Raw genomic sequence first — 48,883 nt, forward strand, 5'->3', positions numbered from 1 at the left:
CTATCACATTGATTTTTATTGGTTATTGTTTTTACCAACTGGTCTTAATAAATATCATCATTCATTGAAAACCCAAATAGGAAAGAGTCTCATTCGCTGTGAAAAAGAAGGGCTTTTCATTTCTTTACATTCGCATTTAACTTAAAGTTTGTTTTTTGTACGCTGCTTTATTAATAACCTATAACCAGAATAACCATAAAAGGGTATTGGTCGTATTTTTAAAATAGAAAAATAGGGGGTGGATATTGAGCCCCCTGAATAACGTTCCAGTTTTCCGGACAGGGAAATGAAACATTCAATTATTCAACATCATCAGCCTGCCGGGGAGTGAGTACCGCCAGTGTTTCAAGCCGCACTGGTGTTAACGGCACTCTCGGCTGCGGTATCGGCCAGTCAAGCAGGTAACGGGCGGCGGTGACGCAGATTTTCCCCTGGCACGCTCCCATCCCACAGCGGCTATTGAGTTTGCAGGCAGTCCAACCGGCCTGGGTATTGATTTGCCCCAGCGTCACATCTTCACAGCGGCACAAAAAAGTGTCTGCGGCACCCAGAGTTTTAAGTGCCTGATTTAGCAAAAAGGTTTGGCTGACTGCGGTGGCAAAACGTTGCCATTTGCTGCGTTTTGCCAGCAATGCTTGCGCAGCCGCTGTATTACCACTGGCAGCATATCCGGCAATTGCGCCTTCCACCAAAGCGAGTTCACTTCCACCCACACCGGTGCATTCACCAGCCGCATACAGGTTGGCAATACTGGTTTGCTGCCATTCATCAACGGAAATGGCTGCATTTTCTATCCGGCAACCCAACAACATGGCTAATTCGATATTGGCTACCAGCCCAAACCCGCAGGCTAAACGATCACAAGCTATGGTTCGAATTTGTCCACCTTGTTGGACACGAACGGCGGCAAGCCGCTGCTGGCCTTGCGCTTCCAGCACATAACTGTTTGGGCGATAGCATCGGTTAATTAAACCTAATGACTGCCGCACTTTCGCAGGCCACTGCCACAGCCCTTTGGCGAATGTGACGAGTCTGCTCATCGCGGCTTGTTCGGCCAGCAACGTGACTTTACCGCCCGCTTTACTGACGCTGTCGGCAACCGCCAGTAGCAACGGCCCGCTTCCGGCTATCACCACCCGTTCGCCACGCAACGATAAGCCGTTTTTGATTTGTGCCTGTAAGCCACCGGCACCTGTCACCCCCGGTAAAGTCCAGCCAGGGAAGGGCAGTAACAGTTCGCGCGCGCCACAGCATAAAATTAACCGTTGGTAGTCGATAGTCCCGCAACCTTTGTCATTTTCGTACAACAGTTGCTGTGGCGCGCTTTGTGCCACCACTTTGCTGCCGCTGAGCAGGGTAAAGTGTTCTAACGCATCAATGGCTTGCCGATATTGGCGGGCGAGAGCGGGTAACTCGACTTCAGGCCCATCGCGCCAGATTTGCCCGCCAGGACGCGGATTATCATCAAGCATCACGATTCGTTGCTGGCTTTCACCTGCCGCCAGCGCAGCGGCCATTCCGGCAGGGCCAGCGCCGATAATCAACACGTCGCATTGCAGGTTATTCATTTATTCCCACTCCGTTCGATTCTCATCTCGGGCTGGCACAAAGTTTGGCAGGCCAGTCGTTGCACACCATCAATGATGACCCGGCATTCCTGACACACACCCATGCCACAGAAAGCCGCTCGCGGTTGCTGGCTGACGGAAATTCGGCAGTAATCTTGCCCGCTTAAGCTGAGTGCTGCCGCCACGGTGATGCCTTCTGGTACCTGATAAGGTTGTCCGGCGAGGGTTAAGGAGATCAGTTTCATAAGAGGCACTCGTCTGTGGCGAACATACGCGCAGCCAGATAAGGAGTGTCATCAATGGCGGTGCGCTGTTGTTGGATTTGCGCGGCAATCAATGCCGCACTGCCCATCGCCGTGGTGACGCCAAGACCTTCATGTCCGAGCGCCAACCACAGCCATGAATAATCCGGATGGGGACCAAGCAAGGGAAGGCCATCGGCCGACGCTGCCCTAAACCCCGCCCAGCAGCGGATGATGTTCATTTTTGCCAGCTCGGGCAGGTAGTCTGTAGCGCGTTTAAGCATGGTGGCGAGCAAAGGCATGTCGATGGCTGGGTTGAGGGTGTCAAACTGGCGTGAGGAACCAATCAGCAATTGGCCGGTTGGGCGAGCCTGCACGTTAAAGGCCACGGATGTGCCGTCGGAAGCATGCGCACTGGCTCCATAACCTAGATCCACCAGTTGGTGTTTTACCGTGTGTGGATAGCGGTCGGTGATCGCCAGTTGGCCTTTTTTGGCTCGCAGTAGCGGCGTTGCCAGCAGTTTGTCGGCCTGTAAACCACAGGCTAAGGTGATAACCGGTGCGCTAAATCGCTGCCCACTCGCCAAAACCACCGACTGCTGTTCCAGTGCTACGACTTCACCGTAAATCCGCTGGACGGCTTGCCCCGCATCGTCAACCAACCAACGGGCCGCATTCGGGGCGTAAATAATGCCATCTCCCGGCACGCGCAAACCACCGGCTAATCCGCCACGTAGCATCGGTTCAAGTTGTGCCACCTGTTGTGGGGTCAGAAGTTCACTGTTCACGCCAAATGCGGCCATCCGTTGCTGTTTAACTTCCGCAATCGCCATTTCTTCGGGCTTTTCTGCCAGCCACAAGGTACCGCAGTCGCGCCAGGCGCAGTCTTCCGGCATACGGTCGACCACGCTGCGCCACAAATTCAACGAATAACTACTCAGCGCAAGTTCAGCGGGGTTGTCATCCATACACACCAAATGCCCCATGCCAGCAGCGGTCGCGCCAGGGCGTTGGTCGTCAACCAGCAACACCCGTAACCCTTGTTGTGCTAACTGCCATGCGCAGGCCGTACCGATAATACCCGCGCCAATGACAATCGCATCGGCGGTCGCCATTAACGTATCCCCCAGGCAAACGGGTCGCGTTCATCCAGTAACAATTGGCTATCGGCACAGACAAAAGCTTGCCCGCGAATAAACGGTGTCACTGTGTTTCCGGCATTGGGCTGGTAATAACCGCTGAACTCACTGCCGATCACGCTGGCCTGGCGCCAGATTTCACCTGGTAATAATTTGCCATCTGCGGCCAGGCAAGCCAGTTTGGCACTGGTTCCGGTGCCACACGGCGAGCGGTCATACGCTTTGCCAGGGCATAAAACAAAATTGCGGCTGTCGGCCTGTTCGTCGTCGCAGAAGAGTTCAATATGATCGATAACTCCGCCGTCTTCCCCGTAAATCCCCGCGTTTTCTAGCGCCTGGCGTACCGTCCAACTGAAGGCGGTTAGGGCTTCAATATTGTTAGTGGCGATGCTCAAGTGATGGTCGCTGATGAGGAAGAACCAGTTTCCCCCCCAGGCAATATCTCCGGTAACTTCGCCATAGCCTTCAACAGACACGGCGACTTGCTGGCGGTAACGATAAGCGGGGACATTTTCGATAGTTACACTGCCATCTTCATGCAACGTTGCGCTCACCGTGCCAACCGGGGTTTCAATCTGGTGTTCGCCCACAGCAATGTGACCAAGATACGCCAGAGAGGTGATGAGCCCAATGGTGCCGTGGCCGCACATGCCGAGATAGCCGCTATTATTGAAGAAGATCACCCCGGCGGCGGCGTGTGGAGAGCAGGGCTGGCAGAGCAACGCGCCCACTAATACATCGTTGCCACGCGGTTCCAGAATGATAGCACTACGCCAGTCATCATAATGTTCAGCGAAAAGCGCTTTACGCTCAGCCATGCTGCCACGGCCCAGGTCGGGAAAACCATCGATAATCAACCTGGTAGGTTCACCACCGGTGTGGGAGTCAATCGCGCGTAATGCGATGAAAGGGGATGCAGGTGTCATGGGTGTCTCTCAATGGTTAATTAAATGTTACCAATAGATTAAGACTGACCGAATCCCGCCATCACGGCTTGACCTTTTTCGGCAACGGCGATGCCGAAATCAGCACAATGCAAAATGGCCTGAGCCCACATCACGTAACTCACCCTTGAAAGAACAAAAGTTTGTGGCAATCCGCATATTCGCTATAACGCGCTTGATAAGTTAAAGAAAAGTTAATATTGATCCAATGGAGTTAAAAATAACCCACTGCAACCACTCGCGGGAAAAGGTATTGCGATGCAATTAATCCCTGGTTTGAAGGCTCCTCCGCAGGCTCCCTGTCTTCCTGAGCCAGAAGCGGAAGAGTGCTTTGCTGTCGATCAACTCAAATTGCTCTGTGATGGACTGGCACAGCAGCGCCCCAGTTCGTTACGTAGTATGTTGAATTCACTGGCATTGATTGCCCCGCTGCTGAACGCGATTCCCAATGTGGTGTTCTTTATTAAAGACAAGCAGGCGCGCTATTTGCTGGCGAACCTCACATTAGCCAAACGTTGTGGTTTTAAAACGGTGACACCATTGTTAGGGAAAACGTCGGCAGATGTTTTCCCGACCCAGTTAGGTTCAGGCTATACAGAGCAAGATCTTCGGGTATTACATCACGGTGTGCAGATTCAGGATCAGCTTGAAATGCACCTGTACAGTGGCCGTGAAACCGGCTGGTGTCTGACGCAAAAGCTGGCGCTGTATGACCGGCAGGGCAAGATTATCGGCATGGCCGGGATTTCACACGACTTGCAGGAAGCGAAGGCCAATCACCCGGCTTATCAACGCCTGGCGGCACTGGATGTCTATATCCGCCAGCATTATGACCGGCCAATCGCAATGGATGAGTTAAGGGCGCTGACCGGTCTTTCGGTTGCGCAAATTGAGCGTTACTGCAAACGTATTTTCCACCTGACGCCGCGCCAGATGATCCACAAAGTCCGGCTGGAGAAGGCCACCGAACTGTTAGCCAGCGATCTGCCGATTACCGATATCGCTATCCAGTGCGGTTATACCGATCACAGCGCCTTCAGCCGCCAGTTTAAAGCCATGACCGGCTCCACCCCTCGCGATTTTCGTGCCACGTTAGTTCCCTAATCCCCTGAAGTTATTACTTTTATGATGTGGCTGCGTCAGTGCTTTTGCTGCGCGCAGCCCGCTAGCATTGTGCCAATTTCGTCCTCGCATTCGGTGAAAACCGTCAAGCCGCTACTGAGAAATCAGGTCAATCTGTTCTCGAATTTCACCAAATATTAACCATCAATTAACAATTCAGGCGAAAGGACAAACACGATGAGCCATAAAGCGATTAACTGGAGCGGTGTGTTCCCTGCGGTCAGTACTCAATTTCGTAACGATTATTCTCTGGATCTTGATGCCACCCATGCGGTGATTAAAAACCTGGTCAAAGACGGTGTGTCTGGCCTGGTGGTTTGCGGCACTGTGGGTGAGAACACCTCCATGACGATGCAGGAAAAACTGGCAGTGATCGAGGTGGCGAAAGACGCCGCACAAGGCAAAGTGCCTGTTATTGCAGGGATTGCCGAATTCACCACTGCCTTTGCACAGAATATGGCGCGTGAAGCAGAAAAAGCTGGTGTCGACGGCGTCATGGTGATGCCAGCACTGGTTTATTCATCCAAACCACACGAAACCGCAGCACATTTCCGCAGTGTAGCCAGTGCCACCAACCTGCCAATCATGGTTTACAACAACCCGCCAATTTATAAAAACGATGTCACGCCAGACATCCTGACCACGCTGGTCGATTGCGACAACATCGTCTGTTTCAAAGACTCCTCTGGCGATACCCGCCGCTTTATCGATTTACGCAATGCGGTAGGTGACCGCTTCGTGCTATTCGCCGGGCTGGACGATGTGGTACTGGAAAGCCTTGCCGTGGGTGCAGAAGGGTGGATCTCTGGAATGTCGAATGCTTTCCCACGCGAAGGGGAAACCTTGTTCCGCCTGGCGAAGCAAAAACGCTTCGAAGAAGCCCTGGCACTGTATAGCTGGTTTATGCCGTTGCTGCATTTGGATGCCCGTCCGGACCTGGTGCAGTGTATCAAACTGTGCGAAGAGCGCGTGGGCCGTGGCAGCGCGGTGACCCGTCCACCACGTTTGGCATTGCAGGGTGAAACTCTGCAAGAGGTGACGGCAATTATCGACGCCGCTCTGGCTAACCGTCCGACGCTGCCTGACGTCGGCCTGTAATCCTCCATGACGGCCCGGCATTTCACCGGGCTTTATCGGGCAATCGAACAGGGGAAACCGATGCCGACTCACAGCACTTACAACCTTAGCGGTAAACAGTTTATTGGCGGGCAGCGGATAGCCAGTGGTGACGCCGAACTCATCAGCCTGCGGGCCGATAATAATCAACCAACTGGTTATCGTTTTTATCAAGCCAGCCCGGCAGAGGTGGATGCCGCAGCACAAGCTGCTGCCCAGGCATTCAATATTTATTCACAAACCAGTGCCGAGCAGCGCGCTGATTTTCTGGCGGCTATCGCCGATGAGCTGGATGCGTTGGGAGAAGACTTTTTTGCTTTTGCCGCACAGGAAACCGCTTTGCCTCTCGCTCGTCTGAACGGTGAGCGCGGCAGAACCAGCGGGCAGATGCGTTTGTTTGCCGAACTGTTGCGCAGTGGCCGCGTGCACGCGGCAAGGATTGATTGCGCATTACCAAACCGAACTCCGTTGCCGCGACCTGATTTACGGCAGTACCGCATTGCACTTGGCCCAGTTGCAGTGTTTGGTGCCAGCAACTTCCCGCTGGCGTTTTCTACCGCCGGTGGCGATACCGCTGCTGCGTTGGCTGCTGGTTGCCCAGTGGTGTTCAAGGCACATAGCGGCCATATGATCACCGCTGAGTTGACCGCGCAAGCGGTTGAGCGTGCAGTGCAAAAACAGCAGATGCCAGCGGGCGTTTTCAACATGGTATTCGGCGGCAGTATCGGCGCAGACTTAGTGAAACACCCGGCAATCCAGGCGGTGGGTTTTACCGGTTCATTGCAAGGTGGCAGGGCATTATTTGATTTAGCGATGCAGCGCCCACAACCGATTCCGGTGTTTGCCGAAATGTCGAGCATCAACCCCGTGGTGGTTATGCCACAAGCGCTGGCTCAGCGTGGCAAACAGATAGCCCAGGAGTTGGTTGCCTCTTTCACGCTGGGCTGCGGCCAGTTCTGCACTAAGCCTGGGCTAATTATTGGCCAGCGCAGCGCGGCCTTCAGCCAGTTGATCGCCGATTTGCAAAACCATGTTAGTGCTTGCTCACCACAACCAATGTTGAATGCCGGTACCCGCGACCATTATCTGAGTGGTTTGCAAGCATTAGAAAGGCATCCGCAGCTTCGGCATTTGGCAGGGAGCCGGGAAGAACAAGCCCATCTGGCGGTCGCTCAGTTGTATCAGGCCGAAAGCAATTTGCTTCTCAACGCCGACCCTTTGTTGCAGCAAGAAGTCTTTGGCCCGGTGGCCATCGTGGTGGAAGTTGCCGACCGGCAGCAGTTGCTTGCCGCGCTGGATAACCTGCAAGGGCAACTGACCGCCACGTTATTGGCCGATGAAGAAGACCTGGCTGAGGCGAGTTCACTGGCGCAATTACTCACCCGTAAAGCGGGGCGAGTGTTGTTTAACGGCTACCCAACCGGTGTGGAAGTCTGTGAAGCCATGGTGCACGGCGGCCCCTATCCGGCGACCAGCGATGCGCGTGGTACCTCGGTCGGAACCCTGGCAATCGAGCGTTTTTTGCGCCCGGTCTGCCTGCAAAACTACCCGGCCGCACTGTTACCGCCAGCATTGCAGGACAGCAACCCGCTGAATCTGCTGCGCTTAGTTAACGGTGAATACACTCGCGCAGCCCTCCATTCGCCTGCCGGTCAATAAATCATTGGAAAGGTACTACCATGACAACACAGGGCAAATTTAAAAAGCAGCTGACCCTTACCGATCTGACGTTTATCGGTTTGGGTGCAATTTTTGGTTCCGGATGGTTGTTCGCCGCCAGTCATGTTGCTTCCATCGCGGGGCCGGCAGGGATCTATTCGTGGTTGATTGGCGGCGTGGCCGTGCTGTTACTCGGCATTGTTTATTGCGAACTGGGTGCCGCACTTCCTCGCGCCGGTGGCATCATTCGTTATCCGGTATTTTCCCACGGGGAACTGATGGGGTATTTGTTGGGGTTTATCACCCTGATTGCATTTTCCAGCCTGATCTCGATAGAGATCGTTGCCGCCCGGCAATATGCTGCGGCCTGGTTCCCGTCGCTAAGTAAGCCTGGTTCCGGTGACCCCACAATGATCGGTTGGGTGGCGCAATTCATCTTGCTGTGTATTTTCTTTGTGCTGAATTACTACAGTGTCAAAACCTTTGCTAAATCCAATAACCTGATCAGCATCCTCAAGTTCATTGTGCCGGTACTGGTGATCGTGGTGTTGTTCACATTCTTCAAACCTGAAAACTTGCACAGCCAGGGCTTTGCGCCATTTGGTTCGGCCGGAGTGGAAGCGGCAATTTCTGCCGGTGGCATCATCTTCGCGTATCTGGGGCTGACGCCGATTATTTCGGTGGCCAGCGAAGTACAAAACCCGCAGAAAACTATCCCGATCGCTCTGATTTTGTCGGTGGTGCTTTCCACGATTATCTATGTGCTGTTGCAACTTGCCTTCCTCGGCAGTATTCCTGCCGATTTGCTAAGTGGTGGCTGGCAAGGTATCAGCCAGCACTTTTCGCTGCCGTACCGTGATATTGCCGTGACGCTAGGGATGGGGTGGTTGGCCTTCCTGGTGGTGAGCGACGCGATTGTTTCGCCAAGCGGTACTGGCAACATCTATATGAATGCCACGCCGCGCGTGATCTATGGCTGGGCGAGGGCAGGGACATTCTTCAAAGTTTTCACCCGTGTTGATGGCGAGTCCGGTATTCCGCGTCCGGCGCTGTGGTTAACGTTCGGGCTTTCTATCTTCTGGACGTTGCCGTTCCCGTCATGGGAAAAGTTAATTGGCGTCGTTTCTGCCGCACTGGTTCTGAGCTATGCCATTGCTCCGGTTACCGCCGCCGGTTTACGCCGCAATGCGCCGGATATGCCGCGTCCGTTCTTTGTCAGGGGCTTTTGTGTATTAGGGCCGGTGTCGTTCATCATTTCGGCATTGATCGTTTACTGGTCTGGCTGGAATACCGTGTCCTGGCTGCTTGGCCTGCAAATCGTGATGTTCTTTGTCTATATTCTGTTTAAAAACAAAGTGCCGACTCATAACGTTAGCCTTAAGCAGCAGGTCTGGTCCTCACTGTGGTTGATCGCGTTCTACGCGTTGATCATTGTGGCTTCTTATTTGGGCAGTTTTGGCGGGATCAATGCGATTGGTCACCCATGGGATACCTTACTGGTGGCGGGCATCGCGCTGCTAATTTATTACTGGGGTGCTTACACTTGTTTGCCTAAGGCGAATTTCGTCGGGGATGAAGAAGAGTGATGCTAAGGGAGGAAAGGGTAATGACATCAACCGTTAAACTGACTCTGGTAGAGGCTTATCAACTGGCGTATCAAGCTTTGCTGCGTAATGGTTTCAGCGCCGCACATGCCGACGCGGTGGCAAAGAACGTCACCGCCGGAGAGCGCGATGGCTGCCATTCTCATGGTTTGTATCGGGTGCTGGGATGCGTTCGCTCATTGAAAGCAGGGAAGGTAGCAGCAGATGCGGAGTCGACCCTCATCGACAACGCGCCAGCGATTTTACGTGTCGATGCGCAGGGTGGTTTCTCGTTGCTGGCTTATCAAGCGGCGTTGCCTGTATTTATCGACAAAGTACGTCACTGCGGTATTGCTGCACTGGCTATCAACCATTGCGTTCATTTTTCTGCGCTGTGGGCAGACATTGAGCCGCTGACCGAGCAAGGATTGGTGGCGCTGGCCTGCACCCCAAGCCATGCCTGGGTTACACCCGCTGGCGGGAACCAACCGCTATTTGGCACCAACCCGATAGCTTTTGGTTGGCCACGCCAGGGGAAAGCACCGTTTGTGTTTGATATGGCGACCAGCGCTGCCGCACGCGGTGAAATTGAACTGCATCGCCGGGCGAATAAACCGTTACCTGAAGGCTGGGGAATTGACAGCCATGGACAACCGTCTACCGACGCCGCCAGTGTGCTGCAAGGTGCCATGCTGACATTTGGGGGGCATAAAGGCTCGGCATTGGCGGCGATGGTCGAACTGATTGCCGGGCCATTGATTGGTGATATGACCAGTAAAGAATCTTTGGCATACGACCAACAGAGCGGTTCTTCGCCTTATGGAGGAGAACTGATTATTGCCATGGATCCTGAGCGTTTTCTGGGTGCGGATAAAGAGATGCATTTAGCCCGAGCAGAAGTTCTCTTTAACGATATGGCCGCACAAGGAGCCAGAATCCCAGGCGAGCGGCGTTTTAAAGCGCGTCAACACAGTGAGCAGTTCGGTGTGGAGTTGCCGCTGGCGTTATATGAAGAGATAGTGGCGTTGAGTTAGTCACTTCAACGGGCTTCTCACCAAATCGTGAGCTATCACCCTGTAAAACAACGCGGAACGTGGTTAATAGGTAACTCGCCAAGTTCAGGCGCTTTAGCCAACAGGATGCAGTATGGAAAATTACGCGAACATAAGTGGTGACTCACAGGTTGTCAGTTTCCAGATTGATGCCAACTCAATTAAAGTGCGCTTCAAAAATAATCATGTGTATCTCTACGATCTTCGCCACCCTGGACCCGAGCGCCTGGAGAAGATGAAAGAGTTGGCGCGTGCTGGTTGGGGCCTGAACACTTATATAGAAAGTGAAGTGAAATCCGATTTTTCATCAAAAGTATTTTAACTCTCAAAAGTGTGGAAAAGCTGCCTGCCTTAGGTGGGCAGCTAAATTTGGATTTTATCTTTCAAAAATAAGTAATTATTTTGATTCATGCGAGCTCAGATGAAGCACTGGTATTCTGCCAACTTAAATGTATAGCAATTGCTATACATTACTCTTGTGTTATGCTGATAAAGTAATCACCACACATGGAGTTTTTATATGAAATCAGATGTTCAACTCAACCTTAGAGCTAAGGAATCCCAGCGGGCGCTCATTGATGCAGCCGCCGAGATCCTCCATAAATCGCGAACAGACTTTATATTGGAAATGGCCTGTCAGGCGGCAGAGAATGTGATACTTGATCGACGTGTATTCAATTTTAATGACGAACAATACGCTGAGTTCATAGATATGCTTGATGCTCCGCTTTCAGATGACCCAGCCGTTAAGAAATTACTCGCAAGGAAGCCTCAGTGGGACTAGTAACAGCTCCTGAGCCTCTGACAAGTTCTCATCAGCTAGCGGAATTCGTGAGTGGAGAGTCAGTTCTTGATGATTGGTTAAAGCAAAGAGGGTTAAAAAACCACGCTTACGGAGCTGCAAGGACGTTTGTCATTTGTAAGAAGGAATCGAAACAAGTAGCGGGCTTTTACTCACTGGCAACTGGAAGTGTCAACCATACTGAAGCTACGGGTGGTCTTCGTCGTAATATGCCGGACCCAATACCCGTTATTATACTTGCGCGTCTGGCAGTGGACCTTTCTTTCCGGGGAAAAGGTCTGGGAGCCGATCTGCTTCACGATGCAGTACTGCGATGCTACAGGGTGGCCGAAAATATCGGTGTCCGGGCCATTATGGTCCATGCACTTACTGAAGAAGCCAAACAATTCTATATTCATCATGGTTTTAAACCATTGCAAACGCAGGAGCGAACATTATTTTTTAAACTTCCGAAAGATGTGGAGGGGACTTAACCCTATGATTTTATGCGAACCATCTTGGTTCATGAAGTAAAGGACCTTTGCAGGCAATTTAACATAATATACATTATGCGCACCAAGGTATAGATAGACGGGAATTACAGCTTTTTGGTCATGGTTTTGCTCACATGCTGACGCGCCTCCGGCTTGCCCAACCCGACAACCACCGGAAAAAATTCCGGTATTTCGTCGCGTTCCTGAATGGCTTATCATCACTTCCGCAGTCTGTGCGCGATTATGCTGAGTGGATGGCCATGTTGCTGCGGCACCGGCTAAAAATGACATGCTTGAAGCCCTGAAGAAGCTTCAGTCGCGTTCTGAGCAAATCTTTGGCAAAAAGCCTGGCTGATTCAACCGTTATTAATGAGTGCGACGACAACTTAATACCGTGCTTACCAGTGAATCGTATCTGGCCAGACCCACTCCGTATTATTCATGGTATTCAGCATTTTTGTATCCGGCTTTTCACGGGCATATTGACTCCATAGTGAATCAAAGGAGCAAAGGATCTTATCCAGTTTTTCTTTTCTCTTTGCAGGTGGCTGACTGAGGAAATAACAACACCGGCTGTCAATGTTGTCCTCAAGCCATTCAAAGTCAGAGTCAGCTGCGCTGCTGGCCAGTTTTATCATCACTTCTGCCCGGTTACCCGGCAGAAACTCCTGTAAAGCAGACTCCAGAAGATGCTCGAATGCATACATAATGGATAACTGTTTTTTATCTGTCTGGATGTAACTCATTGAACGTCTGAGGATTGCAGACTGAAGCAAGACCAGTGGCCATAACAGTTCCACGCCATAAAGCTGATAGGAATCCCCTTCTTCATACTGATACTGCTCAGTACGGCGACAACCTTCCCGGGCTTTGCGGATGTCATAGGCCAGGGCCAGCATAAAGCCATCTTTAATCTTTATCAGAGGACTTTCGTCCACAACGAAATGGATAAACTGGTGTAATTCATCCAGTGCTGCCGTATCTCCCCATAAAATAATACCGGCATTATTGGGTGTTAATTCAAATCGAAACATAACGTCCATCTTCTCATTATTTCAGTATGAAAAAAGACTATCAGTAATGATTTCATTCAGCATCCAGTATTAAACAAAACACAGTGATTAATTGAAAAGAAACAGGATTAATGGTCATTTCAATTGAGCCAGATAACGGTCTGTTTAATTGAGGTTTGACAAAGGTAGGCTAAGGAAGAATCCAGTGTTTAATCAACCTGATTGCCCTGGTTGCTGATAGCCTCTGAAAGCTCTTTCTCCAGCGCTGATACCATCACGTTCTGCCTTCCTCCATAATCTCTGGCCGTTCTGCCAAAAAATCTGCATCTGCTTTAGTAAGGTAAGTTCAACCACCGTGCCACCACGGTGGTTGAACAACCTTACTCAACGTTAATCGCAATCGATGATTCCGAGTTGTTTGGCCATAAACAGTTCGTTCCGCTCGACAACTTTCTCGATTAACTCATCAAGCTGAAGTTATTTACTCAACCGCGTGTACAATGCGCAAGTCGCGTTCGACCGCATTGCCTAGAACTGCCAGAGCTTTTTGATATGCAGCAGCTTCATATGCAGCCACCGCTTGTGCGAAATTGGGGAATTCGATCACAACCGTTCGCTCTTTCATTCCCTGTTCCCGCACCTCTTCTGCGATCCCTCTTATGATAAACCGCCCTCCTGATGCCTCAATTGCCTTGGTGGCAAGTACCGAATAAGCGGCAAGCACAGTTTGATCCTTAATAGAGCGGTACGAAGTAACCCAATAGGCTTTGCTCATCCTGGTCTCTCCTAATGTATTTTCTGATACCGTCAAATCTATAACTTTTGATCGTCAGAAGTAGTGCATCCAAGAATATTGTCAACGATTACCGGGCTTTCCCAATAGGTAATGGAAGGCGTTGTATTGTACGTTTCCTTAATAAATTCGTGCCAACTGTCCGTATACCAGGCCTCCGCTGCAGCCTTCGTCGTCCAAAGGTATACACCACCGGAGGAGATGCCGTCCTCCGATAAGATGTAGTACTTGCGCACAAGACCTTCGATCGTCTTATATCGAGGCGCTGTTGAAAGAAATATCTTTTTCCCTTCTTCTCTCGTAATCGCCTTATTAAGTTTCATTGTCACAATAACGGTAATCATATATATCCCCTTAGAATGAATGTTAGGCCTGATTTTCGAAAAACCACGGCTTTTTTTACACGAATACACACGAGGCAAAACTATCTATTAATGGCAAAACGTGATGTTGAACCAGATGGATATAAACGAAAAAATTTACAGTTCGCCGGTCAAAAAATGTGCCACGCCATGACCAAAACTCCAGTCCGCATCGGAGTTGATAGTGATCGATACCATGACGTCACTTGGAGCAATTCCGCAGTGTTCCTGAAGCTCACAGCAAAGTTCGTGATAGAAGGTCTTCTTGGATTGTTCCGTTCTTGGTCGAGAAACGACCGAGACAATGACAATATTTCTGGTCCGGACAATGCCCAGACCAGTGTCCTCGGCAATGAGATGTGAAGCCTTGTGTTCGTTGACCACCTGATAGCGGTCACGTTCAGGCACATCGAATGCCTTCAGCATTGCTCGGTGGGCAGCATCCAACATTATCTTGATTTCTTTCTCACTTCGTCCTTCGACGATGTCAAATTTGATGAGAGGCATATTGTTCTCCTGTTTATGGTTGGATTAGGCCAACGTTGCATAATGCTCTTTTGGCACGTACAGAAACGAACCCAGTCATGGACTGTCTCCTGATAAATAAAGCTGTGACGGTCAGTGTTTGCACAGTGTAGATTGCGCCCATACGCGTGGGTAGCTATCCTAACGCAAACACATTGTTCAAAATTTTGTCGTACGGATAACTACAACTTGAAAAATCCGGCGCGACTTCATTGAAGGATGGAGCTATGAAACGGGACGAAGTGGACGGATTCTGGAGACACTTGCATTGGCTGGCCGTACTGCAAGAACAAGGTAGTTTCAGCAAAGCAGCGTTCAACCTCGGTGTTAGCAAGGCATCGATGAGCCAGCATATTGCTGACCTCGAAAGAGCTGCGGGTATCTCACTGGTGCAAAGGACGACCCGGAGCGCAACGCTCACTGAGGCGGGTAAACAACTGGTCATGTCGACACAAGGTGCCTTCGAGCAGATAGCTATGGGTTTTGCGAGCGTTCGAGACTTGGCTGGGGTACCAAGGGGAAAATTGCGCGTCACCGCACCTGTCGCGTTTGCACGGCAGCAACTATTGCCACACTTGCCCAAATTCCTGCGTAGCTATCCCGAGATCCAACTGGAGCTAGACATGTCCGATCGGATTCGGCCCCTGGCGCAGGAAGGATACGACATCGCGGTTCGCCACACCGACTCCCCTCCTGAGACCCATGTAGCATGGACGCTTGCGCCCACTCGCACGGTATTGGCCGCAAGCCCGTCATACCTTCAAGAACGCGGCATGCCCGAGACGCCGGAAGCGTTATCGTTGCATGCATGCTTACACTATCCACGTACCCAGGGGAGCACAACCTGGATATTTGTTCCTGCAGCTAACAACGCGCAGAGCAATGACGCTGTGTATCCCAACCAGGTGACCGTGCCGATAGCGGGGCCAATAGCCGTCAACAACAGCGAAGCACTACGCAATATGGCAATTGAAGGCATGGGGATAGTGCTTTTACCCGACTTCAGCGCGCAGTCAGCACTGGACTCTGGCAGCCTGGTTGAAGTCCTACCGCAATGGAGACCGACAGAAGTATTCGGTGAATGGCTCTATATCATTCGCCCGTATTCCGCACATACATCGCGGGTGTCACAAGTGTTCATCGAGTTCCTCCGCAGCGCATTTTCCGCTGGTTTTTCATCCCGTTCGTTCAAATTGATTGAATCGTCCCAGCTTCCGGTGATGGCCCTTCCCGACTCAGCCTCAGAACTGACGGGAAAAAGGCCCAACGTCACCGTGAAATAGCATATGGCGCCCGCCGAACCGGGAAATATATAGTTTCTCGATTGATATCACGTTGATCGAAAAAAACAGTTCTGAACTTTCTGATTAATGAATCTGGCTTATTAAAACAGGTCAGATATTTCTTTCACCTAATGCCTGTATCCTGCAGAAAATCAACTTAACACCCTTTTCTCTCTATTCAGCAATAGCAGCATCTAATTGTGGATATTTAATTTGAGGAGTGACTGTTCTATAATTTTTGAGACTCACGCCTGGACTTATGCATCTTTTCTTTTAAATAATTTATGTGGCCGCGAGTATTCCATCCCAAACAAATCAAGGCACCCATTGCATAGGCCACTAAATCCCACCAATCCGGTGTGGAGCCAAACACGACTCTTAGCAAATGGCTCTCGAATTGATAGTCGGCCTTAACGGCCAGTAATTGACAAAGCTCAACTCCAGCGCCAGCCAGGAATGAAATACAGGTGAGTAAAAATGGCTTCGCTTTGACTATTGCAGCCAGCGAGTAGTAAATCCACATCGTAGCCAGAACGTCTCCTCCAAGGCTTCGTATCAATCCCCATTTTGACCCCAAAGTTGCCAGGATAGCCAACATCACGAACAGTATGATGGAGCATACAAAATTGAAGCGTTCAAACCGTAAACTCATAACAAATATCACCTGAAAGAAGTTCAATGAAAAAAGGTATCTCTTTAAGAAACAATCCAATTTTTAAAAATACCAACATGAAAACTTAAGCCAGCGCCGTTATCCGCGTGTGATTAAGATAAGCAAGCACAGCGGCACTCGGTTCGTGTTTACGGCTCACCATCATCAGGTTCGCTGATAGATCCGGCGCGTCAAGAAGCCGATAAACTACACCAGGGATCGCCACCTGCGCTAGCGGTGCAGGAACCAGAGCGATACCCAGCCCGGCTCCGGCCATGGCGAGGACGCTAAGTGAACTGGAGATTCGCCAGGCAATATTTAGCGAATCGCCAAGCAGCCTTTGTAATTGCCTATCCAGGTGTGAATCCACATCGTTTATTGAATACATAATCAAGGGCTCATGGGCCAGCATGTCTATGGTCAGGCTCTCTTTTGCGGCGAGTTTATGGTCGCTGGACATCACAACCACCCTTCCCCATTGACCCACCGATTGATAGACAAAAGCAGAGTCATGATCCGGATAGTAATCAGGCATATAACCCACATCCAGCGTTCCGTTGTGGATGGCCTCACGCTGAAGCTGTGGTGCCAGTTCCTGGCAAATTAATTCAGCATCCGGATAAGCCTTGTGAAAAGATCGTACATCCTGCATCAGTCTGCCACTGAAGACGGCATTACCGGCAAAGCCGATTCGCACCCGGCCTGTTTCACCACGAATAGAACGCTCAACGGCAAGGCGCGTATGTTCCATTTGCTCCAGAGTCCGTGCGGCTTCAGTTTGCAAAAGCTTCCCGGCTTCAGTCAGTTCAACCCGACGGCTGGTGCGAATGAATAATGGGCCGCCCAGCTCAGTTTCCAGGGATTTTATCTGCATGCTCAGTGCAGGTTGAACAATATTGAGCCGTTCCGCCGCCCGGCCAAAATGCCGTTCTTCGGCGACGGCTAAAAAATACTTCAGGTGACGTAGATCCATAATGGCTCCATCAATCATTTAAAATGATTAATCAGTAAAATCTATATATTTGAGATTGTCGTATTTTGCATCCAGACTAAATCAAGTCAACTAACAGGAACTAAATACATGCAAAATCCACTACAAGACCGCCAACAACTTAATGACCTGATGAATGGCTGGATGCACCGCGATCTGGGCGAATGGGATCAGCTTCGCGAACTGTTCCACTCTGACGGCACCATTGAAATAACGTGGTTTGAAGGGCTGGGAAGTGATTTTGTTAATGGCTCAATGCGGATGGGCGCTTCCGACTTGCGCACCAAACACCTTATCGGTTCGCCTGCGGTAACCTTCAATGAAGCCGGGGATAAAGCGATTCTGGAAACCAATGCAATCATCGTTGCCGAGAACGTGAAACTGAACATTGGCTGTGAGTGTCACAACCGTTTTTACGATCTGGCAGAAAAAAGGGATGGCGTATGGAAACTATTCCACCGCCAGAGTATTTACGATATCGGCACATTCACTTTCCCACTTGGCCCAGTTGCGATAGACCAGGCTGTGGTCGTGAAGTATCCACGTGAATATGCCGCACTGGCCTATTTGCTCGAGCTGAGCGGCTTCCCTCTCGGGCGTGTATTCGCCACTCGCGGCAGCGAACTAGAGTTGAAAATGAAAGCCGACGCTAAGCGCTGGTTATCCGCTAGTTAAGAACGGTACCCAGACTTATCTCCACCACATGCCGTTGACCATCATCCTTCAACGGTATGGTTTTTCCTGGCAACGATATGCCATCTAGCATGAGTTGATATTCGCCCTCACTGTGTAACGCATTGATCTGGTAATCACTTGAGCCATGTCTATAAACAAGGCTCACTGAAGGCCAGTCACGCGGCAGTAACGGGTGTACGGTTATTGAGTCGCCATGCCGTTCGATCCCCAGCAACGTTTCGATTATCAACTGATACGCCCATCCTGCCGAACCGGTATACCAGCTCCAGCCACCGCGCCCGCTGTGCGGTGCAACACTATAAATATCCGCCGTCATCACATACGGTTCGACTTTATAACGTTCAATGGCATCGGTAGTGAGTCCGTGATTAATCGGGTTAATCAGCGACCATAGCTGCCAGGCCCGTTCGATATTGCCGCTGCGGGCAAATGCCATCACTGCCCAGATGGCTCCATGTGTATATTGCCCACCGTTTTCACGCACGCCCGGCAGGTAACCCTGAATGTAGCCGGGGTTTGGCCCGTTGCCATTAAATGGCGGCGTAAGCAGTTTTATCAGCCCAGCCTCGTTATCAACCAGGCGAGAGTCCAGCGCCTGCATTGCTTGTACACAGCGTTCCTCGCTCCCCGCACCGGACAACACAGCCCAACTCTGGGCAATGGCGTCTATCTGGCACTCTTCTGCGTTCTGCGAACCAAGGGCTTCTCCACTATCAAAATAGCCCCGGCGATACCAAGCCCCGTCCCAGGCTGTCGCCTCAATATTGGCTTGCAGTTTTGCGGCTTCTGTACGGCAAAGCACGGCAATTTCGTCATCATGGATTTGTTCCGCCAGCTGCGCAAATTGCTGCAAGACATCATAGAGGAAGAACCCAAGCCAGACGCTCTCGCCCTTGCCTTCCAGCCCGACGAGGTTCATGCCATCGTTCCAGTCCCCCGCGCCCATCAACGGCAAACCATGTTGACCAAACCGCAGGCCGTGGCGAATGGCTTTTATCGCATGTTGCCAAAGTGTCTCTTCAACTGCGCTGATAACCGGTTGTTCATAGGCTGACTCCTCTCCTGGCTGTAATTCACGGCCTTCAAGATACGCCACGCGGTGTTCTAGCAAATCGAGGTCGCCGGTGGTTTCTACGTAGCGGCAAATAGATAGCGGCAACCAAAGATAATCGTCTGAACAACGGGTGCGAACGCCATTCCCTAATGGGGGATGCCACCAGTGTTGAACGTCGCCTTCAACGAACTGGCGTGATGCGCACAGCAGAATTTGCTCGCGCAAACGTTCCGGTGCGGTATGACTCAGAGCCAGCGTGTCTTGTAGCTGATCACGGAAGCCGAAAGCACCACCAGACTGATAGTAACCACTGCGAGCCATCAGGCGGCAAGCGATGGTCTGGTAAAGCAGCCAGCCATTGGCCAGTAAGTTAACCGCAGGATCGGGGGTTGCTACGACAATTTGATCGAGCATGCGATGCCAGTAACGGTGAACATTCGCCAGTTCGCTACGTGCGGCGTCTTCACTTAGATACTGGTTAATCATCAGTTCCGCGTCTTGCGGGTTCTGCCCGATACCCAGCACAAAAATAAATGTCCGCTGATCGCCATCAATCAACGTGGTAGCAGACTGAACTGCACCACACGGATCCAACCCCGCGCCCGTTTTATCAGACAACGTGCGCTGTTTCATAGCCGCTGGGTCACGCTGTGAACCATTGCGCCCAAGGAATTCCCGACGGTCACCTGACACTGAGCAATGCACTCCCGTCACCGCGAAAAATGCCGTTCTTTCCGAACCGTTGCTGTTATAGAAGTTATTTGCCAGCACACCGCAGCCGCGCCCGGTTGTCGATGTACGAGTGACAACATGCATGGCCGATTTGCTGCGCGACTCGCCCAGCGTCCATTCAACATAACCGGTAACCGAGATTTTTCGTGTCCGCCCTGAGGTATTACTCAGCGTCAGAATAGCGATTTTTACCGGCGCATGTTCTGCCACCAGTATTGTCAATTCAGTGTCGATACCTGTTTCACGGTGGGCGAAAACGCTGTAGCCAAAGCCGTGGCGTGAAAGATAATGCCCGTTGCCGCGCATCGGCAGCGTGGTTGGTGACCAGACCTCGCCACTTTCTTCATCCCGCAAATAGTACGCTTCGCCAGAACGATCGCTGATCGGGTCGTTTTCCCAGGGTGTGAGTCGGTACTCATGTGCATTTTCATACCAGGTGTAGGCCTGTCCCGCTTCAGAAATGACAGTGCCAAAACTGGCATTGGCCAGAACGTTAGCCCACGGCGCAGGTGTCTGGTCATTTTCATCCAGCGTCATCTGGTATTCACGGCCATCTTGCGAGAACCCACCGCGGCCATTGAAAAAGACCAATGCGCTGGTATCAGGCTGCCAGGGATCGTGCTGATTAACCGGCATCACCGTGCGGGGAGTAAAGCTCGGCTGTGCGGGAATAGTTGCCAGAAGCCGCTGATTTAGCTGTTCTTTAAGGCCTCCAGCACGATCATCCAGTACGATTTGCGCCACACTCAGCAGCAACAGGCGGTCCTCTGCTGACATATGTTCGCCATTGCGCACAAAAATGCCACCGGGCTTGTCCATCTGGTTGGCTTCAGAACCCGCCATTAGTAGTTCGATAATTTGGTTTTGCAACTCCTGCTGATAACCGCCAGGGCTATCGTTAAGGATAACCAGATCCACAGCCAGCCCTTTTAAACGCCAGTAATGGTGCGCCTGAATCATTGTGGTGATGAGCAAAATACTTTCATCGCTGGTGACGTTCAGAATCACAATCGGCAGGTCGCCTGAAATAGACCAACCCCAAAGACCTGACTGCCCACGACGGTTACGGCAAAGAGTTTTGGCATCAGCACGCAGTTCGGGGCCAGGGAAAAGCACCGCGCTGGCCAAGCGGTTAAAGAGTGTTGCGTCGTCTTCGTTGGCATTAATCTGGCGCAACACAATTTGGCTATGTGACCACGCCAGTTCAAATACACGGTCGGCAATCGGATGGTCATGATATTTCTCGACCAGTGCCTGACTGTGCTGACGGCTGTCCGTTACGCCATAAATAATGTCGACTGTGACGGGCAAGCCTGGTTGTAAAACTATCGACTGACGAATGGCAAGTATCGGGTCCAGCACTGGCCCGACGCTATTACTTAGCGCACCGCTTTGTTGGGTTGCCAGAGCATTGACCGGGGTTCTGCCCCGCCCGAGAAATTTGGCTCTGTCTGTTTCAAATGAGGTTTCGCTTTGCGCTTGCCCGTGCACCACCATCGTGTGAAACATCCACGGGCAACGCTCATCCGGTGAACGAGGACGACGGTGGCACAGAATGGCGTGCTGATCGGCAAGTAGCTCGGTCTGAATAAATAAATTACTGAAGGCTGGATGGGCCAGATCGCTCTCTTTAGGAGCCAGCACGACTTCCGCGTAAGTGGTTAACTCAATGGTGCGCGGTTGCCGCCCACGATGCAGCAGCGTGACGCGGCGCAGCTCAATATCATCTTCGGGCGAGACAACAATCTGCGTTTTAACATTGATCGTACCCGCGACCAGTTTGAACTCCGCTCCGGCGTCGGTAAATGTCGCATCGTACTGGCTGACCGGTTCACCAAGCGGTTGCCAGGTATTACTCCATACCTCATTAGTTACACTGTCACTAATATAGCAAAAAGTACCCCAGTTATCGCAAGTGGCATCGCTGCGCCAGCGGGTCAACGCAATGTCTTTCCAGCGGCTGTAACCGCTCCCTGACTGGCTGATCATCAGATGGTAATCGGAATTCGACAGCAACTGAACTTCGGGTATCAGGCTATCAACGTCGGTAAACTCGCGCACTTCGTATTGTACAGGTTGCAAAACCCCTTCGTGAGATTCGAAATGGCGACGCGGACTATACAACTCAACGGCATCAGGCACCCGTTCCTGCAATAACAAACGAGCCGACTGAAATGATGGGCTGGTCATAAATCGGTCTACCATTGGCGCACCTAACAGCACATGGGAAAGAGCCTGGAATGCCATTCCCTGATGGTGTGCCATCCACGAACGAACCACCGCATACATCTGGCCGTTGGCGAGGCGTGAAGGCGTGTAGTCCAGCGCTTCGTAGAAGCCATATTCCCCACGAGCACCATTTTTTTCTAGTTTCAGCAAGTTTTCGCAAGCTTTATGCGGAGAGACCGTCAGTGCCATCATGGTGGCATAAGGTGCGATGACCATGTCATCCGCAAGTCCCCTTCGCAAGCCAAGACCCGGCACGCCAAAGGCGTGATATTGGTAATTTTGCAGCGCATCAAAGGAGTAGTAACCCGACTCTGAAATTCCCCACGGCACGCCCCGCTCTTTGCCCCAGTCAATCTGGCGTTTCACCGCTGACTGGCTCATCTCCTCCAGCAAGCTGCCAGGGAAAGTTGGCATCACCAGGTTCGGCATTAAGTACTCAAACATTGAGCCACTCCACGACATCAACGCAGTTTCGTTATCAATGGTGGTAAAGAGTCGCCCCAACGCAAACCAGCTTTTTAACGGCAACTGATTAGTGGCTATCGCCAGAAAACTGGTAAGACGAATTTCCGAAGGCAACAAGTCGTAATGACTGTTATCGAGCTTATTGTTATCGCAGTTATAACCGACGCTGAGCAGGCTAGTGACTTCGTTATACAGGAAGACAAAATCCATTCGTGCGTGTTCTGTCAGGCGCTGTTCCAGCTCGGTAATAATATCCAGCCGTGTGCGGGCCAGGCGGATCACCGATTCTGAAGGTGTGCCTTCGCCGGTATGTTTTGCCTGTGCAAGCCAGGAAAGTGATGGTAACGATTTACTCTCCCAATGGGCGGGTAGCCACCCGAGAAAATTCGTCCATTCGTGACAGATCAGCACCAACTGGTGTTGAAGATGCTCTACCCAGCGGCGGATACGCCCATCCTCATGACTACAAAGTGCGTGCAGACGATGACTTTGCGCACGCATGTTTTTCAGCTCAGGAAACAGTAACGATGGAGAGAGTGTGGCGGCAGTTTTGCAGTGATTGCGCAACTGGCGCAAAGAGGTCGGCGCATGCTGCCCCCAGGTTTTCTCGAGGATTTGCAATGTGTCATCAAGGCCCATCAGCAATTGTGTGCAATTGAGTACGGGTTGGTTACGCAACCCCGTTAACCCCGCACTTAGAGTGAGCAAATGCCCGGCCATATTGCCGCTGTCGACACTTGAGATATAACGCGGATTCAGCGGCACCAGGGTGCGGGTGTCGTACCAGTTGTATAAATGGCCGCGGTAATGCTCCATTTTATCCAGGGTGTCGAGCGTCAGCGTGATGCGTTGCAGCATTTCCCCCTGGGGAATATAACCAAAATCCCACGCCGTTAGGTTGGCCATTAGCGACAGGCCAATGTTGGTCGGCGAAGTGCGGTGCGCAATAACCGGATGTGGAATTTCCTGGTAGTTATCCGGCGGTAACCAGTTTTCTTTCTCTGTGGCAAAGGTTTCAAAAAAGGCCCAAATTTCGCGACTGCTTTGGCGCAACAGGCGTTTATTTTCAGCATTGAATGTAATGGTATGGCTTACAGTCTCGCGGCTCAGCCAGCTTAATAACAAAGGAGCCAGACACCACACCACACCGATAGGCACAGCAAAAAACAGCAGCATAGGTGAAAGGAAGGCCGCGAGCAGGATGAGTGCAATACCTGAAACGACATTGAGCCACATTGCCCGATAAAAACGCAGCGGCGAGGCTTTGGCGTGTTCAGTGCTTTGGTCAAAACTAGCCCACTGATTGAGGTTGTGATGGCTAATACCCAGCCGCCATAACGTCACTGCAATTGCATGAAGCGAATATCCGGCCTCATGAGGAAGCGTGATAAATCCCAGGCCAATGCGCAGCAGGCGTTTAAGCCCGCCGGAAGAAACCAGAATCAGATGCTGGACGAATGGCCGCCGTGCTGGCTTACTCAGAATATCCTGCGCTAAAACCAGCACGGTAGGAAGTAGCAGCACAACGGCTAGCACGCCGAGCCAGTAAAAAGGATTGGGGACCAGTAAAATGGCGCAAAACACCAGCATCAGAAATGATGGTGCCACGAGGCTGCGGCGCAAATTATCCAGCAGTTTCCAGCGTGAAAGCGTGCTTAGTGGGTTTTTGTCATGTGTTCCATCTGCTTTTCTGGGCCTGAATTTAAGCCAATTCAATAGTTGCCAGTCGCCGCGTATCCAGCGGGTACGTCTTGCCACATCAGTGAGGTAGTTATTGGGGTACTGCTCATATAGCAAGACTTCACTGAGCAAACCTGAACGGGCATAGCACCCTTCCAGCAAATCATGGCTCAACACCAGGTTTTCCGGGCACGTATTGTGCGTCGCCTGGGCAAAAGTATCCACATCGTAAATACCTTTACCAACGAACGAGCCTTCGCCGAACAGATCCTGATAAATATCCGATGACATCATTGAGTAAGGATCGTTACCCGGCACGTTGCTGCACATCGCGGCATAGCGCCCCTGCCCGTTTCGTGGGATCTCTTCAGCAAGGCCGGGCTGCAAAATAGCGTACCCTTTAACGACACGCTGTTTTACCGGATCGTAGATCGGGTGATTGAGCGGATGAGCCATAGTGGCAACCAGTTTATGCGCAGTGTCACGTGGCAGAACGGTGTCGCTATCCAGCGTGATGACATATTTAACCCCCGTTGGTGGGCTAATCACATTACTGTGTACTTCGGAAAATTGGTCGCCAGGTTCGCGCAGCCAACTATTCAGCATCGATAACTTGCCGCGTTTACGCTCATACCCCATCCACACGTTTTGTTGTTCATTCCACTGCGCTGAACGATGCAGCAAAAAGAAAAGTGGTTGGGCAACAGAAGCATAGCGTCGATTCAAATTCTGCATTTGCGCTTCAGCCCAGTGCAGCAGATCGCCGCTTTCTGGTGAGTTCTGGTCCGGGGAATCAGCAAAATCGGTTAGCAATGCGAAGTACAGGTTTGGCGAGTTGTTACCCAGATAGCAAACCTCCAGGCTGTTAAGCAGCTTGTCTATCCCGGCGCGGCTGGTGAGTAAGCAAGGGATAACCACCATCGTGCAATACTCCGCCGGGATGCCGGTTGAGAAATCCATGCGTGGCAGAGGCAGTGGCGACCGGAAGCGAGTCGTCGCCTCACTCAGCAAATTGAGAGCCAACTGACTAATCAGCACCACCAGCGGCAGCGCAAGAAGCGCCAGCGGCCAGTTCATCCCTTGTTGATGGGTGCGGGATAAAATGTCAGCAGTGAACGCTGTGGTCAACAGGCTCAGGCTTCCAAGCCATGAAAGCAGAGGAATTTGGTTAAAGCTATGACGCAGCCGGACGACCCACGATGTATTTGCCCCAAGCTTTTGTTCTAGTTGCGAGCGCCCTTCACCAATTAAGTAATAACCCACATGATGAACAGGCGTTGCCTGAGCCATTTCTAAAATATAACGGGCGACTTCCGGTTCACTGTGATGGCTGTGACGGGCGAGGATCTCAACAATATGGCGATAATGGTCGCGGGTATCGAAGTGCATTGCCGGATAAATCCCGGAAGGGTCCTGGCGCAATGTCTGTTCGACCAGACTCATTGCTTCGGCAAAGTCAGCCCAGTTGGTTTCACTTAACAGACGCAACCCGGCAATACTGTTGCTCACTGAAAGTTGGCTTGCAGCAAGTTGCTGGTTAAAGCGATGAATCAGGTAATCCGTGGTGACGCCGGTTTCAGCAAGGCGCTGTTCAACCCAGGTCAGCGGCAAAGAGAGCATGTTCCCTCGCCCCTGCAAGCGGCGAACCAGTTCCGCTACAAAAGCGCTGCTTAATGGCGGACGTGAACGTGCCATATCCGCAATCACCATAATCAAATCCGCTGGCGTGTTTTCAGCACATTCAAAAATTCGTGTGACCCACACATCAGCCAGATTTCGCTCTTTTTGCGCCTCAGCCACTTCAATACTAACGCGTCGTAGATTCTCAATCAGCGCCAGACGCAACATACCCGGCAATGCCCAAAGTTCACCAAGAGTTAACGGAGTCACTTGCTGATAGGCCGCGATATAACTGGTTAGGCTTGCGGCATCCCATCGTCCATCGGCATGAGCGATAGCTTCAGAGGCAATATCATAAATACGCGGGCAATGATTAGGAGCAGCTAACGGTGGCAACCCTTTACCAAAATTCTTTGGTAAATGATGACGAACCACGCGGATCTGTTCTTCGATGAGATAGTAATTATCCAGCAGCCATTCACCGGCCGGAGTAATACCCGATTTTTCCCCTGCATTGAGCAGATAGCAATTACGGGTGATGATGGCTTCATTATCTTCCAGACGCTTGAGTAAATAGTAAGGCAGCTTAGTGGTCGATAATTTATGGGAACGAGCCAGTTTCTGGCCGTAGCGTTCCATTTGGGCGGCAGAAAACAGCTCAGCTTTGATAGGGCTTTCGTTCGCGGGTTCAGAACCCAACCAATCAGGGATTTCTGTAGGTATTTCCCGTGACTTACGCGCAGAAAACCACTGTTTTAGACTTAATTTCATGAATTTGCTCATCAGGCGATGTGAACGCACAGGAGCAGTTGTTCAATCAGATCAGAAACGTTCTCTCAGGATGGGGTGTCAGGCATCAGGGATTTAACAGCTGCAAGGATCTTCTATAAAGTATAGATTAAATTTTGTTCGATTTTCTTGCGTGGATTTTCGTCATCGTAGCACGCCCTGAACGAACAACGCACAGTTATCATTATTCTGGAATTAATAGCAGGTTATGTATATATCCCCATTCTCAGATATGGCTTTTTTATGCTATTTTAATTGTGGGATTATGTTATTAACATAAATTTTCTTTCCATGGACCCTGGTATCGATATTGTTATGAAAAAATTATTGAGTGGGATATTTTTATCTTTAGTTTCAATGGTTAATGCTCACGCAGAATCTAGTGCTGGCAATGACATATTCTCTGGCATGCTGGTACAAGATCGTGACGATATTGTTTTTGTTCGTTGTGATAGACCGTCATTAAAAATGAAGATCGTTGAAACAGACGATGTCAATAAGAAGAACGTCGAGGCCGCATATCAAACCTTCAAGGAAAATAAAGATAAACCTCTTTATTTTACTTTTGTTGGTCATGTGAAAAATGACGATAAAGGTGCATATACGTTTTATTTAACCGATGTTACGGATACCAAACTGGGTTCCAGCTGTAATCTATCTGATTCGTTAGATGAGTTGCTCGGTTAATAACTCTGGTTGATTATATTTTCTATTATTAATAATAAACTCATCTACTGATGCGATGAGTTTATTATTTTAAGCTGAGCCTGAATAAACGTCCGAGAGCTTTTATCCCGGCATCGGTGAAAGTCACTTCTCTGTAACCCGCTGTCCTGGCTATCCACCCCTTTTGGTCAAACGTCACCAACAAAGCCGCACCAGAACTCCCCCCAAGATGAAAACGGCGTTCGCTCCAGTCCAGGCAAGTACAAACGCTTTTTCGTTTTGTGTGCGGGATAATTTCAACACCAATTTCCTGAAATTTAGCCATACCAATGGGTGATAACGCGCCTCCTTCAGGTAAAAACCAGCCTTCTTTATCCATAAATTCATACATGGCAACAGCAACTTCACCGGCCAAATGATCATAACAGGTACGGGCTTTGCGCAAATGCACAGGGGTTTTGATGACGCAACCTTTCTGCGTCTTCATTGATACTCCCATCAGGGTTTCAAGCAGTGTCGCTATATCAACTCCTGCTAGTCTGTAGTACCGATGGCGCCCTTGAGACAGACACGTAATTAATTGGCTATTAAGAAGTTTTGCCAGATGAGCGCTTGCCGTTGATGCTGCAATATTAGCTACCGAACTTAGCTCTGTTGCCGTCCATGCCCGCCCATCCATCAAAGCACACAGAATGCTGACCCGAGAAGGGTCAGCGATAGCAGAAGCAATTTCAGACATCGACTTTTCTAATAAATCAGAGTCATCAATATCTGCTTTGAAAGCGTTGGGCTTCATACAGCGGATACATCCCATTTCATGGTGGCTGCGGCTGCCATTTCATTATTGTCGGTCAGCAGAATCAACCGATTACTGTGGTCACTATATTGTACGCTGATATTTATATTATTCCGCGCAAGTATATTGGCAATTTCCCCCAACTCGCCAGGCCGTTCTTGTTTGAGTTTACGAATAAGCGGCTGACTGACACTTTCGACGTGCAGGCCAATATCGGTAAGCACCTTGCGAGCAAGTTCACCGTCTTCTACCAGAAAATGAGCATGGCTTTTATTCCCAGCACTGAATACCCCTCCTCCCTCAAGGCCCACACCATTTTGACCAAGTGCAGTTCCCAGTAATGCAAGTTCTCCAGGGGTATTACTGAGAATGACATGAATATCATACATGGTGGTATTCCTCTTTTTCAGATGAATAATCCCGTAGCACTTGAACGACGGTGATTCTATAAAATGAAAAAATAGATTGCTGCCCTTCAAATTGAGCCGCCATGTGTTTCATGTTCTTCTTCCACTCAAGTACCGCCTCTTCATTTTCCCACCATGATAACGAGAGAATTTTCCCATCTGTATTCAGGCTTTGAAAACGCTCAATGGAAATAAAACCCTTTATGTTATCAAGCTCCGGTCTGAGTTCAGCCGCAAGCTCCAGGTATCTATTCTGTTGTTCGGGTATAGCATTGGCTTCAAAAAGTACCGCAATCATGTTGATCTCCTTAACGTGGACGAACCAACTATAAAGAGTTAATCAACTGATGCTTCGATGGTGGGCGAAATATGGATTTGTCATCGCTTAGAGTAACGCCACCAGCCACACGACCCATAGGGCACCAGTGAAAAACATTGTGCGTCGGCACTGTTTCAATGCGCCCTGCTGGCGCTCGCTAAGCGAAAGCGTCTTCAATCTGTCACGCTGCCAGATAACACAAAGCGCCTCTCCAGCTTGATGATTATTCTCTTCATTTATCAACCTGAAATAGCGTGCGTCCAGCCAAAGACGCCAGCAGCCAAACCACACTATGCCGCACAACAACGTGATCAAGACGCGGAGCAAATCCACCGGTGCAGCAAAGATCACCCACACCATCGGCGGAGCGGAAAACAACAGGAAGAAACGCCAACTATTCAGGGTTTGTTGTACCAAGAGCGATTGCAGTGCGTGGTTATTTGTTACGATGTCACTTTTATCTTCCATCTTTCCAGCAACTCCATATGTTCAGAGGTGAAGACTACCTGCGGTCGCGCCCTACGCACTTGCTCAACGGCATCTTCTGAAGCCAGCTCAGGGTAGCGCTGTAACAACCAGGCAGCAGCGACCAGCGCACTGCGCGACAACCCCAACGCACAATGAATCAGTACGCTACCTTGCTCATGGCGTAATCGTTCCAGTTTATCTACTGCCAGCGCCAGTGTTACTTCATCGGGTTTAACCAGGTCCAGCATGGGCACGCATTGATACACAACGCCCTGCAAGGCACGGGAACGGGGAAACTCGCTGGTTAGATCCAATACGGCTTTTTGTGCGGGAGTTGTCAGCGGATATGTCCCTAAAAACACCCCATCAGTAACCGGACTGAACGCCGGTAGATGGCGGGTATAGAGGCGCATAGAGAGCAACATCCCGACTCGCCAGGGTAGCAACAGCCACCAGGCCGCAGGTGTCAGCCGCCCTTTCCCATCTTTTTGAAGCGCTTCAACGCCAAGTATCCCGTAGGCCAGCGCCACAATCGCCAGTGCCAGCGTTGGCCACCACAGCCAGGTGGTCAGCCAGGTTCCCGCCAGGCAGATTATTGCGCCGCACAGATAACGAACGGCCAGCGTTTTGCGTTTCCCGTCAGCCATTCGCCAGCTCCATTTCCCCTGTTCCGGGATCAACCAGTCGATCACCATTCCGACGCCAAGGCCGGTTAGCACATCAATAAAGTGATGCTGCCAGGTGGTCAAAACAGAAACGGCAATCAGCAAGAACCATGCGCTATTCAGTTGCTGCCAGACCCCCGTCAGGTGGCGATGGAAATGCCGCCACAGCAGCCAGCACAGAATAATATGTAACGATGGCGACTGGTTGTACGGCAGGTCGAACTGCTCGAGTTGCCCAAATAACCAACCGGCCAGGCCGGTTATCTCCGGTCTGGTAAACGTAAACTGTAAAGGAAATAGCAAAAAACCCAGGCAGGCAATGACTGATGCCAGCACGAGTCGGCAGACCAGCCGTCGCTGTTCATTCAGCGAGGTGCAGATAAACAGTGACAAACCGTACAGCAGATCCAGGCTCCAGTACGGGAGGATTGTCAGTGGCACAAACGGAATGTGCCGCTCCCAGCTAAACACCAGGCTGCCAATGTTCGCACGTCCGGCGGTAAACTGATTAACCTGCCCGTAGGTTAAAAAGAAAAAGGGCGCAAGCAGAATCAGCCAACCCAAACCCTGCAAGTATAGCGAACGTCGGTTTGTCATGATGCGCGGCGCACTGCCATAGACACGGTGAAAATGCCCCATTCATCAATCAACTGGCTGCATTTATCGAAGCCCGCCTCCCGTACCAGCGCATCCATTTCGCCCTGGCTACGAACGCGCATCACCCACTGTTTACCATCTTTATGGCTGGTGAGTGACCAGGCGATAGTTTTGAGCTGCGGATGCCAGGGTTGCCCGGTGTAAATCAGAATGCCACCCGGCTCTATCGCGTCTGCCAGCCCGGCAAGCGAGTTACGCACCAGGGTGTTTTCCGGAAACAGTTCATACAGGCCAGAGACAATTCCCAGCGTCGGACGTGGCTCAAGCGCGGCCAGTTCTTCGCGGTTGAAAGCGTCGCCACGTTCAAAACGTGCATACTCTGCCATTCCACGCGAGGCAATCATCTCCTGTCCTTTCGCTACGTTTAACTCGCTGTAGTCGCGCAGCAAAATGTTGCTCACCGCCTCTTTGCCTTCCAGCGCATCGAGCACGTAGCGCCCGTGCCCGGCGGCAACATCAACGACTCGTACCGTTTTGCCCTGCTCAACCAGCTGCGTGACCGCCTGCTGAATCAGCGTTTGCAGATGGATTTTCCGCTGGCGGATGCCCTTCCAGCCGACGCTATTGAGGTAGTTTTTGTCGATCATCCGCCCCAATGCGCTGCTGCCCTGCGGCTGATTTCGATAGACATAATCCAGCGTGCTGCCGGAATCAAACCCGGTTTCAAATCCCAGGCGTACACCTGTTGACTGTGTCCCCAGCGTCTTCATGCCATAGCGCAAACCGCGATACGCTATATCCTCAATCGAGTAGGGTTCCGGCCCACCGCTTAAGGTTCTCCAGCTGTCCGCTCCCGGACTCCAGCGGTCTTCATGACTGTAGTCAAAATGCTGTGGCGGCATAGCATAAAGCGTGTCAATAAACTCGCGCATCTTGTCGAACGCCAGATGCCTGTCTTGTTCCCCCAGCGTATCGTGATAGAAGCCAGGCAACACATGAAGTTCTTTGAGTGGGTTGCGCAGACGCTGGTAAAAATCGATCTGTGGCTGACGGTGGACAACGAAATCTTCCCCGGAGACCAACATCTGCGTAGGTAAGGTAATGGCGCTGGCGTCGCTGACAATCCGTTCCGCGGTTTTGTAGAGATCGAGCAGGATGTTTACTGCAATGGGTCGGGTAATTAATGGGTCCTGATTGAAACTCGCCACACGCTGTGGATCGTGCGTCAGATACTTGCCTTTGACATAAGAGTTGACGAAAAACAGACCGCGCAGACGGTGCATCAATGCCAGCCCCTGACGGGCAAATGGGACATACAATTTGACCTTAAACGCGGGTGATGCCAGTACCAGCCCACGAATAGGTGGTGCGTAATCATGAGCCCAGGTAGCTGCCATCACCGCACCCACGCTTTGTGCAACCACGACCACATCTTCCATTGCGGCCTGGCTATCTGCGGCGGCGAAACGGACGAACTCTTCAACATCCTGCACCGAGCGGGCCAGCGACGGGCTAAAGCCGCGTTGCCCTGGTGATCGGCCATGGCCACGGGCATCCCAGGCATAAAACGCGGTATCCGGCATCGACAGCTCATCGACAATATGTTGCAGACGCCCGGAATGCTCATGCCCGCGGTGAAACAGGACAATCACCTTGGGTGTGGCACCCGCCGACACAGCAGGCCAGTGGCGATAAAACAACTCAGTGCGATCGCTGGTCAGAAACTGCCGCTCGTCAGGCGTGCGGATATTACTCATGAGGGTGATTTCCTGTGGTTTGTTGCTGAAGCATCAGCAATTGCTGCTTCAGGTCGTCCATAAACACTTTTTTCTCGGGATGAAAGCGTAACGTTTCACCAATAGTGACATCGATAAACAATGGCAATGGAATACGGTTACCTTTCGCCATCACCTGCTCCGTGCCGCGTAGCCAGACTGGAATAATTGGCACTTCAGGCATGCTTTGACTCAAATGCCACAGTCCGGATTTCAACGGTGCCAGTTTTCCCGGCTCGCCACGCGTACCTTCCGGAAAGAGGATCAACGTCTTGCCATCACGTAGCGCCTGTTCGCACTGCGCCAGCGGGTTTGCTGCTCCACCCTCACGAGAAATGGGAATAATGTTGAGAATATTCAGCGCAAACCACGCCATCCGTTTATCACGCAGAAAATAGTCGGCAGCGGCCACCGGATGCACTTTCGCCTGTTCGCGTAACGGAAAGAGTGACAGCAGCGCAAAAACATCCATATGGCTGTTGTGATTTGCCACCACAATCGCCGGGCCGCTTTTCGGCAACCGTTCGCGATGTTTGACTCGCAGACCCAGCCATAACCAGATAACCGGCCAGACTATGCACAAGGTAAAAAGCGCGCGAAGCATTCGTGTCATCATAAGTTAGTAACAAAAGTAGCGAATGAAATGGAAGAAGACAGGAGCGGTGAAGATCAGTGAATCCAGCCGGTCAAGAATGCCGCCGTGGCCAGGTAACAACGTGCCGCTGTCTTTAACGCCGATATCCCGTTTGATGGCGGACATCACGACATCACCGCAGAACCCGGTAACCCCGATAATCACCCCTGCCAATAGCGCCATTGGCCAGCTCAGTGGCGTAAGTAGTGGTCCGAGCAACATTGCCAGCAGAGCCGTTGTCGCAACGCCCCCCACTAGCCCAGCCAGCGTTTTATTCGGGCTGACCTTCGGCGTCACCTTGATGCGCCCAAGCGATTTGCCCCACAAGTATTGCGCGATATCGTTGAACTCCGTCAGGCCGACCAGGAACAGCACCAGCAGAGCGCCAGTCTGTTGGCCATCGGCGGGTAGCACCAGTAAAAAGGCGACATGGCTGAAAGCAAACACGGTGGTCATCAGGCTCCAGTGGAGCTGGGATGCGGTACGCAAGAACCCCTGAGTGTCGCCCGCAATCACCATCCGCGCCGGTAAAAATAAAAACACATACACCGGTATAAACACCACAAACATGCCGTACCAACCGATGCCAATCAGCCAGTAGTTAAGAGGAATGGCAATAAACAACCACAGCAAAGGCATTCGGTCGGAATGGCGCGAAGGCACCAGCGTCAGAAACTCTTTTAGCGCCATAAAGCTGACCAGCGCAAAGAAAGTCAGCGCCAGCCAGTTCGGGCTTAACATCGCCAGCGAAAACAGCACGATGATCACCCACCATGTGCGGATCCGCAGCGTCAGTTCCCGCCAGTCTTTAGCGGGACGTAGCCACACCAGCAGGCCATTCACTACCGATGCGACCAGCAGAAGTGCAAAAATTACCGCGAGGGATTTTTCCAGCAACATCATTTCGCCGCCTTATCACGCAATGCACTCCGACAACGGTTAACGACCGTCCACAACAGCAATACGGTTGCCAGCCCCCACACGACGTTATTCCATTGCACCCACTGCGGCCAGATTGCCAGCGCCAGCCCCCACGCACCAAACAGCAATGCCCTGTCGCTTTTCCCCAGTGGCCCGGCATAACTGCGCAAGCCGTTAATCGTTTGTGCCAGAACACCACAAAATTCGGTCATTAGCGCACAGAACAACATCACCAGCACCAGCAACATATTGCTTTCGGGTAGCAGCATAAAAGGCAGATAAAGCGCAATGTCGGAGAGCACATCTCCCGTCTCATTGAGGATAGCTCCGAGCCGGGATTGTTGATGGCATTCGCGTGCCAGCATGCCGTCCAGGGCATTGAGCGCCATCCGGATAAACAAGACGATGGGCAGGAGAACGAACAAGCGGGGATCAGGGAAAATAATCAGTACCGCGCCGGTAATAAAGGAGAGTGCCATGGCAGCGAGAGTCACGTGGTTGGCCGTAACGTGGTGTTTATGCAGCCAGAACATCAGCGGGCGTAACAGTGCCTGGAAGGCAGGCTTTATCTGATAAAGCGTCATCATATTCCCTGATAGTTTGTCGATTTCCTTTATAGTGCATTAATTAACCGCACCAGGAGTGATATTTTTCAGCGACCGAAACAATAATCAGAATTTCGATTGCGAAAGGGATAATTGTTACCGGTTTCCCACCGGCGGATACAGACTAGCACATCTAACTTTAAGTGGGTTTCTACCCACCTATTTTAGGGGCAAATCCTGCGCCTGAGGCAGCCCAGTTTTTGGCCTTGCTCACTCATGCCGATAGCGTGTCTTATATCCCGGAGACAACACTTCAGGACGGGTCTATGAACGCCAATTTTAAGAATGAAATACAAACGTTCGGACGGTCGTTGCTATTACCTATTGCTGTGCTGGCACCTGTCGGCATGGTTATGGGCATTTGTAGCGCGCTGGGCCAGAATTATATGATTGAAAAGTTACCTTTTTTAGGTAACGCCATTTTTAAAGATCTGCTCTCATCGCTGGGTTTAATCAGCAGTGTGGTATTCCAGAATATCCCCTTACTCTTTGCGATGGGGGTCGCTTATGGAATGTCGAAAAAAGAAAAAGGCATCGCCGTATTTGCCTCCGTGGTGGCCTATCTAACACTGTTAATTTCGATGCACGTGCACTTAAAACTGGCCGGACAACTGGCGAAAGGAGATTTATCGCTGGTTGGGCAAGGCATGGTGTTGGGGATCCAGACGCTGAAGATTGAGGCGCTGGGCGGCATCATCGCTGGCTTACTGGCAGCAAAAGTGACCGACAAATATTACCGTTTGCAGTTACCGCTGGCTTTTGCCTTTTTCAGCGGTAAAAAATCCGTCGCCATTTTATCTATTGCTTTTACTATTCCCGTCGGCCTGCTTATTCCCTTTATCTGGGATCTGTTTACCGCCGGAATGAACAGCCTTTCGACTGTTCTGATGGCGCCAAATATTGGTGCCGGGATCTATATGACACTCAACCGTCTATTAATCCCCTTCGGCTTACACCATGTTTTAAGTTCTACGGTTCGTTTTACTGCGGCGGGTGGCACTTACTTAATTGATGGGCAAACTTATGTCGGTATTTTACCGGCAATGAACAAAATTCTTTTTGAGTTAGGCCCGAATCATCCGGCATGGAAAGAATATATGCCAACCCTGACCAGCTATCTGGCGTCGTCACAAATGCTGACCACGTTATTCCGTGTTCCGGCTATTGGTCTGGCGATGTACCACATGGCCTACGTGAAAAACAGAAAGTTCGCCAAAGGTATGATCCTGACTGTGGTATTAACCGCTGTACTTGGCAATGTCACCGAACCACTGGAATTCTCGTTCCTGTTTATTGCGCCTAAGCTGTTTATTGTTTACGCCATCTTGTGTGGCCTGCTGACAATCCCACTACAGATACTGGATGTTTCCGTCGGCTATATTCGTGGCACTATTTTTGACTTTGGCATCTTTGGGCTGATGTATGAACACACTCAGTGGCTCAATCTCGTTATCCTCGGCATCGTGAACTTTGTGGTGTTCTACTTTGTCTTCCGTTTCGCCATCCGCAAGTTCGACATTAAAACGCCGGGTCGCGAAAGTGACATGGGCGACAGTACCCTCTTGAACAATAAAGAGTATGACAAAGTCGCGGCGCTGGTAGTGGAAGGCCTCGGCGGCAAAAGTAATATTAAACGCGTTGAGAACTGTGTTTCACGCTTGCGTATCGACCTTGCCGATCAAAAGAAACTGGATATGGCGATTCTGAAAGAAGCAGGCTCGTTGGGAACCTTTATTCCGTCCAGTAACCATATTCATGTTGTATTTGGCCCCCACGTTGAGTTCGTTCGCAACGCGGTGGACGATGCCATGGCCAAACAGGAGAGATAACCATGCGCGCACTTTATGATTCAAAAAGTAAAACCATTGATGACAAAGGAATGAAAGCCTTGTTCACCCACGAAGCGCGGGTTCAGTCCTGGCTTGATGTGGAAGCAGCGCTGGCGACGGCACAGGCTAAAGTCGGCATTATTCCTGCTGCTGCGGCAAAAAATATCGCCGAAAACTGCCAGCTTGACCGTATCGATCTGGCAGAAGTTGAACGCCTGTTGCGGGAGATAGGCCACGGGTTTGTGCCAGTGATTAAAGTGTTGGTTAAAGCCTGCGACGAAGAAAGCGGCAAATATGTGCATTACGGGGTGACAACACAAAACATCCAGCAAACCGCGCATCTCTATCTGGTGAAGCAATTCCACCAGCAACTAATGAGCTTTGTCGATGCCACGCTTGAGAACCTGGCGAGACTGGCCCTGCAACATAAAGACACCCTGATGGCGGGCCGTACCCACGGTAAACATGCCCTGCCCATTACCTACGGTTATAAAGTGTCGGTGTGGATTTACGAGCTTCTGGGTGCCGTTGAACGGATGCAGGAAGCGGAAAAACGAGTCTTTACCGTGATGATGGGCGGCGCAGTAGGCGCGTTCCACGCCACCGGAGAACCTGGGCGGCAGGTACAGGATCTGGTCGCACAAGCATTGAATATGTACCCAATGCGCGTGCCATCCCGTAATGCACGGGTTTATCGTGCCGAGTACATCAGCAATTTATGCCTGCTGGCGACCACCTTCCACAAAATTGCCGAGGAGGTTTATCAGACCTCCAGCGAGGAATTTGGTGAAGTATCTGAGGCGTTTGCCAAAGGCACGGTCGGTAGCAGCACCATGCCGCAAAAAGTGAACCCGAAACTGGCGAAGGGAATCATAGCCAATGCCCAGCGATTGTACGCGGTGATGACATCGTCGTTGTACGTCTGCCCGCGCCCGTTTGAGGCCGACAGTTCTGCCTATTTCATCTTTGATGCCAACCTGCAAGAAAGCATGGAATTGATGGCTGAAATCGTGCTGCGCGCTGAAGAGCTGACCCGAACACTGATCATCGATAAATCCCGTATGCAGCAAAACGTGATGCTGACGCACGGTCTTATCAACAGTGAAAAAATCATGATGAGTCTGGTCGAACGGTTAGGGAAAGATCCGGCGCATGAACTGGTGTACTCAATGGCGATGCGCAGCACCCATGAAGGGCTGGATTACGCCAGTGTGCTGCGTAACGAGCCGGAGATCCGCGACAACTTCAGTGATGATGAAATCCGCGATTTACTTGATCCGGCCGCCTATACCGGGCTTTGCGCCGTGTTGGCAGAAGAACTGGCTAACACCGTTTTTGCCAGAAAGGAGTGAACCATGCGTGACGTCACGGCTCTGAAATCAGCGAATATTGTGACAGCAGACGGCATTCGTGCTGGATACTTGCTGATTGAAAACGGCACGATCATTGGCATTGAGGAGTGCTGGTCCGGCGCGGCCACTGATTATGGTAGCCGTTACCTGATGCCCGGATTTGTCGATATCCATGTGCATGGCTGGGGGCGCGGGTCTTTCGCTTATAAAGGCGACCATGCTTCGTTGGTCAACATGAGCCGTGATTTAGTCAGTAGCGGTGTCACTGCTTATCTGGCGACATCCGGCACCATGCCGGACGACTTTCTGAAATCATCCGTCGCCGCCGCTGCAAATTATCTGGAAGCAGCAACGCCAGCGGACGGGGCGGAAGTCCTCGGTGTACATATGGAAGGGCCATGGATTAGCCCGAAACATCTGGGGATGCAGCGGGCTGATTGCCTGCAGTCCCCGTCTATTGAAGGTTTCGAGCAATTTAATGCGCTGGCAAAAGGACACATCCGGCTGGTTACGCTGGCACCGGAACTGGAAGGCTCCCTACCCTTTATCCGTCATTTACACAGTAAAGGGATTACGGTTTCTGCCGGACATACCGATGCCACGTTTGACCAGATAACCGAGGCCATCGACGCCGGTCTGATGCACTTTACCCATGCATTCAGCGCGATGCGCGGTTTTCATCACCGCGAATTGGGCGTCGTGGGTGCGCTGATGTATTACCCGGATGTGTATGCAGAAGTGGCGAAACAAAGTGGCATCACCATTAAACCCCAGGCTTTTGACATTCTCTATCGCCTGAAAGGGGATCGACGGCTGGTGTTAATGAGTGATTGCATGGGCTATGCCGATTTTCCGGAAGGTTATGAATTTCATCACTACCTGCGCCAGCAAACGTTTCGCATTCGCCAGGGGCAACTGGAAATCACCGCGCAGAATGGCGAGTGCCAACGTGTCTCACCGGATGACTGGCCAGTAGTGTCCGGGCTGGAAATGAATTTCCTCGATTCGGTGAAGAATATTGTCGGACGACTGGAAAAAGGCCTGGAATCTGTGGCACAAATTGCCTGTCACAACCCCGCTGTACTTGCAGGAGTGGCATCGCGGAAAGGCAGCCTGGCGGTGGGGAAAGACGCAGATATTCTCTGCCTTGACCATGAATTAAATCTGACTGATGTATGGTGTCGCGGAGTCCGTCAACCGTTACCCGTTCGCTGATAAAGGTCAGATAAAAATTTCAGGATAGCGAGTTTCAAGATACTGCCGTAGCTCGCTATCCGCCAGGTTCCTGCTCTCTTCAATAAAAGTCTCAATGGCGATTTTTTTCTTCGCCCGTGAAAGCCCCATCTGACGCAACGTGGAGATATCTTCTTGTGTCAGATGGAAACTCACTTTGACGTAATCGAACTGATAATAACGCAGATAACTGGAGATCTTATTGGTGAAGGTTAACAGCAAATCGAAAGGGATAGCCTGCAACTGATGTATTTCGTTAATGTTCACGCTTGCAACAATGTCGATATGAAACCATGACTTCAGCACTTCTTTAAAATAGCCGACTTTACTTTCTGATGAGTTGGTGACGATCACCACCCTCTTTTTCGCCTCATCATGCAGGCGATTCTGCAACTCGTACTTTTTGAGGATCAGCACCAGCGTCGCAATATGCACCGGTGAAAAATTCACCGCCCACTCTTGCTCAATTTCCCGAACTTCCACACAGACACCCTGATACAGCGCCGGATAGCGATCGCGAACATGGTGCAGTTTCTTATCGTCAAACCACAGATTGAATTTATTCTGCACGATGGCGGTATAAATAAACTGATAGACCTCACCGAACCAGGCTTGCTGGTTATTAACCGTCGCCTGAAGAAAAGGTGCAATCGCCAGGCTAAAGCGCCGTACCTTGTCGATAAGCGGTACATCATAGAGGGTGAATGGCCGCCAGGTGAACGACAACGAAGAGAGCAACAAATTGAGAAAACGGTTTTCAGCAGGCGGTACCAGCAGGCCGAAATCCATCGCCGTGACAAAATCCAGTGCATGGGTGTCGGTAATCACATGGCCACGGCCGGTGCACTGTAAGGCAATGCTCATATACACCAGAAAGTATTTTTTGCCGTTATAGCCCAAGGTCAGGCGTGGCGCGATTCGTTGACGGTAAATGTCCGCAGCTTCACGGATTTCCTTCTCGCAATGCTGCAAAAACTGACAGGCGATTGAGCGGTTAATGGGTTCGTTGGCGGAATGTTGAACCAGGTGGTTATCTTCACCAATCTCAATGGTTTTAAGAATGGTGAGACAAATGGCGATACGCAGTGAGATCTCATCCCCTTGCAGCCGGGAACCTTGCCGGTGAACACTTTGTACTGCAAGTTTATTAGCCTGGAGAAACATCGCCAGCGCCTGATTATCATTTTTCAGGGTGCCTGGGCTTACGTGGAATTTCTGGTAGTAATCACTTTTATTGACGATGTTCTGCAAACACAGTGCCACGGTTAAATCACGCACCCGCTCTTCCGGGCTGGTGAGATATCGGTTGAAGTGAATATTTTCGAGAAATGACACGTACTCACGATAGCCCATCGCGGTGAAAATCGATTGATTTTCAATATGCAGATGAAAAGCGGGATCAAGCTGATCGTTGATTTCTTTCATCGTGCGTTTCAGTGTAGAGAGCGTTTTACCAAAATGCTGGACGGCATCCTCTACATAAACCGGGCTGTGTTCCTGAAGGAATTTCAGAAAGGACAAATCAAAATTGTTCATTAAAAACTCTGACAGGCAACGCCGCACGACGCTATGTTTTCATCATCTTGCCATCGTACATTAGCCACGAAATCAAAACCGTGACCAACGCCGTTATGTCACGGTTTCCACAGCGTCTGGTCCTGGTTTCGCTACTGCCAGAGGCGGTTTTACCCCCCGGAACTACTACGTTTAATTAAACTCACCGGCAATAGCTTATTTTCTTCCTGAGTGTCTTCTAACAACAGCGCCAGCGCCTCGCGCCCTAGTTGTTGTTTGTCTACCGCGATAGTCGTCAAAGGTGGGTTCGACCAGGCCGCAGAATCGATATCATCAAAGCCTACCAGTGCGACATCCTGCGGGACCCGCAAGCCTCGTTGCGCGCAAACCTGTAGCACCACAAGTGCTGCCGCATCGTTATAAGCAAAAATGGCATCGGGAGGTTCGGGTAAATCGAGCAAATCGTTTACGGCATCCACCAGCGCTTGTTCGGTATCCAGAGAAGGTGAAGCGATCGCTTCGTATTCTGGCGGCATCAGTAAACGCGCTTCATACAATGCCTGTCGGTAGCCTTTTTCACGCTGGCGAATACTGTAATGCGACAGTGTGCTGGCGAGAAAAGCGATGCCTTTACGCCCCTGTTCAATCAAATGACGGGTCGCCAGATATCCGCCCTGTGTGTTATCCGGGTTAACACAGGGTAAACCTGGCGCCCATAAATCAACCAGCACCATCGGTAGTTTCATTTGCTGGAGTAGCCCCAGCAATTCAGGTTCGAAAAAACCCGCACAGATTAGAGCATCTGGCTGATGCAGCATCGCCTGTTCACTCACTGCATCACCAGGTCCGATGGAGAGAAAACTCAATGCAATACCCTGATCGCGGCACAGATCTTCAATTCCCAACAGCAGCTGCGAATAAAATGGCAATGCGCGGCTGATGTTGTGTTGTCGGTGCAACAAGAAAAGAACACGCTTGATTTTGTCGCTGCGCAAACGGGAAAAATCGTATCCCTGCTGCTGGGCAGCAGAAATAATGCGCAACCGTGTTTCCTCACGTAGCCCCGGCTGCCCTTTCAAGGCGCGGGATACGGCCCCGAGAGACACGCCGCAGGCCTGGGCAATGTCGCGTATCCTTACAGGTTTTGTCATTTCGCTCTCTTTCATTGATCTTCGCTATGCCATGACTTTTGGCACTGAGATTTGCGCACCCAACCATGCCGCACCTCGAACACCACTGCTGTCGCCGTGTTGAGCCCGCACTATTGGGGTATTGCACTGTTTACCGAACACATACTCTGCCACTCGCTGTTGAAGGTCGGGATACAAATACTCGATATTTGAAACCCCACCACCTAAAACAATGACATCCGGATCAAGCGTATTCACCACTCCCGCCAGCGAGCGCGCCAGTTGATTACAATACTGATCCCATAGCGCCCGCACACCAGCGTCCGCAGATTCTAATCGTTTAACGATAGCCGGAACACTCTCATGATGAGTGAATCGTTGGGTGTACTGTCTTTCCAGACCACTACCGGAAATAAAACTCTCAATGCAGTTCAGTTGGCCACAATAACATTTTATCGCTTCGCCATCCTGTCGGGGATCGTAGCGAGGCAAAGCGTTATGGCCCCATTCACCGGCGCAGGCATTTGGCCCAGAAATAAGATGGTTATCAATACACAACCCGCCACCGCAACCGGTGCCAAGTATTACGCCGAACACCACGCGATAACCTTTTCCACTGCCGTCCATCGCCTCGGAAAGCGTAAAACAGTTGGCATCATTAGTGACTGCCACCGGCATCGCCAGATGCTGCTCGAGATCCCGTGCAAAAGGTTGCTGGTTCAGCACCAGAATATTAGAGTTTTTGATCAAACCCTCGCCGTCTACGGCACCCGGAATACCAAGACCAATCGACAAACGGCTTTGAACTGCGGCACTGGCCGTTTCAATCACCTTAACGACGTTTAAGAAAAAGTCCTGATAACTCTCTTTTGCGGTGGCGCAGCGTTCGCGATACATCACCTCACCCTGCGTGTTCAGTACCACGGCTTCAATTTTCGTCCCACCAATATCCAGTCCCAGCCTCATCGTTCTTAACCTCATTTCCACTCTGGTTATCCTGAATGCAGCCTACTTAATTTGTTTACTATACACAATGTCACATCTCACAAATCAGACAGAAGCCCGTTAAAAATGGGCTGGTAACAGCATTTAAAAGAATAATGATTTCGCGATCACAAAATCCATTGCCTGTTTATTAAAAATATCGACACCCTTCACAATAGGTCGATGCGAGAGTATACAAGTTGCGCGTAAAGGACCAGGATTGCCGTCAGTACATCTTGTTTACTAAAAGGATAAAGAATGGAACATTTTGATGTCGTCATCGTAGGCGGTGGCTTCTCAGGAAGCATTGCGGCGATTGCCGCCGCCAGAGCCGGGGCAAAAACACTCATCGTTGAGGCGACGGCTTGTCTTGGTGGTTCTCTGACCACCAACGGTGTTAATCCGATGATGACTTTTCACGCAGGTGAGAAACAGGTTATTCGCGGTATTACCGATGAGCTGATAGAGCGTTTAAAAGCTCAGGACAAATCCCCTGGTCATGTCCGTGACCCTGGGCATTTCACCACCACTTATACCCCGTTCGATGCTGAAGCGATGAAACATGAACTGGAACTCATGTTGCTGGAGGCTGGTGGTACCGTGCTTTATCACGCCTTGCTTGCCGATGTCACACGCGAGGGAAATCATCTCGATAGCATCACCGTATGCACTAAATCCGGCTTGATGAAAATTGCTGCCGCTATCTTCATTGATGCCAGCGGCGATGCCATGCTGGCGGTAAAAACCGGTGTACCGGTGGTGAAAGGCCGCGAGTCTGACGGCAAATCACAGCCGATGACCATGACCATGAAGATGATCAACGTCGATCGCGAAAAGCTGCGCACCTATATGCTGGAGAACATATCTTCTCTTAACAATGACTATCAAGCCGAAGATATACGCACCGCCACTCACCTTGCCTGCCATGGTTTTGTGAAAGAGTTTGCAGCGGCGAAAGCTGCCGGTGAAATCACCATTCCGCGTGAAGATGTACTGATTTTTGAAACCAACAATCCCGGTGAATTTGTCTTCAACACCAGCCGTATTCTCGGCCATGACGCCACCGACCCGTGGAGTCTGAGCCAGGCTGAAGTGGTTGGCCGCCAGCAATGTCGGGAGCTGGAAAAATTCATGAAACGCGTCGTTCCAGGATTCGAACAGGCTATTGTTGTGCAAACCGGCCCGTCCGTTGGCGTGCGCAGCTCCTGCCAAATCAAAGGCTGCTATCACCTCACCGCCCAGGATCTGCTCGACGAAACACAATTCGAAGACACCATCGCCATCTCTGGCTATCCGATTGATATTCATAGCCCTGATGGAGAAGGAACCGAACATGGCAAGTTACGCCACGGCGGTATGTACGGCATTCCATGGCGCAGCTTGATAGCCCAGGAAGCCGACAACCTCATTGTCGTCGGGCGCTGTATCTCTGCCACCTTTGAAGCGCAGGCCGCAATCCGCACCACTCCAACCGTAGGCGCAATTGGCCAGGCAGGGGGAATCGCAGCAGCACTGGCAGCACAACAAGGGTTAAGCGTACATCAGGTATCTGCAAAACAGTTACAGGATGCCATTCGTCAGCAACAGGGTTATCTCGACTTCTGAGGACAACACATGGACATGTTACACATTTTAAGGATCGGCGCGATCCTTGCCATTTTTGTGGTTTTCTCCGGGTTGATGATGACCCGCAAAATGCCGGCGATTTTGGCATTACCGCTGATGGGGATCCTGATGCCGCTGGTTGCAGGCGTCCCGTTGTTTAGTGAAGATAAAACCACGTTTAGCATCGCGAATAACGTGCTGACCCAGGGTTCTTTGCGTCTGGGCGCGACCATTATCGCTTTGATATTTGGCGCATGGTTTGGCGAAGTCCTGAAAAAAGTCGGCGTGACTGAGGCATTAGTTCGCAAAGCCGCAGAACTTTCCGGTGATAAACCACTGACGATGGCCATTGTCTTTTTCATTATTGGCACGGTGATTTTCTCTTCCAGCGATGGATTAGGAATGGTTATCCTGGTCGGCAGTATTGTGATCCCGATTCTGCTCACCGCCGGGCTTTCACCGCTCACCAGCTGTATTGTCCTGTTAGCCTGCCATGCTTTAGGTAGCCTGTTCTCTGTCAGTGGTTGGGCCCTGATGCACGATCTGTATGGCATTTCGATTGCCGATATGGCCCGCTACGCAACTATGTTTGCCATTCCAGCAGCCATTATCTATATCGCGATGGTGGTATGGATGGTGAAACGCGATGTGATCGTCCGCAAAGCGTGGTCCATGCCAGTTGCCGAAAAACTCAGTAAGCGCAAACAAGTGAATGCCCTGGCGTTGCTCTCCCCGCTGGTGCCGGTGGTGATTATCTTTGCATTCAAAATTGAAGTGGTCCCGGCCATCGTTCTGAGCCTGGTGATATGTCTGCTGCTTGCCATGCCAAAACGCCCGACGCATGTGCTTGTCAGCAGCCTGGTCGAAGGTATTCAGAACGTGGCGGGTGCCATTGGTCTGATGGTTGGCATCGGTATTCTACTGAACGCGGTCACCGCGCCTCAGGTCAGCATGGTCTTAAAACCATTGATTGAAACGATTATTCCAACCTCACCACTGACTTACATTCTGTTCTTCTCGATCCTCAGCCCGCTGGCGTTGTACCGAGGCCCGCTCAATAGCTACGGTCTGGGCAGCGGTTTAGGCGTGTTGATGCTTGGCGGTGGCCTTTCACCTCTGGCAACCATGCTGGCGTTACGCTCGGCGACCCTGCTGCAAGGGCTTTCCGATCCGACAAACACCCATAACGTCTGGTCATCTGATTTCGCGAAGGTCGACGTAAACGAAATAATGCGTAAGACCTTGCCGTGGGCCATGGCTGCCGTGCTGGTCTCCATGTTGATGGCGGGTTATATCGCCTTTTAATACCCTGCTCCGGCCCTGGCCGGAGTGATTTTAAGGAATGGTTATGACGGACAAAAAATATCGCATTGGTATTGATGTGGGTGGCACGTTTACCGACGCTGCAGTTATCGATAACGACAACTTTACCTTGATCGCGAAAAAGAAAATCCCCACGACACACCACCATCCTAATGGGGTCGCGCACGGCATTATTACCATTATTCATGAGGTGCTGGCAGAGAACGGGATTTCGCCACAGGAAGTCAGTTTTATCGCCCACGGTACCACTCAGGCTACCAACGCCCTGTTGGAAGGCGACGTCGCGAAAGTGGGCATTGTCGCCATGGGGAGCGGGCTTGAAGGAAAAAGTGCCAAAAAAGAAGCCAACATCCTCGATATCCCACTGGCCGACGGTAAGTTTCTGCACACTTTTAATACCTATATCGACACCCGTCAGCTCAGCGATGACAACATCCGTGCAGCGATTGAAACGCTGCGTGAGCAAGGCGCGGAAGTTATTGTTGCCTCAGAAGCCTACAGTGTTGATGACCCGACCAACGAATTACGGGTGATGGCCGTGGCGGCGGAAATGGGGCTTTGTGCCACGGGTGGCCACGAAATTACCCAGCTGTACGGTCTGAAAACCCGTACCCGCACTGCCGTCGTCAATGCCAGCCTGATCCCACGGATGCTGGAAACCGCCAACATGACCGAACAGGCAATTATCGAGGCTGGCATTACCTCGCAGCTGATGATCATGCGCTGTGACGGTGGTGTGATGAGTATTGACGAGGTGCGAAAACGCCCCATCCTCACCATGTTGTCTGGCCTGGCTGCCGGGGTTGCCGGAGCGCTGATGTACGAAAAAGTCTCTGACGGCATATTCTTTGAAGTCGGTGGAACCAGCGTCGATATCTCGGTTATTAAAAACGGCAAAGTGATGATCCAAAATGCCCAGGTCGGTGGTCATCGCACCTACTTGCGTTCACTCGACGTGCGTACTCTGGCGGTTGCGGGCGGCAGTATGATGATGGTCGAAAACGGCAAAATCACCATGACTGGCCCACGCAGCGCACACATCGCCGGCTGTGAATATGAATGCTTTATTGCTGAATCCGCATTTGGTGAAAATCCGCAGCTCACCTTTATTAGCCCGCGCCCAGGCGACCCGCAAACTTATGCCGTAGTGAACGGTGCCGAAGGCAAACGTTACGCATTGACAGTGGCTGGTGCGGCAAACTTGCTCGGCTATGTTCCGGCAGATGACTACGCAGCGGGGAACATTAATAGCGCCCGTATCGCCTGGCAGTTGCTGGGTGACCATCTCGGTGTTTCGGCAGAAGACGCTGCGCGTCAGGCACTGGATATCGCCATCGATAAAGTGATGGTGGTGGTCAACGAAATGATCAACGAATACAAGCTGGAGCGGCACTTCATTACGCTGGTGGGCGGCGGTGGCAGCGGTTGTGTGCTGGTGCCAGCCATGGCTGAAAAAGCAGCCATGAAGCATAAAAATGCCAACAACGCGCCTTACATTTCCACCATTGGTGTGGGCATGGCGATGGTGCGGGAAATGATCGAAAAAAGCGTCGTGAACCCCGGAGAAGCCGAGATAAAACAGATTCGCGCCGAAATAATGGAGCGCATTGTTAAATCCGGAGCCAATGAAGCCACTGTTGATATCAACATCGAGATAGACAAACAAAAAAACGTGCTGCGAGCGATTGCCACTGGGGCGACCGAACTGCGTCAGAAAGAGAGCCTCAACGAAACGCTACCCCTTGAGCAGTTGCAACAAATTGCAGCTGAGTCGATCAATCTGCCTGTCGAAACCACCAAACCGGCCTGTCAGACCGGGCGCTGGCATCTTTTTGAAAACATCAGTGAACATAAGCGTTTCTTTGGCCTGATGAAAAAGAAAAAAATCTGCCTGAGTATGATTGACCGTGAAGGCGTCGTCCGGCTGAAAAAAGAGAATGCGAACTGGTTACTGTGCACGCGCCAGGAAGTGACATCAAGCTTTGCAGAATTCCTTGATGATAATACCCGCTACTCCGAAGCAAATGCCACCATCCCCAAAACCTTCCTGTTCTGGAAGGAGAAAATGCTTGATCTCACTGGCATGCAAACGAAAGAACAGATGCTGTCGATTATCGAGATGGAGTTGGATGTGCTGGAACAAGAGCAGCCAGTTATCGCCGTGGCCTGGCAATAGGAGCAATCATGACCCCTGTTGAACTCAATCGAGTGCTTGCATGGCTGGACCTTCGTAATGATGCGGTATTTAACAAAATACCGCCCGCGAAATACCGCTATTATCTGGACAACGCGCTGGCTGCCGGGGAACAAGCGGCCAGCGAGTTTCACGGAAAAAACATCCGTGATCTGTATGCAGAAAATGGCATCGACATTCAGCTTAAACAGGGGGATGGCCTGTTTTTCACCGTCCAGTTCCGTGCCCAGTTTGAATACAGTGAAGTGAAGTCCATTCGGCGGGTAACGTTGTATCAACCCTCGCTGGAAAGTTTACAACGCAGCTGCGAACAATCTGGGTTGCAACTACCACTCAGTAAAATCATCGATATCCATCTGGCGCACGAGTTTTTCCATTTTCTGGAACACCACCGGCATCAACCTGTTGGGGCAACGCTTGAGAAAGTCTGTCATGTCTCCCTCGGTCCGTTCCGCAGTTATTCGACGGTGTGCGCCACTTCAGAAATTGCTGCGCATCGCTTCTGCCAGGTGCTAAACGGCCTTGAACATTACCCAACCTACTACGATTTTCTTTGGCTGGTGCACAGCGGAAAACAAACTGAGCGGGAGAAAGACGAACTGTTTGCCCATTCGTGGCAGGAACTAAGCCAGATGTGAAAAACATGCTAAGTGGGGGAATATTAGGAGAGATTAGAGCGCAGGGAGAACCGTTCTCCCTGCCCTTTATTGCGGAATGCAGGGGTTAACTATTTAATGCCTTCTTTCCTGTAACAATATCATTTCTGATTTTCATGACAAGAATTGAACCCGCAAGGATAAAAGTAATGAAGTTTGGAATGATGACTGGCAATGCATTAGACATAATGCCGTACATTAGCCATAGAGAAATACCAAACACAAAAATAGAGTACATTGTTAAAGATATATCTTTTGTCGACTTACTTTTCAGAACCAAAACTACCTGAGGGATAAATGAAACAGTGGTACATGCACCACCGATAAACCCCACCATATCAATCGTATTCATGTAGTAAATTCTCGTAAAACTAGAGCTTAACGCCAATCAAAGTGTTGATTCGGCATGCTCCTTGAAAGATAGCATTGAGTCTTAACACAGTTATTGGACCAATTATTTTACCTGGTAAACATCTCTCCAGACACCATCTTTTAAAATACCTGCCCTCTCACAAAACTCTTACCATTCCGTGATTATTTCGAGTTCATGGTAAGTCATAACATACTGATTAATCAATTCATTTCCATTATTAACAATGACAATTCAGCTTAATAATTACTAATT

Annotated in this window: 42 protein-coding genes; 18 read left to right on the top strand and 24 right to left on the bottom strand. The window is 50.9% G+C overall.

Features of this window, described 5'->3' with window-relative positions:
• Positions 1–299: 299 nt before the first annotated feature.
• From MES37_RS08580 to MES37_RS08595, 4 genes are read right to left on the bottom strand one after another with little or no spacing between them, the layout of a single operon-like run.
• Positions 300–1,568 (bottom strand): FAD-dependent oxidoreductase, encoded by a 1,269-nt coding sequence (locus MES37_RS08580; protein ID WP_237931101.1) that lies wholly within the window; start codon positions 1,566–1,568, stop codon positions 300–302.
• Positions 1,565–1,813, bottom strand: coding sequence for a (2Fe-2S)-binding protein (locus tag MES37_RS08585; RefSeq protein WP_121813497.1), 249 nt, complete (start codon positions 1,811–1,813; stop codon positions 1,565–1,567). Before MES37_RS08585 ends, MES37_RS08580 begins: the two co-directional genes overlap by 4 nt.
• The gene (locus MES37_RS08590; RefSeq protein ID WP_121813496.1) at positions 1,810–2,925 is read right to left on the bottom strand and encodes an NAD(P)/FAD-dependent oxidoreductase; all 1,116 of its coding nucleotides are present in this window, start codon (positions 2,923–2,925) and stop codon (positions 1,810–1,812) included. Before MES37_RS08590 ends, MES37_RS08585 begins: the two co-directional genes overlap by 4 nt.
• Positions 2,925–3,875, bottom strand: coding sequence for a 4-hydroxyproline epimerase (locus MES37_RS08595; protein WP_133521484.1), 951 nt, complete (start codon positions 3,873–3,875; stop codon positions 2,925–2,927). The genes MES37_RS08590 and MES37_RS08595 overlap by 1 nt, the downstream gene beginning before the upstream one ends.
• A 276-nt stretch (positions 3,876–4,151) precedes the next feature.
• On the opposite strand from MES37_RS08595, the gene MES37_RS08600 reads away from it, so the two are divergent.
• From MES37_RS08600 to MES37_RS08635, 8 genes are all read left to right on the top strand, one after another.
• Positions 4,152–4,997 (top strand): AraC family transcriptional regulator, encoded by an 846-nt coding sequence (locus MES37_RS08600; RefSeq protein ID WP_064546689.1) that lies wholly within the window; start codon positions 4,152–4,154, stop codon positions 4,995–4,997.
• Between the two features lie 195 nt (positions 4,998–5,192).
• Entirely contained in the window at positions 5,193–6,113 is a 921-nt protein-coding gene (locus MES37_RS08605) for a dihydrodipicolinate synthase family protein (RefSeq protein WP_064546691.1), read from the top strand.
• 60 nt (positions 6,114–6,173) lie between these two features.
• Positions 6,174–7,790 (top strand): aldehyde dehydrogenase (NADP(+)), encoded by a 1,617-nt coding sequence (locus MES37_RS08610; RefSeq protein ID WP_237931135.1) that lies wholly within the window; start codon positions 6,174–6,176, stop codon positions 7,788–7,790.
• 20 nt (positions 7,791–7,810) lie between these two features.
• Complete coding sequence (locus MES37_RS08615) at positions 7,811–9,376, top strand: APC family permease (RefSeq protein WP_064546695.1); 1,566 nt, start codon at positions 7,811–7,813, stop codon at positions 9,374–9,376.
• Between the two features lie 20 nt (positions 9,377–9,396).
• Positions 9,397–10,407, top strand: a complete 1,011-nt coding sequence (locus MES37_RS08620; protein WP_064546697.1) for an Ldh family oxidoreductase — start codon at positions 9,397–9,399, stop codon at positions 10,405–10,407.
• 112 nt (positions 10,408–10,519) lie between these two features.
• Positions 10,520–10,747, top strand: a complete 228-nt coding sequence (locus MES37_RS08625) for a hypothetical protein (protein ID WP_064546700.1) — start codon at positions 10,520–10,522, stop codon at positions 10,745–10,747.
• 198 nt (positions 10,748–10,945) lie between these two features.
• Positions 10,946–11,209: a type II toxin-antitoxin system TacA family antitoxin gene (locus tag MES37_RS08630; RefSeq protein WP_237931104.1), complete on the top strand. Its 264-nt coding sequence runs from the start codon at positions 10,946–10,948 to the stop codon at positions 11,207–11,209.
• Positions 11,200–11,700 carry a GNAT family N-acetyltransferase gene (locus tag MES37_RS08635; RefSeq protein ID WP_237931106.1) on the top strand — a complete coding sequence of 167 codons (501 nt, stop codon included), beginning with the start codon at positions 11,200–11,202 and terminating at the stop codon, positions 11,698–11,700. The genes MES37_RS08630 and MES37_RS08635 overlap by 10 nt, the downstream gene beginning before the upstream one ends.
• A gap of 398 nt (positions 11,701–12,098) precedes the next feature.
• Here MES37_RS08635 and MES37_RS08640 read toward each other — a convergent pair whose 3' ends face one another.
• From MES37_RS08640 to MES37_RS08655, 4 genes are all read right to left on the bottom strand, one after another.
• Positions 12,099–12,734 carry a DUF6904 family protein gene (locus MES37_RS08640; protein WP_237931108.1) on the bottom strand — a complete coding sequence of 212 codons (636 nt, stop codon included), beginning with the start codon at positions 12,732–12,734 and terminating at the stop codon, positions 12,099–12,101.
• A 460-nt stretch (positions 12,735–13,194) separates the two neighbouring features.
• The gene (locus MES37_RS08645; RefSeq protein WP_064546708.1) at positions 13,195–13,488 is read right to left on the bottom strand and encodes a DUF1330 domain-containing protein; all 294 of its coding nucleotides are present in this window, start codon (positions 13,486–13,488) and stop codon (positions 13,195–13,197) included.
• Between the two features lie 38 nt (positions 13,489–13,526).
• Complete coding sequence (locus MES37_RS08650; RefSeq protein ID WP_237931110.1) at positions 13,527–13,850, bottom strand: hypothetical protein; 324 nt, start codon at positions 13,848–13,850, stop codon at positions 13,527–13,529.
• Positions 13,851–13,985: 135 nt separating this feature from the next.
• Positions 13,986–14,375 carry a tautomerase family protein gene (locus tag MES37_RS08655; RefSeq protein WP_237931113.1) on the bottom strand — a complete coding sequence of 130 codons (390 nt, stop codon included), beginning with the start codon at positions 14,373–14,375 and terminating at the stop codon, positions 13,986–13,988.
• 245 nt (positions 14,376–14,620) lie between these two features.
• Here MES37_RS08655 and MES37_RS08660 point away from each other — a divergent pair, with 245 nt between their 5' ends.
• Positions 14,621–15,676 carry a LysR family transcriptional regulator gene (locus MES37_RS08660; protein WP_083963377.1) on the top strand — a complete coding sequence of 352 codons (1,056 nt, stop codon included), beginning with the start codon at positions 14,621–14,623 and terminating at the stop codon, positions 15,674–15,676.
• Between the two features lie 229 nt (positions 15,677–15,905).
• Here the strand turns inward: MES37_RS08660 and MES37_RS08665 are convergent, their stop codons facing one another.
• Both MES37_RS08665 and MES37_RS08670 read right to left on the bottom strand, forming a co-directional pair.
• Positions 15,906–16,328 carry a ribosomal maturation YjgA family protein gene (locus MES37_RS08665; RefSeq protein WP_237931121.1) on the bottom strand — a complete coding sequence of 141 codons (423 nt, stop codon included), beginning with the start codon at positions 16,326–16,328 and terminating at the stop codon, positions 15,906–15,908.
• An 85-nt stretch (positions 16,329–16,413) separates the two neighbouring features.
• Complete coding sequence (locus tag MES37_RS08670) at positions 16,414–17,301, bottom strand: LysR substrate-binding domain-containing protein (RefSeq protein ID WP_237931122.1); 888 nt, start codon at positions 17,299–17,301, stop codon at positions 16,414–16,416.
• A 108-nt stretch (positions 17,302–17,409) separates the two neighbouring features.
• Here MES37_RS08670 and MES37_RS08675 point away from each other — a divergent pair, with 108 nt between their 5' ends.
• Positions 17,410–17,994, top strand: coding sequence for a nuclear transport factor 2 family protein (locus MES37_RS08675; protein WP_237931123.1), 585 nt, complete (start codon positions 17,410–17,412; stop codon positions 17,992–17,994).
• On the opposite strand, the gene MES37_RS08680 is transcribed toward MES37_RS08675, so the two are convergent.
• Positions 17,987–26,566 (bottom strand): GH36-type glycosyl hydrolase domain-containing protein, encoded by an 8,580-nt coding sequence (locus MES37_RS08680; RefSeq protein WP_237931127.1) that lies wholly within the window; start codon positions 26,564–26,566, stop codon positions 17,987–17,989. The genes MES37_RS08675 and MES37_RS08680 overlap by 8 nt on opposite strands.
• 333 nt (positions 26,567–26,899) lie before the next feature.
• Here MES37_RS08680 and MES37_RS08685 point away from each other — a divergent pair, with 333 nt between their 5' ends.
• Positions 26,900–27,271 (top strand): hypothetical protein, encoded by a 372-nt coding sequence (locus tag MES37_RS08685; RefSeq protein WP_232885872.1) that lies wholly within the window; start codon positions 26,900–26,902, stop codon positions 27,269–27,271.
• 64 nt (positions 27,272–27,335) lie between these two features.
• Here MES37_RS08685 and MES37_RS08690 read toward each other — a convergent pair whose 3' ends face one another.
• From MES37_RS08690 to MES37_RS08730, 9 genes are all read right to left on the bottom strand, one after another.
• A complete protein-coding gene (locus MES37_RS08690) occupies positions 27,336–28,046 on the bottom strand; it encodes an ArsR/SmtB family transcription factor (RefSeq protein ID WP_237931128.1) in 711 nt (236 codons plus the stop codon).
• A complete protein-coding gene (locus MES37_RS08695; RefSeq protein ID WP_121813487.1) occupies positions 28,043–28,435 on the bottom strand; it encodes an amino acid-binding protein in 393 nt (130 codons plus the stop codon). Before MES37_RS08695 ends, MES37_RS08690 begins: the two co-directional genes overlap by 4 nt.
• Complete coding sequence (locus tag MES37_RS08700; RefSeq protein WP_064546725.1) at positions 28,428–28,751, bottom strand: antibiotic biosynthesis monooxygenase family protein; 324 nt, start codon at positions 28,749–28,751, stop codon at positions 28,428–28,430. The genes MES37_RS08695 and MES37_RS08700 overlap by 8 nt, the downstream gene beginning before the upstream one ends.
• Positions 28,752–28,838: 87 nt before the next feature.
• A complete protein-coding gene (locus MES37_RS08705) occupies positions 28,839–29,240 on the bottom strand; it encodes a hypothetical protein (protein WP_064546728.1) in 402 nt (133 codons plus the stop codon).
• Positions 29,216–30,502: a phosphatase PAP2/dual specificity phosphatase family protein gene (locus tag MES37_RS08710; protein WP_237931131.1), complete on the bottom strand. Its 1,287-nt coding sequence runs from the start codon at positions 30,500–30,502 to the stop codon at positions 29,216–29,218. Before MES37_RS08710 ends, MES37_RS08705 begins: the two co-directional genes overlap by 25 nt.
• Positions 30,499–32,259 carry a bifunctional alpha/beta hydrolase/class I SAM-dependent methyltransferase gene (locus MES37_RS08715; RefSeq protein WP_237931132.1) on the bottom strand — a complete coding sequence of 587 codons (1,761 nt, stop codon included), beginning with the start codon at positions 32,257–32,259 and terminating at the stop codon, positions 30,499–30,501. Before MES37_RS08715 ends, MES37_RS08710 begins: the two co-directional genes overlap by 4 nt.
• Positions 32,252–32,890 carry a lysophospholipid acyltransferase family protein gene (locus MES37_RS08720; RefSeq protein WP_064546732.1) on the bottom strand — a complete coding sequence of 213 codons (639 nt, stop codon included), beginning with the start codon at positions 32,888–32,890 and terminating at the stop codon, positions 32,252–32,254. The genes MES37_RS08715 and MES37_RS08720 overlap by 8 nt, the downstream gene beginning before the upstream one ends.
• Positions 32,891–32,896: 6 nt before the next feature.
• Complete coding sequence (locus tag MES37_RS08725) at positions 32,897–33,814, bottom strand: phosphatidate cytidylyltransferase (RefSeq protein WP_064546734.1); 918 nt, start codon at positions 33,812–33,814, stop codon at positions 32,897–32,899.
• Positions 33,811–34,416 carry a CDP-alcohol phosphatidyltransferase family protein gene (locus MES37_RS08730; RefSeq protein WP_237931133.1) on the bottom strand — a complete coding sequence of 202 codons (606 nt, stop codon included), beginning with the start codon at positions 34,414–34,416 and terminating at the stop codon, positions 33,811–33,813. Before MES37_RS08730 ends, MES37_RS08725 begins: the two co-directional genes overlap by 4 nt.
• Before the next feature lie 287 nt (positions 34,417–34,703).
• Here MES37_RS08730 and MES37_RS08735 point away from each other — a divergent pair, with 287 nt between their 5' ends.
• From MES37_RS08735 to nagA, 3 genes are read left to right on the top strand one after another with little or no spacing between them, the layout of a single operon-like run.
• Positions 34,704–36,266 (top strand): PTS transporter subunit EIIC, encoded by a 1,563-nt coding sequence (locus tag MES37_RS08735; RefSeq protein ID WP_064546739.1) that lies wholly within the window; start codon positions 34,704–34,706, stop codon positions 36,264–36,266.
• A gap of 2 nt (positions 36,267–36,268) precedes the next feature.
• On the top strand, positions 36,269–37,618 hold the full coding sequence (locus MES37_RS08740; RefSeq protein WP_121813482.1) for a class-II fumarase/aspartase family protein: 1,350 nt from the start codon (positions 36,269–36,271) through the stop codon (positions 37,616–37,618).
• Positions 37,619–37,621: 3 nt separating this feature from the next.
• The gene (gene nagA / locus MES37_RS08745) at positions 37,622–38,833 is read left to right on the top strand and encodes an N-acetylglucosamine-6-phosphate deacetylase (protein ID WP_064546743.1); all 1,212 of its coding nucleotides are present in this window, start codon (positions 37,622–37,624) and stop codon (positions 38,831–38,833) included.
• Between the two features lie 6 nt (positions 38,834–38,839).
• Here the strand turns inward: nagA and MES37_RS08750 are convergent, their stop codons facing one another.
• From MES37_RS08750 to MES37_RS08760, 3 genes are all read right to left on the bottom strand, one after another.
• Positions 38,840–40,387, bottom strand: coding sequence for a hypothetical protein (locus MES37_RS08750; protein WP_237931134.1), 1,548 nt, complete (start codon positions 40,385–40,387; stop codon positions 38,840–38,842).
• Between the two features lie 149 nt (positions 40,388–40,536).
• Positions 40,537–41,517, bottom strand: coding sequence for a LacI family DNA-binding transcriptional regulator (locus tag MES37_RS08755; RefSeq protein WP_064546939.1), 981 nt, complete (start codon positions 41,515–41,517; stop codon positions 40,537–40,539).
• Between the two features lie 24 nt (positions 41,518–41,541).
• Positions 41,542–42,462: an ROK family protein gene (locus MES37_RS08760; protein WP_121813480.1), complete on the bottom strand. Its 921-nt coding sequence runs from the start codon at positions 42,460–42,462 to the stop codon at positions 41,542–41,544.
• 276 nt (positions 42,463–42,738) lie between these two features.
• Here MES37_RS08760 and MES37_RS08765 point away from each other — a divergent pair, with 276 nt between their 5' ends.
• From MES37_RS08765 to MES37_RS08780, 4 genes are read left to right on the top strand one after another with little or no spacing between them, the layout of a single operon-like run.
• Positions 42,739–44,085, top strand: a complete 1,347-nt coding sequence (locus MES37_RS08765) for an FAD-dependent oxidoreductase (RefSeq protein WP_064546748.1) — start codon at positions 42,739–42,741, stop codon at positions 44,083–44,085.
• Between the two features lie 9 nt (positions 44,086–44,094).
• The gene (locus MES37_RS08770; protein WP_202914368.1) at positions 44,095–45,390 is read left to right on the top strand and encodes a Na+/H+ antiporter NhaC family protein; all 1,296 of its coding nucleotides are present in this window, start codon (positions 44,095–44,097) and stop codon (positions 45,388–45,390) included.
• Between the two features lie 43 nt (positions 45,391–45,433).
• Positions 45,434–47,584, top strand: coding sequence for a hydantoinase/oxoprolinase family protein (locus tag MES37_RS08775; RefSeq protein ID WP_064546751.1), 2,151 nt, complete (start codon positions 45,434–45,436; stop codon positions 47,582–47,584).
• Between the two features lie 8 nt (positions 47,585–47,592).
• On the top strand, positions 47,593–48,240 hold the full coding sequence (locus MES37_RS08780; protein ID WP_064546753.1) for a hypothetical protein: 648 nt from the start codon (positions 47,593–47,595) through the stop codon (positions 48,238–48,240).
• Positions 48,241–48,325: 85 nt separating this feature from the next.
• On the opposite strand, the gene MES37_RS08785 is transcribed toward MES37_RS08780, so the two are convergent.
• On the bottom strand, positions 48,326–48,610 hold the full coding sequence (locus MES37_RS08785; RefSeq protein WP_064546755.1) for a SemiSWEET transporter: 285 nt from the start codon (positions 48,608–48,610) through the stop codon (positions 48,326–48,328).
• Positions 48,611–48,883: the final 273 nt, after the last annotated feature.

The organism is Buttiauxella sp. S19-1 (assembly GCF_022134725.1).
Lineage (GTDB): Bacteria > Pseudomonadota > Gammaproteobacteria > Enterobacterales > Enterobacteriaceae > Buttiauxella > Buttiauxella ferragutiae.

Bases quoted from the DNA above. Each gene is read 5' to 3' on its own strand.
- MES37_RS08785 (WP_064546755.1), bottom strand. From the start codon at position 48,610: ATGAATACGATTGATATGGTGGGGTTTATCGGTGGTGCATGTACCACT.
- MES37_RS08590 (WP_121813496.1), bottom strand. From the start codon at position 2,925: ATGGCGACCGCCGATGCGATTGTCATTGGCGCGGGTATTATCGGTACG.
- MES37_RS08605 (WP_064546691.1), top strand. From the start codon at position 5,193: ATGAGCCATAAAGCGATTAACTGGAGCGGTGTGTTCCCTGCGGTCAGT.
- MES37_RS08670 (WP_237931122.1), bottom strand. From the start codon at position 17,301: ATGGATCTACGTCACCTGAAGTATTTTTTAGCCGTCGCCGAAGAACGG.
- MES37_RS08640 (WP_237931108.1), bottom strand. From the start codon at position 12,734: ATGTTTCGATTTGAATTAACACCCAATAATGCCGGTATTATTTTATGG.
- MES37_RS08725 (WP_064546734.1), bottom strand. From the start codon at position 33,814: ATGATGTTGCTGGAAAAATCCCTCGCGGTAATTTTTGCACTTCTGCTG.
- MES37_RS08775 (WP_064546751.1), top strand. From the start codon at position 45,434: ATGACGGACAAAAAATATCGCATTGGTATTGATGTGGGTGGCACGTTT.
- MES37_RS08735 (WP_064546739.1), top strand. From the start codon at position 34,704: ATGAACGCCAATTTTAAGAATGAAATACAAACGTTCGGACGGTCGTTG.
- MES37_RS08615 (WP_064546695.1), top strand. From the start codon at position 7,811: ATGACAACACAGGGCAAATTTAAAAAGCAGCTGACCCTTACCGATCTG.
- MES37_RS08780 (WP_064546753.1), top strand. From the start codon at position 47,593: ATGACCCCTGTTGAACTCAATCGAGTGCTTGCATGGCTGGACCTTCGT.
- MES37_RS08765 (WP_064546748.1), top strand. From the start codon at position 42,739: ATGGAACATTTTGATGTCGTCATCGTAGGCGGTGGCTTCTCAGGAAGC.
- MES37_RS08665 (WP_237931121.1), bottom strand. From the start codon at position 16,328: ATGAGTTTACGGTTTGAACGCTTCAATTTTGTATGCTCCATCATACTG.
- MES37_RS08660 (WP_083963377.1), top strand. From the start codon at position 14,621: ATGAAACGGGACGAAGTGGACGGATTCTGGAGACACTTGCATTGGCTG.
- MES37_RS08585 (WP_121813497.1), bottom strand. From the start codon at position 1,813: ATGAAACTGATCTCCTTAACCCTCGCCGGACAACCTTATCAGGTACCA.
- MES37_RS08705 (WP_064546728.1), bottom strand. From the start codon at position 29,240: ATGGAAGATAAAAGTGACATCGTAACAAATAACCACGCACTGCAATCG.
- MES37_RS08620 (WP_064546697.1), top strand. From the start codon at position 9,397: ATGACATCAACCGTTAAACTGACTCTGGTAGAGGCTTATCAACTGGCG.
- MES37_RS08680 (WP_237931127.1), bottom strand. From the start codon at position 26,566: ATGAAATTAAGTCTAAAACAGTGGTTTTCTGCGCGTAAGTCACGGGAA.
- MES37_RS08675 (WP_237931123.1), top strand. From the start codon at position 17,410: ATGCAAAATCCACTACAAGACCGCCAACAACTTAATGACCTGATGAAT.
- MES37_RS08720 (WP_064546732.1), bottom strand. From the start codon at position 32,890: ATGACACGAATGCTTCGCGCGCTTTTTACCTTGTGCATAGTCTGGCCG.
- MES37_RS08655 (WP_237931113.1), bottom strand. From the start codon at position 14,375: ATGCCTCTCATCAAATTTGACATCGTCGAAGGACGAAGTGAGAAAGAA.
- MES37_RS08645 (WP_064546708.1), bottom strand. From the start codon at position 13,488: ATGAGCAAAGCCTATTGGGTTACTTCGTACCGCTCTATTAAGGATCAA.
- MES37_RS08710 (WP_237931131.1), bottom strand. From the start codon at position 30,502: ATGACAAACCGACGTTCGCTATACTTGCAGGGTTTGGGTTGGCTGATT.
- MES37_RS08595 (WP_133521484.1), bottom strand. From the start codon at position 3,875: ATGACACCTGCATCCCCTTTCATCGCATTACGCGCGATTGACTCCCAC.
- MES37_RS08760 (WP_121813480.1), bottom strand. From the start codon at position 42,462: ATGAGGCTGGGACTGGATATTGGTGGGACGAAAATTGAAGCCGTGGTA.
- MES37_RS08580 (WP_237931101.1), bottom strand. From the start codon at position 1,568: ATGAATAACCTGCAATGCGACGTGTTGATTATCGGCGCTGGCCCTGCC.
- MES37_RS08630 (WP_237931104.1), top strand. From the start codon at position 10,946: ATGAAATCAGATGTTCAACTCAACCTTAGAGCTAAGGAATCCCAGCGG.
- MES37_RS08600 (WP_064546689.1), top strand. From the start codon at position 4,152: ATGCAATTAATCCCTGGTTTGAAGGCTCCTCCGCAGGCTCCCTGTCTT.
- MES37_RS08610 (WP_237931135.1), top strand. From the start codon at position 6,174: ATGCCGACTCACAGCACTTACAACCTTAGCGGTAAACAGTTTATTGGC.
- MES37_RS08755 (WP_064546939.1), bottom strand. From the start codon at position 41,517: ATGACAAAACCTGTAAGGATACGCGACATTGCCCAGGCCTGCGGCGTG.
- MES37_RS08730 (WP_237931133.1), bottom strand. From the start codon at position 34,416: ATGACGCTTTATCAGATAAAGCCTGCCTTCCAGGCACTGTTACGCCCG.
- MES37_RS08770 (WP_202914368.1), top strand. From the start codon at position 44,095: ATGGACATGTTACACATTTTAAGGATCGGCGCGATCCTTGCCATTTTT.
- MES37_RS08650 (WP_237931110.1), bottom strand. From the start codon at position 13,850: ATGATTACCGTTATTGTGACAATGAAACTTAATAAGGCGATTACGAGA.
- MES37_RS08695 (WP_121813487.1), bottom strand. From the start codon at position 28,435: ATGTATGATATTCATGTCATTCTCAGTAATACCCCTGGAGAACTTGCA.
- MES37_RS08715 (WP_237931132.1), bottom strand. From the start codon at position 32,259: ATGAGTAATATCCGCACGCCTGACGAGCGGCAGTTTCTGACCAGCGAT.
- MES37_RS08690 (WP_237931128.1), bottom strand. From the start codon at position 28,046: ATGAAGCCCAACGCTTTCAAAGCAGATATTGATGACTCTGATTTATTA.
- MES37_RS08750 (WP_237931134.1), bottom strand. From the start codon at position 40,387: ATGAACAATTTTGATTTGTCCTTTCTGAAATTCCTTCAGGAACACAGC.
- nagA (WP_064546743.1), top strand. From the start codon at position 37,622: ATGCGTGACGTCACGGCTCTGAAATCAGCGAATATTGTGACAGCAGAC.
- MES37_RS08685 (WP_232885872.1), top strand. From the start codon at position 26,900: ATGAAAAAATTATTGAGTGGGATATTTTTATCTTTAGTTTCAATGGTT.
- MES37_RS08740 (WP_121813482.1), top strand. From the start codon at position 36,269: ATGCGCGCACTTTATGATTCAAAAAGTAAAACCATTGATGACAAAGGA.
- MES37_RS08700 (WP_064546725.1), bottom strand. From the start codon at position 28,751: ATGATTGCGGTACTTTTTGAAGCCAATGCTATACCCGAACAACAGAAT.
- MES37_RS08625 (WP_064546700.1), top strand. From the start codon at position 10,520: ATGGAAAATTACGCGAACATAAGTGGTGACTCACAGGTTGTCAGTTTC.